Raw genomic sequence first — 55979 nt, 5'->3', positions numbered from 1 at the left:
CCGCGCGTTGATCGCGGACCCGCGCGCCGGACTGCTGGTCTCGGATGACAGTGTGGCCAAGGGCGATGTCATGGCCCATGCCCGCCTGTCGGTTCTGGCGCAGGCCGAACAGATCGAGGCCACCCCCGAAATGCGCGATGCGTGGGTAGGGCAGGACCCCAAATCCAAGGTCTATATCGGCCTGCCGGATTTCCGGTTCTGGCGTCTCGTGCCGCAATCTGGCCTGCTGAACGGCGGTTTCGGCCGCGCCTTCAAGCTTTCACCCGATGACATGCTGAAATCGAAGGACGCGCGACAGCAACAGCTGTCGCCATCCGGACTTGCCCCACAGCAAATGTGACAAAGCGTTGTTGTAAATTTCCCAATGATTCATTTTGTTGCCGTTTATTGCCGTGTTAATCTTGACAAAATAAGTGCGGTAACTGATTGAGACTGCGATTTATCGCCGCGCCCGCCTTTGCCAGCTAGCGGCAGCTCGCAAAGGCTCACAAAATGAAACGATCCAGACTTCCGGATGCTCTCCGGACAACGACCGCGCTTGCCCTGATGACGATCTGCGCGCCCGCTATGGCGCAGCAGATCGAGACCCAGACGCCTGAGCCGGAAACCATGTCGTTGGCGCCCGTCACGCTGCTGGCCGACCGTCAGGGCACCAGCACACGCGAAGTGCCGGCCTCGGTGACGGTCATCGATGGCGAGGAAATCCGCGCCCGTGGGTTGGACGACATGCAGGAACTGGTCCGCTATACCCCCGGTGTGACGGTGCAGCGCCAGACGACCGCGACGGACCCCTTCAACACCTTTGGTGGTTTCACCATTCGCGGCGTCGGCGGCAACCGCGTGCAGATGCTGATCGACGGCTCGCGCGTGCCCGAACGCATCACCGACGGAACGCGCGACTATCTGGACTTTGCCTTTACCAAGCAGGTCGAGATCGCCAAGGGGCCGTCCTCGGTCCTGTGGGGCGCGGATGCCTTGGGCGGCGTGGTCGCCGTCGAGACCATCGACCCCGAGGATCTGCTGCAAGGCCGTGACAGCGGCGGCATGGCGCGGATGGCTTACGATTCACTTAATGACGGTAGCTCGATTTCGGGCGCTTTCGCGCAGAGATTCGGGAATGACTGGTCGATCATGGCCGGTCTGTCGCGATCCGCCGCGCATGAGGCCGAACTGTCGAACGCCCGCAACGATGGCGGCATCTATGGCTGCCCGCGCAATGTCGAATATGGCGCGACCCCCTGCGGAGAGTTGAACCCGACCGATACCGACGCGACCCATGCCATTGCCAAGGCGGTCTGGAAGCCCAGCGACGAACACCGTCTGGAACTGTCCTTCGACTGGCTCGATCGCAAAACCGAAGTCCAATACGACAATACCCTCGGTCCGGTCTATTCGACGATGACCGGATTGCCGACGGGCGAGGTCAACCACAATTACGACCGCGATCTGGACATGACCCGCAAGCGCTTCGGGCTGGAATATGTCTGGACCCCCGAGAACCGGCTGGTCGACGAGGTCCGCACCACGCTGGCCTATACCCCCAGCGGCTATGACCGCTCGGGCAAGAAATGGAGCACATCCTCGGCTGGCGACCAGATGATCACCCGCGATTATCTGGGCTATGACGAGGATTTCGTCGAACTCGACATTCAGGCCACCTCGCGCTTCGAAACCGGATCGGCCAAGCATACCGTGACCTGGGGCTTTGACGGCGATCACACCAAGACGGATTATTCGCGTCTTGATGTCGCCAGCAACCTGACCACCGGCGACGTGACGGAAACGCCTGCGGGCGGCTTCAACTTCGCCAATGCCGATACGCGCCGCGCCGATATCTATGTGCAGGACCAGATCTCGCTGCTGGGCGGGGCGCTGGAAATCACGCCGGGTCTTCGTTATGCGACCTACAAGATCGACCCGCGCCCGAATGGCGACTATCAGGTCATCGATGGTGCCGAACCCCGCATCCGCGAGGACGAGAAGCTGCTGAAAAGCCTTGGCGCGCTATATCGTTTTGGCGACGGCTGGCAGGTCTGGGGCCATTACGGCGAAGGCTTCAAGATGCCGACGGCGCAGCAGCTTTACACCTCGGTTCCGGGGGCCTTCTTCGACATGACGCCCGCGCCCGACCTGAAACCCGAGGAAGTCAAAAGCATCGAATTCGGCCTGCGTCGCGAAACGGCGCGCGGCTATTTCGGCCTGACCGCCTTCAATGCCGATTACGACAACTTCATCCAGAGCTTCTACAACCCGCCGGGAACCAGCGACTATACCTATCGCAACCTGTCCGAGATGCGGGTCTGGGGGCTGGAGTTCGAAGCCGCCTACGAGATCAGCGACACGCTGCGCCTGACTGGCGCGGCCTCGTGGCAGAAGGGCGACCAACGCGTCGATCCCGATGCCGAGGAGACGCCCACCACGCTGCCGCCGCTTAGCGGGAATGTCGCGCTGAGCTGGGATACCCCGCAAGACGGCCTGACCGTCGATGTCGTCGGCGTCTTTGCCTCGTCGGTGAAATATGTCGAATCCGAGGATAACTTCAAACCGGCGGGCTACGGGCTGATCGACACCTATGCCCGCTGGCAGGTGGCCGAAAACGCGGTGCTGAACATGGGCGTCAGGAACCTGTTCGACAAACGCTATTTCGAGGCCTCGGCGGCGACCTATTCCAGCGCCGCCTCGACCTCGGTTGCGGCGTCGAACCCGATCGAGTTGCAGACCGGAGCGGGCCGCGCCTTCACCGCCTCGCTTGACTTCACCTTCTGACGCAAGTGGCGGGGAAACTGCAGGAAACGCTGGGACGGGCTGGCAGGTTGGCAAGGATTGCCACCTCTGGCCCGGACCGGTGGTCGGGACTGGCGCTGTTCGCGCTGGTCCTGATGCTTGGTTTTGGCGGCGTCTGGCTTTCGGTGCGGATGATTGCATGGAACAAGGCCTTCTACGACGCGCTGGAAAACTTGGATGCCGCCGCCGCGCTGCGCCAGATCGGGGTGTTCTTTGCCATCGTCGCGGCCATGGCGGCATCGTGGCTGGCGGCGGACTGGCTGCGTAAACTGCTTCTGATCCGCTGGCGTGCCCGGCTGACCCATGTCGCGCTGGAGCAATGGGTCGGCAACCGCGCCTTTTGGTCGCTGCGTCCGGGCTATAGCGATCAGCCGATCGAGAATCCCGACCAGCGCATCGCCGAGGACTGCCGCAAATATGTCGAGCAGTTTCTGGAATTCACCATCGACCTGATCACCAGCGTCGTGGCGCTGTTTTCCTATGTCGCCGTGCTGTGGACGGCAGCATCGTTCGCGCTGAACCTGACGGTCTGGGGCAACGAGATCTCGGTCCCGCGCTATATGGTGTGGCTGGCTCCGCTTTACGTCGCGGCTTCTACCCTGATCACGCATCTTCTGGGCCGCCCGCTGAAGCGGCGCTATTTCCAGCAGGAAAAGGTCGAGGCCGATTTCCGCCACGCCCTGATGCGCCTGCGCGACAATGCCGACCAGATCGCCCAATCCGAAGGCGAGGCCGCCGAGCGTCGCCGCCTTGCCGAGCGTTTCGGCGCCGTCGCCCGCAACTGGCGCGGCGTGATGCGGGCGGAACTGGTCCTTGGCCTGTTCACGCGACCCTATCAGCAGACCGTGCTGCGGATTCCGACCTTCTTCGCGCTGCCCGCCTATTTCGCGGGGGCGGTGACGCTGGGCGGGCTGATGCAACTGGCCAGCGCGTTCTCGAATGTGACCACGACGCTCAGCTGGTTCGTCTTCGAATATTCCAAGCTCGCCCAATTCGTCGCGGTCTGTGAGCGGCTGGACCGGATGATGCAGCAGACCGCGATCGCAAGGCCCGAGCCGCAGGGCATCACGCGCGATGTCTCGCCCGATGGCGTGCTGCGGGTCCGCGGCCTGCATCTGGCGACTCCCGACGGGAAAACGCTGCAACCGATGCCCGACGTGAACCTGCCGCGCGGAGCGACGCTGCTGATCGACGGAGCCTCGGGCCGTGGCAAGACGACGATGCTATGCGCCATCACCGGCCTGTGGCGCTGGGGTCGCGGCCATATCCAGCGCCCCGCCGGTCGCTTCCTGCTGCTACCCGCGGGGGCTCCGGTCATGGATGACGACCTGCTGGCTGCGATCAGCTATCCCCATCCCGCCGAAACGCTGGGCCTGCCGCGCGTCCATGCCGTTCTGCACCGCGTCTGCCTGTCGCATCGGCTGGTCGGGGAAAACGGTGTCAGCGGCCTGTCGATGGGCGAGCGTCAGCGCGTGGGACTGGCCCGCGCGGTGCTGAACCGCCCCGACTGGCTGATCCTTGACGAGGCGACAGCGGCGCTTGACCCCGCCTCCGAGGCCGATCTGCTGCAATGGCTGCGTCAGGAACTGCCGGAAACCAGCATCATCATCACTGCCCACCGCAAGCCGTCGGGTCTGGTCGCCGACCAGATCCTGCGGCTGGACGACGACATAAACCAGAAGGATTCCGCATGAACGAGAATATCGAACCCCTGCGCGTCAGGCTGCTTATCACCCCGACAGAAATCCTGAAGCTTTTGCCCGGAATGGGAAAAGTCATGGTCATCGGCCAGCAGGGCGGCGTCACGCATGAACGCATCGGTCCGGTCGGAACGGTCGGCCAATCGGGACGGGACATGCATCTGGGTGGGGCCTGCCACGATGCCGTGATCGCGGTCGATGCCGTGGCCGAGGTCATTCTGGATACAAGCTCGGTCATGCGCGACAAGGTTTATCCGCGATTGGAGTTCCGGCTTGCGGATGGCGAGACGGGCTTTGCCATCGTCGGCATGGACGGGCTAGAGCCGTTCGCGGCCCCCTTGGTCGATCTCGACCGCGAAACGCTGCCCCCGCGCGAGAAACCGGAAGTGGGCGAGCGTACGGAACTCGACCCCGCCGATCCGCTGCATCCGCCCCTGCAACAGGCGGTGGACCGGCAGGACATGGTCCGCATCCGGTTCGACAATGGCGTGCTGCGGCAGGACTGGACCGGCCGGATCGAGGCGCTGAAACCCGCGATGGGCTACCTGAACGTGATGACCGCCGATTTCCACCTGCATCTGCAGGGCGGGGCGTTTTCGGGTTGGGATGCCCGCGCGGGCCATCAGGCCGCGCTTGACGCTGACGGCGCGGCGACCACGCTGACCTTGGAAACCATGGTGACGGCATGACCGGCGGGTTCTGGGTCGATCATCGGGGCGAGCGGCAGGATCATCCTGCCGTCATCGCCCGCGCGGCCCGCAGCCAGGTCGTGCTGCTGGGCGAGCGTCACGACCGCGCCGATCACCACCGCTGGCAATTGCATGTCGCAGTCGCCCTTGCCGGTCATCGCCCCGTCACGCTGGGCTTCGAGATGTTTCCCGCACGGGTCGATCCGGTGCTTGCCGACTGGGTCGCGGGTAAGCTGTCCGAAGACGCCTTCCTTGAAACGGTCGGCTGGAGCGAGGTCTGGGGCTTTCCCGCCGAGCTTTACCTGCCGCTTTTCCGCTTCTGCCGCGAGATGGGCATCCCGATGGTCGGGCTGAACGTGCGCCGCGAACTGGTCCGCAACACCCGCCTGTCGGGCTGGGACAATGTAGCGGATGACCTGAAAGAGGGGCTGACCCGACCGCGCCCCTCGCCTGACGCCTATCGAAACTTCATCTTTGACCTGACCCGCGGTGCAAGATCCGACGCGGCCCCACAATCCGCGCATGATCCCGCCTTCGACGGCTTCCTTGCCGCGCAAGAGGTCTGGGACCGCGCCTTCGCCACAAGGCTGGCCAGAATCGTGCAGGCCGATCCGGCGCGGCTGGGGATCGGAATCATCGGCATGGGCCATCTGCAATTCGGCGGCGGGGTTTCGTGGCAGTTGAAAGACCTCGGCATCGCGGACAGTTTCGTCATGGTGCCACGGGATGTCGGGGACGCCGTCGATCCGGCAGCCGCCACCGCGACTTGGCTGACGGCTTCACGATTGGACTAGCGCCGCCAATTCCCGTTGCAATCCGCGCTGCTTTCTTGTTTATGCACGTTTATGCGCGATTCATCACGATTTCCGACCCAGCGGAAGCAAACGATCCGGAACCGGCTGCTGGCGGGCGTTCCGGTGCTGTCGAATGATCTGGCAGCCGAATTCGGCGTCTCCGAAGACGCCATCCGCCGCGATCTGCGCAGTCTTTCCGCCGAAGGGGTCTGCGAGCGGGTCTATGGCGGTGCCTTGCCGCTTTCGACGGCCTCGGGGCCGCTCACGTCACGCCTGAATGACAGTCCGGCCGAGAAATCCCGCCTTGCCGCCCGCGCGCTTGACCTGATCTGCGCCGGAGAGACAGTGTTTCTGGACTCCTCCTCAACCAATCTTTCGCTGGCGCGGCAAATGCCGCAGGTCCTCGGGGTCAATATCGTGACGAACTCGGTCCTGATCGCGGCGGCGCTGATCGAACGGCCCGGGATCGAGGTGAATATCCTTGGCGGGCGCGTGAACCACCATGTCGGTGGCCGCGTGGATGCCAAGGCGCTGGACGCTTTGGCCGAATACAGCATCGACCGGTGCTTTCTGGGTGCCTGTGCCTTTGACCCGTCCGAGGGGCTGGCGGGTTTCGACCGCGACGATGTGATCTTCAAGCGTGGCCTGCTGGAGATGGCGCGGTCCACCGCCGTCATGCTGACAACCGAAAAGCTGGGCACATTCGCCCCCTATCGCATTTGCAAGCCGACCGGAATCGGCACCTACATCCTGTCACCCGATGCAGGACAAACGCTGCGCGACGGCCTGTCGGGCGCGGGATGCAGGGTGCTGCTTGCCGAACCGGACCCCCTGAAAGAGCCAATATGATGAACAACAATCGCCCCGAGACGCGACTGGCCACGCGCCTGTCCTTTGTGGCTGCGGGTTTTGCCATGGCCTGCTGGGCACCGCTGGTGCCCTATGCCAAGCAGGCCGTCGGCGTAGACGAGGCGGGGCTGGGCCTGTTGCTGCTATGCCTTGGCGGCGGGTCGATCATGGCCATGCCGCTGACCGGCTGGCTGGCCGCGAAGGTCGGAAGCAAGCCCCTGATCCTTGGCGGCGGACTGGGATTGGTCCTGCTGCTGCCGTTCCTTGTTCTGGCGCATAGCGCCCCGCTGCTGGCTTTGGCCTTGCTGGCATTCGGCGCGTCGCTGGGCACGCTCGACGTCGCGATGAACATCCACGCGGTCGAGGTCGAGCGCGATTCGAGCAAGCCGATGATGTCGGGCTTTCACGCCATGTTCAGCATCGGCGGCTTTGCGGGCGCGGGCAGCGTCACCCTGCTTCTGGCCGCAGGCGTGACTCCGGTCGCCGCCGCGCTGTTCGGCAGCGCCCTGACACTGGCCGCTTTGCTGGTCGCCTGGCCGCGCCTTTTGCTGGCCCGTGCCGGAGAGGCGATGCCCTTTGCCCTGCCGCGTGGTATCGTGCTGCTGCTGGCGGTCCTTGCCGGGCTTACCTTTCTGGTCGAGGGCGCGGTGCTTGACTGGGGCGCGCTTCTGGTCACGGCGCGCGGTCTGCTGGACCCCGCCCAAGGGGGCGTCGGCTACATGCTATTTGCCGGAGCAATGACGCTGGGCAGGCTGACCGGCGACCGGATCGTCGCCAGATTCGGCGGCCGCCCCGTCCTGACCGCCAGCGGCATCGTCGCGATCCTTGGCATCGCATTGCTGTTGGTCTCGCCCGTGACGGCGATCGCGCTGTCGGGTTTCGTGCTGATCGGGCTGGGAGCCGCGAATATCGTGCCGGTCCTGTTCAGCCTTGCCGGTCGGCAAACGGCCATGCCTCCGGCCCTGGCCATCGCTGCCGTGACGACCATCGGCTATGCTGGCATATTGCTTGGCCCCGCCGTGCTGGGCTTTGTCGCGCACCGGTTCGATCTGGTTGTCGCCTTCACGCTTCTGGCGCTGCTGCTAGCGGCAATCCCGCTTTCGGCAGGTATCGTGACAAGGGCGAAATCCTGACAGCGCGACCATCCGCCCTTCGGTCCTTAGACAGGTGTGCGGAACCTGCGTCCATGGTGCAACACCCGCGCGATGCCGTGGCGTGGAACCGGCATAGCGGTTTGTACCGCCGGTTTCGCGCAACTAACGAGGCGCCACCCCTTAGGAGAGCGCCATGTCCCGTCACACCGTCACTGCCCGCACCTATGTCACGCTGAACGGTCCTGCCCAAGGCAATGCCGGTTGGGGTCTGGAATTGAAGACCAGCGGGGCAGGGGCCGGCAACATGCGGGTCATGGATGTCTATTCGCAAGGCACGGGCAGCAACTGGACATTCCTTGGCGGGATCAGCTTCTTTCCCGACTACTCGGGCGTTACGACGCTGGGCGGAAGCGAGCTGATCGGGCGCGGCTATGCGCTGGCAACCGTCCCGCGCGGTACACCTCTGGCGCAGCTGGCGGTCAGCGACCGCGTCACGCTGGGGCAGGGCAATTTCCTGATCGAGGGCAGCGCCCGCGGCGATACATGGAACGGCGCGCGTGGCGGCCATGACGAGATCTACGGGCTGGGTGGCAATGACACCCTGTCTGGCGGTGCCGGTAACGATTCGATCAGCGGCGGCACGGGCAGCGACCGGCTGGAAGGCGGTGCGGGCAACGATCTGTTGATCGGCAATGGCGGACGCGACACCCTGATCGGCGGCGCAGGCAATGACCGCTACCACGTCGATCCGCAGGATGTGGTGATCGAGGCAGCCGGACAGGGCCGCGACCACGTCTTCGCCGATTTCGATTATGCACTGACCGCCAATATCGAGGACCTGACCCTGACCGGCACTTTTGGCGGCGGCGGGACGGGCAATGACCTTGCAAACCGCATTCAGGGCAATTCCTACTGGAACCTGCTGCGCGGCCATGACGGCAATGACAGCCTGTTCGGAGGCGGGCACGATGACACGCTGATCGGCGGCAACGGAAACGATTTACTGCAAGGTGACGCAGGTTCGGACGTATTGCGCGGCAGCGAGGGGATCGACACGGCTTCCTATGCCGGAAATATCTCGGTTCGGGTCGATCTGTCGAACAAAAGCTGGCAGGACACCGGACATGGAATCGACATGCTGGCCGGTATCGAGAACCTCGTCTCGGGCGCGGGCCGCGACACCCTGACCGGAGACGCGGGGGCCAATGTCCTGAATGGCGGCGCGGGCTACGACCTTTTGACCGGAGGGGCGGGCAACGACACGCTGATCGGTGGTCTTGGGGCCGATACCATGGTCGGGGACGCGGGCAATGACGTCTATTGGGTCGATCATGCCAGTGATCGGGTGATCGAAGCGATTGTGGGCGGCATTGACCGTATCAATTCGAGCATCGGTATCGATCTGGCGCGGCCCGGCAATGTCTATGCCAATGTCGAGAACGTCGTTCTGACCGGAAGCGCCTCGGTCTCGGTCCTTGGCACCGCCGCCAATAATGCCCTGACCGGAAACGCAGCGGCGAATGGCATCTCCGGACGCGCGGGCAATGACATCCTGACCGGAGGTGCCGGAGCGGATACCTTCGTTTTCGGTGCGAATTTCGATCAGGACCGGATCGTCGATTTTCAGGACGGGATCGACCGCATCCGCCTGCAGGGGTTCGGCGATGTGACGAACATGGCGCAGGCCCGCGCCCATGCGTCCCAGGTCGGCGCAAACGTGGTGTTCGATTTCGGAGATGGCGACGTGCTGACCGTCCAGAATGCCCGCATCAATGCCGTGCTGGATGACCTGATTTTCGCCTGAGACCCCGATACCGGCCCCTGCTGCACGGCGATCTGCCGGATTGTCGTGCAGCGGGACCACCGGACCGGCGAATGCCAGCGCACTGGTCCTTCTGGTCCGGCCTGTCCGCGATAGATTTTGCGGCAAATCACGCGACATGCTAGATTGATCCGCGAATGACGGACCGCCCCTGATGGGCGGCACGATTCCCTTCTCCCACCACGCTACACGAGCGCAACCGATCCCCGCAGAGCGTTCTGCAGGATCGTTTTGAGGAGGAAATTCCATGGCTGTGATCAAACTTTCCGGCAGTAACCGCTATCTGTTGCCGGACATCTATACCGTGGACGACACGGTCATCTTCCGCGGCACCCAAGGCGACGACACGCTGTTCGGCGGCGGCGGCGAGGGTATCACTATTTTCCGCGCCACGGCCGGCGACGATCTGTATGGCACCACTGGGAACAGCGTTTCCTGGGTCATCGCCGATTACAGCAAAGCGCCGGACGCGATTTTCGTCAATCTTGACGCGAAAGGCGAACGAACCTTTGTCGACGAACACGGGACCACGCGGACCGTGTCGCTGTTCGGCATGGTCAAGGACGGTTTTGGCGGCACCGACTGGTTCGCGGCCGATCCCGCATATGACAGCAGTTCCGTTACGACGATCTACGGCTCGCGCTTTGACGACACGATGATCAGTTCCGGCTTCGCGGATTTCAACGGCGGCGCAGGCGACGACCGGCTGGTCGGATCATGGCTGCGGGGCGATGCCGGAGACGACGTCCTGATCGCGTCGCAGGATTGGGATCCCGAAAAATACTGGCCGGCGAGTTCCCTTGGGGGCGGGGAAGGCGACGATTTCATATGGGCCACGGATTTCGAGGACCTCATTAGCGGCGGCAACGGAAATGACAGGATTTTTGCCCGTGGCGGCGATGATGGCTATGTGATCGGGCAAAGAGGCAACGACTATGTCGACGGAGGCTCGGGCGACGATTTCATCGACGGCGGGAAAGGTCGCGACACCATGGTCAGCGGCTCGGGCAGCGACATCATCAATCCCGATATCGCCTACTTCCAGTTGGACCCCAACCAGAAGCGCGACCAGAATGCCGATGTGATCTTCGTGAGCCGCCAAGATCTGGGCGACGATACCGATTACGTCCTGTCGCGCTCGTTCGAGGCCGAACGCGATCAGGTTAGGTTCGGCGCGGCGGTGTCGCACGGCAACGACTTCCGGATCTTCTACGAGAAACTTTCGATCAACCCCGACACCGGAGAGCCCTATGCCCCTCCGTCCGATACCGATCTGAAAAACAAGCTGAACACCGTCCTGCAGATCGATGTGGACGGGGACGGCTTCGGCAAGGGCGCGGCGGATGAGGACGATTATTTCCTGATCGTCGCCGACGTCAAACTATCCCTTTACGACGATTACATCCTGACCTGAATGCACGGCCGGATGGCATTCGCCTGATGGCGGTCGGGCTGCGGCTCAAGCTCCCCGCAGCTTGAAGCGCATGATTGCGCGCAACCAGCCGGAAGGCGGCACTGCAGCCGATTGCGTCGCTGGCGAGGCGGGTGTTCCGGTGCCCCTTCGCCAGCACCATCGGCCGAAACCGTATTGCGATCAGGCAGGAGTTCTTCAAGCCCTCGACACGCTGCGGGCGCAACTGGCCACGCGCCGGAACTGCAAGCAATCCAAGGGCGACAGCCCGCTCGATCTGGGGCAATATTCGGGAAATGCGCGGCTGGTCCTGCTGGTCCGCGGCGCGAGAGCAGCAGTCTTGCCCGAAAGCGCGGCCCCAACCCACGAAGGAACAATATGGCCCGACCCCATGCCTTATCCGGCGAGATCGTCAGCCTTGCCCCGCCCGAAGCCGGTCTGTCCGAGGTCAAGACCCACGCACTGGTCAAGACACCGGAATTCGAGGCGATCCGCCTGTTTCTGGCCGCGGGCAAGGAGCTGAAAGACCACAAGGTCGATGGCAGCATCACCCTGCAATGTCTGGACGGGGTGGTCGATTTCCGCTTCGGCCAACAGGTCCGCCGGATGCAGGCGGGAGACTGGCTTTATCTCGACGGCGGAGTGATCCATTCCCTTTGGGCACATGAGGACGCGGCGCTGCTTCTGACGATCATGCTGCGACCGCCGACCTGACCTAAGCGGTACCTTTGCCCGAGGGGATGATCACCACCTCGCCGTTCTGGATATTGCGCTGCGCGACCAAGTGATCAGCAAAATGGCGGACCTCGCCAACGCTGCCTTTCAGGATCGAAACCTCCAGACACTGGTCATGGTCCAGATGGATATGCAGCGAGGACACCGTCAACTGGTGATGGTCGTGATGCGCCGCCGTCAGCTTGCGCGACACCTCGCGGGAATGGTGGTCGTAGGTATAGACCATCGCGGCCACGCAAGGCGCATCCGGAGCCGCCTCGACCCGCGCCCGCGCCAGTCCGGCCCGCGCCAGATCGCGGATCGCCTCCGAGCGGTTGGCATAGCCGCGTTCGGCCATGATCTGGTCCAGATCCGCCATTAGCTCGTCATCAAGAGTGACAGTGACACGCTGCATGTGCCGATCCTCATGTCTAAAAATCGGGCAGATTCAATCAGAAATCGTCCCTTTCCGCAAGAAATGCCCGTCCGGCGCCCCAAGTGCAAGCCGGTGCGGTTGCGCATGGTCGCCGTCTGAAAGTATGCGGATTTTAAGGATTCGTCATACTTGCAAGGTCCAGACCCCCATGCCCGTCATCCGCAACGCTGTGACCGCCCTGTTCATCTCTGCCATCGCGGCACAGGCCGATGCGCCGAATCTGGTTCTGGCCATCGGCGGCGAGCCGGAAACCGGTTTCGACCCCCTGCTGGGTTGGGGCGGCTATGGCAACCCGCTGTTTCAATCGACATTGCTGAAGCGCGATGTCGATCTGGCGACCGAAGCCGATCTGGCGACCGATTGGACGCTGTCCGAAGACCGGCGGGTCTGGACCGTGACGATCCGGAGCGACGCCAAGTTCTCGGACGGAACGCCACTGACCGCGCGGGATGTCGCGTTTACCTTTACCAAGGCCAAAACCTCGGCCGGTGCGCTTGACCTGCATGTGATGGTATCGGCCGAGGCGCTGGACGATCACACGGTCAGGATCACACTGGACCGGCCTTGGATCACCTTTGTCGAGGCATTCTACACTTTGGGCATCGTTCCGGCGGCATCATACGGGCCGGATTACGGGCGGAATCCTGTCGGCTCGGGCCCTTACAAGCTGGTGTCATGGGCCGAGGGCGAGCAACTGATCGTCGCCCGCAACGAGAATTATTACGGCACCTCCGCGCCTTTCCCGCAGATCACATTCCTCTTCACCGGAGAGGATGCCGGACTGGCTGCGGCCAATGCGGGGGTGGTGCATCTGGCATCGGCTCCGGCGCAATTGGCCGATGCCGTGCCCGCGAATTTCCACGCTGTTGCGGTCAGGACGGTGGACAATCGCGGCCTGAGCCTGCCCTTTGCCCCCCCGCGCGAGCAGGACGGGCGCAGGATCGGCAATGCGGTGACGTCCGACCCCGCCATCCGCCGCGCGATCAATCTGGGGATCGACCGCGATCTGGTCGTGGATGTGGCGCTGCACGGTCACGGCACGCCCGCCTTCGGTCCCGCGGACGGGCTGCCTTGGTCGGGCAAGAACGAAACCACGACCCATGACCTGCAAGCTGTCAAGGCCCTGCTGGATCAGGCGGGCTGGAACCCTGCCGCCGACGGCATCCGCGAAAAGAACGGCGTCCGCGCCGCATTTCCGATCAACTATCCGGCCTCGGACGCCACGCGGCAGGCCTTGGCCGAAACTGCCGCCGAGTTGCTGCGCCCGCTGGGAATCCACGCGACGCCCGTCGGTGGCAGTTGGGATTCGATCGGCCGTGTCATGCATTCCGAGCCGGTGGTCTTCGGCTTCGGCAGCCATTCGCCCTATCAGCTTTACAGCCTTTTCGCCCAGCGGTTGGGCGGGGTCGAATATGCGAACCCCTCGTATTACGCGAACGCGAAAGTGGACGCGCTGTTCGAACAGGCGCAGGCCGCCGAAAGCCTTCAGGCGTCCTATCCCTATTGGTCCGAAGCCGCCGGAAGCTACGGCCTGAACGGCGACAATGGCTGGGCATGGCTGGTCAATCTGGATCATGTCTATTTCGTCAGCGATTGTCTGGACCTTGGCCGCACCCAGATCGAGCCGCATGGCCATGGCTGGCCGGTCACCGCCACCATCGCCACCTGGCGCTGGACCTGCGAATAGATGCCGGTCCTGGCTCGCCTGCTGCTGCGGCAGATATTGCTGCTGGTCGTGGTGGCACTGGCGGTTTTCCTGCTGATGAAGGCGTCTCCGGTCGATCCGGTCGATGCCTATCTTGGACCCGCAATCGCCCATGCCAGCCCCGAGCAGAAAGCCCAGATCGCCGCCGCTTGGGGTCTGGATCGTCCGGCGAAGGAACAGTTTCTGGCTTGGGCCGGACATGTCCTGACCGGAGATCTGGGCTTCAGCACGACCTATAACGCGCCCGTCGCGCAGGTCATGGCCGACCGGATAGGGGCCTCGCTGGCGCTGACGGGGCTGGCATGGCTGCTGTCGGGGATCATGGGTTTCGGCCTTGGGCTGGTGGCAGCGGCGGTGCAGGGGTCGTGGCTGGATCGCGGCATCCGGATCTATTGCTATGTGCTGGCCTCGACGCCGACCTTCTGGCTGGCGATGCTGATGCTCATGCTGTTTTCGGTGCGGCTGGGCTGGACGCCCGTCTGCTGCGCCGGTCCCGTCGGCGTTCCGCAGGACGAGGTCGACTTTCTCGCGCGGCTGCACCATCTGGTCCTGCCGCTGGCCGCGCTGACCCTGTTCGGCGTCGCGCAAATCGCCTTGCACACGCGGGTAAAGCTGATCGAGGTGCTGCAATCGGATTATGTCCTTCTGGCCCGCGCCCAAGGTGCGGGTCGGGTGGATATCGTGCTGCGCCACGGCATCCGGAACGCGGCGCTTCCGGCGCTGACCGCGCTGATGGCCGCCAGCGGCGAGATTTTCGGCGGCTCGATCCTGGCCGAGCAGGTCTTCGCATGGCCCGGTCTGGGTCGCGCCACCGTCGAGGCGGGCATGAAGGGCGACGTGCCCCTGCTGCTGGCCATCGCGATGCTCAGCGCGGTGATCGTCTCAAGCGCGAACATGATCGCCGACCGGCTGTCGCGGCGCATCGATCCGCGCATGGGCGTAGCATGAACGGGCGGGTCGGGGCCTTGCTGGCCGCCTTGCTGGCAGCCATGCTGATCGTCGCGATTGCCTTGGCCCCTGCGGGATTGGGCGAAACCGGCATCCGCGCCGACTTTGCCGCCCGCAACCTCGCCCCGCAATCGGGGCATCTTTTCGGCACCGACCAGATGGGGCGGGACATGCTGGCGCGCAGCCTGCACGGTCTGGCGCTCAGCCTTGAAATTGGCTTGATCGCGGCGGGGCTGTCGGTCGCGATTGCCATTCTGATGGCGACGCTCTCGGGGCTGGGGCGGGGTACCGACCGGATTGCGGGATTTGTCACCGATGCCATGCTGGCCATGCCGCATCTGATGCTGCTGATCCTGATCTCTTTCGCCTTGGGCGGAGGAACGGCGGCGGTCGTCATCGCTGTGGCGATCAGCCATTGGCCAAGGCTTGCCCGCATCCTGCGCGCCGAATTGCTGCAAGTCGCCGCCGCGCCCTATATCGAAACCTCGCGAGCGCTTGGCCGCTCGCGGGTGTTCATCATCCGGCATCACATCCTGCCGCATCTTCTGCCGCAAGCCTTGGTCGGGTTTCTGCTGATGTTCCCGCACGCCATCCTGCACGAGGCCGGACTGACCTTTCTGGGCTTCGGGCTAGAACCCTCGCGTCCCGCCATCGGTGTCATGCTGACCGAGGCGATGCGCCATATCAGCGCCGGACGCTGGTGGCTGGCGTTGTTCCCCGGTGCCATGCTGCTGGCCTTGGTGCTGGCCTTCGAAACCCTCGGCAGCGCCCTGCGCCGCCTGATCACCCCGCGCGAGGCGCAATGCTGACGATCCGCGATCTCTCGGTCGGGTTCCGGCGCTATCGCGGGCTGTTCCGTCACGAGGAAACCAGCCGTCTCTCTGGTCTGAACCTGACGCTTGACGCCGGAGAGGTTCTGGCCGTGATCGGCGGGTCCGGCGCGGGGAAAAGCCTGCTTGCCCATGCCATTCTTGGCCTTTTGCCGCCGAACGCGGTGTTGCGCGGAAAGCTGGCATTTCGCGGGCAAGCCTTGAACCCCGTCTATCCGCCAGCCCTGCGCGGCCGGAAAATCGCGCTGATCCCGCAGCAGGTTTCCCACCTTGACCCGCTGGCCCGCACCGGCGCGCAAATGTCATGGGCCGCGCGTCGCAGCGGTAGTGCCGCCGATACCACGGCGCGGCTTGCCGCACTTGGTCTGCCCCCGCAAGTGGCGCAGCTATTCCCTGACCAGCTTTCGGGCGGGATGGCGCGGCGCGTGCTGCTGGCCATGGCAGAAGCCGGAGCGCCTGACCTGCTGATCGCCGACGAGCCGACCGCCGGTCTGGACCCCGAAAACCGTGACGCCGTATTGCGGATGCTTGGGGAACATGCGCGGCGCGGCGCCGGTATCCTGCTGATCACCCATGACCTGAAATCCGTGCTGCCAATCGCCGATCGCGTCGCCATTCTGGACGAAGGTCGGATGCGTGGCATCGAATTTCCGCGCAATTTCACGGGGAGGGGGGCGGAACTGACCTCGTCCTATGCCCGCGACCTGTGGCGGGCCTTACCCGAGAACGGATTCCTGACCGATGCTTGAGGCGCATGACCTTGCGGCGGGGTTCGATGGCCGGACGCTGTTCGACGGCGTGACATTCGCGCTGGAATCCGGCCGAATCATGGGCCTTTGCGGGGCCTCGGGCGCGGGGAAAACCACGCTGGGACGTGTGATCGCGGGGCTGCACCGACCAAGCGCGGGGGTGGTGCGGATCGACGGCCAGCAGCCCGCGTCCGGCAAGGCGCAACCGGTCCAGTACCTGCATCAAAGCCCGCTGGCAGCCATGAACCCGCGCTGGAAAATACGCTGTATTCTGGCCGAGGCGGGCCAGCCCGAGGCAGGGCTTCTGACCGCCTTCGGCGTCGATGCCGAATGGATGGGGCGCTTTCCGCACGAGCTTTCGGGTGGCCAGTTGCAGCGGATCTCGATCCTGCGCGCACTGACCGCCAATCCGCGCTACCTGATCGCCGACGAGATCACCGCCCCGCTTGATCCGGTCTCGCAGGCCCGCATCTGGCATCTGCTGGGCCAGATCGCGCGCAGCAAACAAATCGGCATTCTGGCCATCAGCCATGACCGGGCGCTGCTCGACCGCATCTGCTGTCAGGGCCGGTTCGAACTGGGGCAAAGGGGGCTGATACGGCACGAGGCCGCCGGCCCTGTCGGGGTTATCGATCCTGATCCGGCTGGAAGATCTGCTCGATCGGCAGGCCGAACAGCCGTGCGATGCTGAAGGCAAGCGGCAGGCTGGGATCGTAGCGCCCGCGTTCCAGCGCGTTGACCGTCTGCCGCGAGACTTGCAGATGCGCGGCCAGATCGGCCTGCGACCAGTTCCGCAGCTGGCGCAATTCCTGAATGCGGTTGTTCAATTGAAACGCAGCCGCCCGACCATGACCCCGATAAACCAGATCGTCGCCATCAACGGCCAGACCGCGAACATGGACAGTTTCGGGTAGCCCACGCCCTCAAGGAAGCCATAGGCGAAGGTGATCAGGGCGGTTCCGGCAAAGGCGGCGGCAAGGGCCTCGAATTGCAGCTTGCGCTGCATCTCGTCAAGGCAGCGGATGCTGCGGACGACGACGACACAGACAAAGATCGCGGGCAGCATCGGAGCAAGGGCGATCAGAGTGCGGGGTAGGCTGGCCTCGATCCCGAACCCCAGCAGCTTTTGCGACAGGATCAACGCCGCCACATAAGCAGCCAATCCGGCCAGAAGGGAAAGCAATCCGCGCATCGTCACTCCTCGTTTTGTAAAGCGACCTTTACATATGGCCATCAAGGGTGCGTGTCAAGTTTGCTTTACACCACCAGTCCTGAAGGACTGCTTTCCTGAAAAATTCTTTTCAGTTACAAAACGGCATGAGCAGAGAGCCAAGATTCCTGTCCCGCGTCCGCGCCGCATTGCCGACCCTGGGACCAGCCGAGCGAAAACTGGGAGAACTGGTCGCCGATTTCCCCGGCGAACTGGCCAGCTACAATGCCTCGGAACTGGCCCTGCTGGCCTCGGTTTCGAATGCCACCGTGACGCGTTTTGTCCGACGGCTGGGCTATGCCTCATACGAGGAAGCGCGCGTGGATGCCCGTCGCGAGCGGGTCTCGGGCTCTCGTCTATACGCCGATACGGACACGCCCGATGTGACGGATGTTTCGGGCCACGCCTTGCGCGACGGCGAGAATATCCGCGACACGCTGGCCCGCATCGACCTGCCCGCAATCGACGGGCTGACCGAAAAACTGCTTTCGGCGCGCAAGGTCTGGGTCATCGGCTTTCGCGCGTCGGCGGCCTTCGCATCCTATATGCAGTGGCAACTGACGCAGGTTATCGAAAATATTGTGGCCATTCCGGGTCCAGGGCAAACCATGGGCGAACATATCGCCAGCGTGCAGCAGGGTGATCTTGTCATCCTGTTCGCCTTGCGGCGACGGGTTGCCCAGACCGATCTGCTGATCGAGCGGATTGCCGCCAGCAAGGCGGCATTCGCGCTGATCTCGGACGAATCCATGCAGATCGAGCCCCGCGCCGACTGGCATCTGCACTGCGAGACGCGCTCCTCGGGGCCGCTGTTCAGTCATGCCGCCGTCATGTCGCTATGCGGCCTGATCGCGAATCGCGCCATCGTGCAGGCCGGAACCACGGGCCGCAGGCGGCTGGCCAGCATCGAACTGCTCAACGATTCTCTGGACGAGCTTTAAACTCTGCCGTCATTGCGGGCAAACTTAGCCGGATTCCGCTCTTATATCCGGCGATCCTGACCAGATAAGTGAAAATTCATTACCAGAAATGCAGGAATCCGTGACCGATCGTGAAAAATTGTTTTCATAAATGTATTCCGAAGCCATGCTGAGAAAAACAAATCCACAGGAGGTTCCATGTTCCGCTCGCTGTTGCTGTCTGCCTGTCTGCTTGTCCCCTTCACCGCATCTGCGGAAACCGTCACCCTGCGCGTTCTGGGCCAACCCTCGGGTTCGGGCCTGATCGCCCAGCAAAAGGAAGAGCCCTTCTTCAAGGCGCTGGCCGAGACGACCGGCCTTGACATCAAGGTCGAATACCTGCCGATCGACGTGGCGGGCATTCCCGACACCGACGGGTTGCGGGTGCTGAAATCGGGGCTTTTCGACATTGTCTCGATCCGCGGCCCGCAGGTCAGCCGCGACGAGCCCTCGGTTCTGGGCCTTGACCTTGTCGGGTTGAACACCGGCTTTGCCGTCGGGCGCGAGCATGTCGACGCGTTCATGCCCTATGTCGACAGCCGCATGCAAAGCGCGTTCAACGCCAAGCTGGCCGGCATGTGGCCCGCCGGTCCGCAGGTCCTGTTCTGCAAGCCTGAGGTTGCCGGCCTTGCCGATCTGAAGGGGCTGAAGGTGCGGGTAGGCGACCAGTCGGCCGCGAATTTCGTCGGGCAGCTCGGCGCTACCGGAGTTTCGATGCCCTTCGGCGAGGTGCAGCAATCCCTCGCGCGCGGGGTGGTCGATTGCGCGATCACCGGACCGGCATCGGCCAATACCGGCGGCTGGCCCGAGGCAACGACCACTGTCCTGCCCATCGCGCTGCAACTCGCGATGAACGGCTATGCGATCAACCTGAAATCTCTGGAGAAATTCAGCGCAGATGACCAGAAGAAACTTGAGACTGCCCTGACGCAGCTATCCTCGGACATCTGGTCCTTCTCGGAAGAACTCTATGTCGATGCGATGAACTGCAACACCGGCAAGGAACCCTGCGAACGCGGGAAACCCTATAAGCTGACCGAAGCGCCGGTGTCGGACGCAGATCTGAAAGCCGTGTCGGCCGCCGTGACCGAGATCTCGTTGCCGATCTGGGCCAAGCAATGCGATGCCGTCGCGACCGATTGCGCCGAAACATGGCGGCAGACGGTCGGCGCTAAAATGGGCCTGTAAGGCGATGCAGCAATATACCCGCGTTCTGGGCATCGTCTTCGGCATGATGATGCTGGCGCTTTCGGCCGCGATCACCGCCGAGACCCTGATGCGCAAATTGCTGTCGATCTCGCTTGGCGGGATCGACGAACTGGGCGGCTATGCCATCGCCATCGCCGCGCCTTTAGCGTTCACCGTGGCATTGGCGGATCGGGCGCATATCCGCATCAGCCAGCTGACCAATCTGCTTCCGATGCGGGTTCAGGCGGTGCTTGATGTGGTGTCCGTCGTCAGCCTTGCCGCCTTGTCGGTCTTTTTCCTGCATTTCGCCATCCAGACCGTGCTGGACACATGGACCTACAAATCCATCGCCCAGACCCCTTGGGCGACGCCCCTGATCGTGCCGCAGGGCATCTGGCTGGTGGCGATGGCGACCTTTCCGCTGGCCGCCATCTGGCTTGGCCTGCGGGCGCTGCACCTGCTGGCGCGGCGCGACTGGCGGCAGATCCGCAAGGAATTCGGCACGCCCTCTGCCAATGAGGAACTTCAGGCCGAGTTGGAGGACCTGAAGCGCCGCGAAGCCGAGACCGGTCTGCAGGAGGTACGGACATGAGCATAGCCATTGTCGGCATCGGCTTCGGCGCGATGCTGGTCCTGATGTTCCTGTCGATCCCGATCGCGGTGACGATCATCGCGGTCGGCGGTTTCGGCGGCTGGATGATGTACGGGATGCCGCTGGTCGACATGATGGGCGGCGTGATCTGGTCCAGCCTGAACAGCCCGACCATGCTGGCGATCCCCTTGTTCATGCTGCTCGGCGAACTGCTGCTGCGCGGCGGGATCGCGGACCGGATGTATGACGCCATGGCGGTCTGGCTGGGCCGCTTACCCGGAGGGCTGCTGCATTCGAACATCGCCACCTGCACGCTGTTTTCGGCTACGTCGGGTTCGTCTGTGGCCACGGCGGCGACGGTCGGAACCATGGCCTTGCCCGCCTTGCAGCAGTACAAATACCCGATGGCGCCTTCGCTTGGTTCGCTGGCGGCGGGAGGGACGCTGGGCATCCTGATCCCGCCATCGGTCAACCTGCTGGTCTTCGGTTCGATCGCGAATACCTCGGTCGGGCAATTGTTCGCGGCGGGCGTCGTGCCGGGGCTGCTGCTGGCTTTCAGTTTCTCGGCCTATATCTTCCTGTTCCACGGCAAGGCCGGAGCCGAAGGATCGGCGATGCGGCAGATCCCCCTGCGCGAGAAACTGGTGCTGGCGCGGCATCTGATCCCGCCGGTGGTCATCTTCGGCGTGGTCATGGGCTCGATCTATGGCGGTCTAGCCACACCCACCGAATCCGCCGCACTCGGGGTGATGCTGGCCGTCGGCTTCGTGGCGGGGGCGGGCCGGTTGAACTGGGATCTGCTGGCGAACTGCTCGATTCAGGCGGCGCGGACCTCGGGCATGGTGATGATCGTTCTGGTGGTGTCGCTGCTGTTGAACGTCACCATCTCGATGACCGGAGCGGCGCAGGCCATGACCAGTTGGATCGCCGGATTCGAGCTGGGCAGGATGCAGTTGCTGATCGTGCTGTTGCTGTTCTACGTCGTCCTTGGCACGTTCATGGATGCGATGTCGATGCTGGTGCTGACGGTGCCGATCCTGCTGCCGGTGATCCTGCATGCGGGCATTGATCCGATCTGGTTCGGCATTTTCGTCGTCATCATGTGCGAGATCGCGCTGATCACGCCTCCGGTCGGGATGAACCTGTTCGTCGTGCATGGCGTCCGCAAGGATGGCGGCGATTATGGCGACGTCATCCGCGGGGCCGTGCCTTACGTCGCCGTGATGATGGCTTTTGCCGTGGTCCTGATGGTCTGGCCCGGGCTGGTCACGTGGCTGCCCGACATGCTGGCGGGACGCGGATGAGCCTGATGACTCCGTCTATTGCCGGTCGGGAGTTTTCCGGCCGGTCCGACCTGCGCGGCCGTATCCTTGTCGTTAACCCCAACAGCAATCCGGCAGTCAATATCCTGTTGCAGGGTTTGGCCGAACGGGTGCTGCCGTCGGGCGTGACGGCGCGTGTGATCCAGCCCGATAGCGGGCCGCCCGCGATCCAGACACCCGCAGACCGGCTCATCGCCGAGCCGCTGGCGCTGGATCTACTGGCCAGACACAGGGGCTATGATGCCTATGTGATGGCCTGTTTCGACGATATCGCGCTGGTGCAGGCCCGCCGCTTCCTGCGCGCGCCGGTCGTGGGCGCGGTCGAGGCCTCGGTCGCGATGGCGCGGTTGGTGGCCAGCCGTTTCGCGGTCGTGACCACAGTCGAAACGGCGGTTCCGGGCATCCGAACGGTCCTTGAGGGTCTGGGTGCGACGCAGCAATGCAGCGTCCGTGCCGCAGGGGTGGGCGTTTCCGAGGCTGCGGGCGCGGGCGGCGACGCACGCATCGACGCGACGATCGAAAGCGCCCGCGATCTTGACGGCGCGGGCGCGATCATTCTGGGCTCTGCCGGACTTAGCGGTCGTGCCCGCGCGTTGGGCGAACGCCATGGCATCGTGGTCATCGACGCGATCGAGGCCGCGCTGCTGCTGGCCTTGACCGGACTGGCGCTGACGCCTTAGGCCACCTACGCGGACTGCCGGGCGCGGGCATTGGCCAACACCCGGCTTAAAGTCGAATGCGCCTCTGCTCAGGCCAGGGCCGGTTTCGCGCGGTTGCGCACGAAGCTCGCGATCAGATCGGCAGCGAGTTCGGGAACCTCGTGCTGCGGGCCGTGGCCCATCTGCGGCAGGACCACCAGGTGCAGGCTTTTCCAGCGACGCGACTGCGCGAACCAGTTCGGCGCGGGAAAGACGATCTCGTGATCACCGCTGATGACAAGGATCGGGATGCCGCAACCGGCAAGGAAATCGGCATAGCCGCCGGTATCGGCGAAGATTTCCTCTCCCGCGCGCTCCTGTAGCAGGCGCAGGTAGGTTTCGGGCGGGATCGGAGGACTGCGGTCCCCGCTACGCGAAGCGATGCGCTCATGCGAGCGGGCGGCGGCTTCGCGGCTGGCGGGGGACTCCGGCTCGAAGAACAGGATGGTTTCATCGGAAAGGTCGTTTTCGGGTTTCAGCGCGGTCTGCAGGAAGATCGGCTCCGACGGCGGGTCCAGCGGGCCGGGGGGCGAGGTTCCGATCAGCACGAGATGGCTGACGCGACGGGGAATGCGCGTGGTGGCGACCTGCGCCGCAAGCCCGCCCAGCGACCAGCCGCCAAGCGCGAACGTGTCGATCCCCAGCGCATCGGCCAGATCGATCACGTCATCGGCCAGCCGCTCGGGGCGGTAGCTTGCGGTGCCTGTCGATTGGCCTAGGCCGGTATAGTCAAAGGTGATGACGCGGAAATCCTGCGTCAGCGCGTCCAGAAAGGCGGGGTCCCAGCTGTCAAGGATGCCGCGGAACCGGACGCAAAGGATCAGCGGCGGACCGGCGCCGATCTCGCGATAGGCCAGTGTCCGGCCTTTGGACTGGACAAAGCGGGTGGCGGTGGTTCGGGCGGATTCAAGAGCTGCGGGGGCGTCCATGGCATCCTCGTTGTTTGGGTCGGGGCTTTGGCAAATCAGTCATGGCGGTTCAGGTGGCAAGATCGTCCAACCATTGCGCGAACATCCGTCGCGCCGCATCGGTCAAGGCGCCACCATGGCGCGTCGCATCAGCGCGCAACGCCGCAGGGTCGATCCCCGCCGAGGCGATCTCGTGGGCATGACCGACCAGCCAGCGTTCGAAACTCTGGCCGGTTTCGGCCTCGGGGTGGAATTGCAGGCCCAGTATGCGCGGGCCAAGCGCGAAGGCTTGCTGGCGGACCTGCACCGTCGAGGCCAGATTCACCGCCCCATCCGGCAGATCATAGGTATCGCCGTGCCAATGAAGCACGGGCACGTCTTCGAGATGGCAGAGCGGGCCGGCGCGCCCCGCCTCGGTCAGGCGGACGGGCGCAAAGCCGATCTCGCGCAGACCGGCTGGAAAGACGCGGCTGCCCAAGGCGGCCGCGATCAGTTGCGCGCCAAGGCAGATCCCCAGCGTGGGCAGGTCTTGCGCAAGTCGGGCCGCGATCCGGTCGCGCTCGTCTATCAGAAAGGGATAGGCCGAGGTTTCATAGACCCCGACCGGTCCGCCAAGGACGATCAGCAGGTCAGGACCGAGCGGGTCGAAATCGGGGAAACCGGCATCGCCAACGGTGGTGTATCGCAAGTTGTAGCCATGCTCGGCCAGCGGGGCGGCGAAGCTGCCCAGATCCTCGAAATGGACGTGCCGGATGGCCAATGCGGTTTTCATCTGCGTCCCTTTCGTGACGGTTGCGGCAAGTCACGCGGCGGTCGGGCACCAGCCCCCCGCCGCGTGTGTTCGCATCGCGTTATTTCGCGGCCACGACCTGCTGCGCCTTGGCATAGCTTTCGGCCACAGCGGCGTAATTCGGGGCGGCAAGTCCGTAAAGCACCGCCAGATCGGCGGCTTCGGGGCGCGCCCATGTCCGATGGGTTTCCGACAACACGGCATTCGTCGTGGTCGGAATGACCCCGCCCTGAACAAATCTGGCCAGACTGGTGCGCGAGGCCATTTCGCTGGGGTCGCCCGAGGCGTCGATGACCGCATAGACGTTGTAGCCGGCCAGTTTCGCGTCAAGGGCGGGGAACATCACGCAGACGCTGGTCCAGACACCGGCCATGACCAGCGTCTTGCGGCCGGTCGCGCGGACGGCCTCGACAAAATCGGCGTTGTCCCAAGCGTTCACCTCGCCCTTTCGCGGCACATAGACAGCATGGGGCGCGAATTCGTGGATCTCGGGCATCAGCGGACCATTCGGCCCGTTGGGCTCCGAGGCCGTGGTGATGACCGGAATATCAAGCAGCGTGGCCAGTTTCGCCATGGTCGCGGCATTCGCACGCAGATCCGAGATGCCGATATCCTTGACGGTCTGGAACAGGCCGGTCTGGTGGTCCAGCATCAGGAATACCGTATCCGCCGGATCAAGCAGAGCGGCACCGCCTCCGGTCGGAAGGACGCTGGGTCTGGTTTCCTGAGCCTGCGCTTGGAAGCCGTAGGGGACCGGCGCAAGGGCAAGCATCAGAAGCGACAGTGACAGGGTGAATTTACGCAGGCTGACCATTTCCAATCCTTTCCGACTGGGGGAGGGCTGAAGAGAGGCTGTGGCTGGTGTGGCGGGATCAGCTTCGGAAGAAGGCAAGCAGATCCGCGTTGATCACGTCGGCATGCGTGGTGCACATGCCGTGATCGAAACCGGCATAGGTCTTGAGCGTGCCGTTTTTCAGCAATTTCGCGGAGAGCGGGCCGGAATCCGCATAGGGCACGATCTGGTCGTCATCGCCATGCATCACCAGAACGGGGACAGTGATCGTTTTCAGATCCTCGGTGAAATCGGTCTCGGAAAAGGCCTTGATGCAGTCGTAATGCGCCTTGGCGCCGCCCATCATGCCCTGCCGCCACCAGTTCTCGATCACACCGGGGCTGGGCGTAGCACCGGGGCGGTTGTAGCCATAGAACGGCCCCGAGGGCACGTCCCTGAAGAATTGCGCCCGATTGGCGAGGAAAGCGGCGCGAAACCCGTCGAAAACCTCGATCGGCAGGCCGCCCGGATTGGCCTCGGTCCTGACCATGATCGGAGGGACCGCGCCGATCAGCACCGCCTTGCCGACGCGACCGGGCTTCGCCCTTGCGACATAGCGCGCGACCTCGCCGCCACCGGTCGAATGGCCGACATGGATCGCGCCCTTCAGGTCAAGCGCATCGGTCAGCGTCTCGACGTCGGCGGCATAGGTGTCCATCTCGTTGCCGGTAAAGGTCTGGGTCGAGCGGCCATGCCCGCGCCGGTCATGCGCGATGACGCGGAAGCCCTTGTCCAGAAAGAACACCATCTGGCTGTCCCAGTCATCCGAGGACAGCGGCCAGCCGTGGTGAAAGACGATGGCCTGCGCGTCACGCGGGCCCCAGTCCTTGTAGAAAATCTCGGTTCCGTCGGCGGTCTTGACGTAGGACATGATGAAATCTCCCTGTTTGGCGGTTTGCTCGGTGGCGAAGGTTTCAAAGGGCAGCATGGCAGCCGCGACAGCGGTTCCGGCTGCGATCAGGGTGTCGCGGCGCGTGATGCCGCCACGTGTCGGGATGGGATTGTCGGGCATGGTCATCTCCGTGTTGGAGGACTGCGGGGAAGCGACACCGGAATGCTGGCAGTAAGCGGAAGCAACAGCGAGTAAATCGTCGCAAATATCTGCAAAACCCGAGCCAGAGGCCGCCTTACGCGGGAACGAACCTGTAGCCCGGACCCCGACGCTCGGCATAGCCCACGCCGGGATAGGTCCAGTGATAGCCAAGCAGCTTCAGCTTTTCGGACGCAGCCCGATCCAGCAGCCGCTGGCGGCTGGCAAGCGCTGCCTCGGCGTCGGTGTCGAAGCCGAAATGCCAGTCCGGCCGTTCGAAAAAGATCGTGTCGCTGGTGCAGGCATCGCCGGTAATCAGCAGGTTGTCGCGGCCCGCAAGCTCGACCGAGACATGGCCGGGCGTGTGGCCGGGCGTGTCGATCAGGGCCATGCCGGAAAGGATCTCGTCACCCGGCTGCAATCGGGTAATGCGGTCCTTGACGGCGAACAGGTCGCGCTGCGCCCCTTTGGCAAAGCCGTGCAATGCCGCTGGCCACCGCGTTTCGAACTGTTTGTCGGTCCAGAAGTCCCATTCCCTCCGGCTGACGTAATATCGCGCATTGGGATATAGCAGCGTGCCATCGCCATTGGTGGTCGCGCCCGAATGGTCGGGGTGGACATGGGTAAAGACGACTGCCGTGATCTGTTCGGGAAGCACGCCGATGGAGCGTAGGTTTTCGGCCAGTTTCCCCGCCGTGGCCTGAAATCTGGTCCCCGAGCCGTTGTCGATCAGGACCAATTCGCTGCCATAGCGGATCAGGGGGATATTGGCCTGAACCGCCGCGCCCTCGACCCCGCCGCCAAGGCGCTTGAGGTATCGAAGCCTTTCCTCGGGACCGGCATCGGGCAACAGGATCTCGGGCGACAGGGTGATCGCGCCATCGCTGAGCACGGTGATATCGAAGGCGCCATGCGTGAAGGTATGGAACGGGGCGGCACGAAGGCCGCGCGGCAGTGCCAGCGCGGCAGCCGCCGTGGCCGAGCCAAGCAGCAATTGCCGTCTGGTCGTGCCGCGCGAAGTGACTGGATCAGGCATGTCCTTTCTCCTCTGGATTGGCCCGCCGGTTGGCGGGGCTGGGCTTTCCAAGCCTATGCCCCCGTTTCGCGGCAGGGCAGTTAAGCGTCGTAAATTGGTGAAAACGCACGGCCAAGGCGGCGCAGATCCGCGACGATATCGATCAAGGCGCGGGCCGCGCAAAGCGGCGAACATGCACTGTCGCCAAGGATCAGCAAACCCTGACCGGCACCTTCGGGGGCAATCTGCAAATGCCTGCCGGGAACAAGGGCCACCGGTTTCGCCGCCCGCAGGAACGTCTGGACGACGGACGCGATGCCATGGTCGTCCTGTGCCCAGAGTTGCCCCGACAGACCGACGCAATAGGCGGCGACGAAATCCTCGACGGCGACGGCATCCATGGCCACGGTATCGGCCAGATCGTCCCGCGCATCGCGGTCCGCCCTGAACCGCCGGACGGCGGCGTCGCCCTGCGCGGGGGTCCGCATGCCCTCGACGCCCTGCGGCGGCCCGCCCGACAGCGTCGCCATGACGACTTCGGCACCGGAATCCTTGAACGCGTAATAGGGGGCCGCAATTCTGGCCAGATCGGTCTCGGAGGGACTGTTGCTTGTCCGGCTTTCGGCGATCAGGACCAGAAAGCGGATGGCTGCGTCTTCATTCATTCTCGTCTCCTGCTCTGGGCCGATTTTCGCGCGCGCGGGCAGGAAGGACGAGTTCAGAGTTGTAAATCCGCGTTAATCCGGCAGCGGTTCAGGGCAGGGGCGTGCCAGCCCTTGTCGCATGGTCAGGGCCGGAGCCGGACAATGACAGCGCCGACAAATCCCGTTCGATCCGCCGCTGCCACGCCATTGCGCGGGTCTCGCAGGCGATGTTCAGCGCCGTGTCGAGTTCACGCGCCGCACGTCCTGCCGCCTGATCGTCCTGACCCGACAGGATAATTCCGGCCCTGACCCGATGAAGCTCGGGCAGGCACCATTTTTCGCCCGTCCGTGCGCAATGGCCGATCGCGGTGTCGATTTCGCCCAGGGCTTCCGGCCGGCGCGAAAGCCGCAGCATCGCCCGCGCCGCGACCGAGCGGAAATAGGTCTCGAACAGGGTAAAGCCGGCCGAGGAAAGTGTCCGCATCGCCGGACCAAGCTTGCTCAGGCATTTTTGGGGATCGCCGTCGAGCAGATCCAGCTCGGCCTCGAACCCGTCCGCATAGGTATGCCAGACGTCGAGCGACAGCGCCTTGGTGTGTTCGCGAAGTTGCGAGATGTATTGGGCCGCAAGGTCGTTCCGGCCCGCAAGAAGGGCGATGGGGCAAGCCGCCTCGGCCAGTGCATTCGATAGTGACAGGCCGTGGCCGATTTCCGTGGCGTAATCGACCGTCTCTCGCATCTCGCGCAGCGCGTCATCCTGATCGCCAAGCACCCACAGCGCCCGCGCCAGAATGATGCGGGCGGTCACGCGCTGGTCGAACTGGAACCGGATCGAATGCTGGCCCCCGCGCAGGGCGGAATATTCGTCCAGCATCTGGCGCAGCTCGTCGCAGGCCTCATGGTGACGTCCCTGCCAATGCAATGTCGCGCCGCGCATCCGCCTGCCGATGATCGCGTCGGTCGGATCTCCCGATCCGGGGGCGCGCGCGCGAAACCTTTCAGCGAAACCCATTCCCGCATCCGGCTCGGCGCGGTTGATGGCATCGACCCACAAGGCCCAGATCGCGCGCAACTGGTGGTCAACATCCCCGATCTGCTCGGCGATCTTCAGGGTCGTGCTCCATGCGCGGATACCATGTTCCGGCGCGTCGGTCGCCCGCATCTGCGGCCATCCCAGCGCGGCGTAAAGCTTCATGCGGCTGCGTTCGTCCAGACCCGGTCGGGCGTCCAGAAATCCGATGGCGCGACTGACCGCCACCAGACATTCGTCCAGCAGCGACAGACGGAAGAACAGGGGCAGGGCAGCGACGGTCAGCCTGACGCCCAGCAGGTGGTCGCCCTGTTCGCGGAACGACCAGTCCAGCGCCGCCCGCAAATTCGTCACCAGCGCCGCGTAATCGTCAGAGCCGTCACGTTCCGGGCGGGCGTAAAGTTCCTGCTCGGCCTGGGCCAGACGGGCTTCGACATATTGCGCCAGACGTGCCATCGTCAGGTCCATGTCGCTGCTTTGCGCCAGTTTTTCGGCCGCGTAGATCCGCGTCGTATCCAACAGCCTGTATCTGGTTCCCGAGGGTTGCTTATCCGCGCCGACCAGCGATTTCGCCACCAGCGAGGCCAGATCGTTCTCGGGGAAATCGGCCGACAATATACGGGCCGCAGCATCGGCCGCGAACCAACCGCGCAGCACCGAGAGTTCCTGCAACGCCTTGCGGTCGTCATCGGTCAGCGCGTCATAGCTCCAGTCCAGCGTGGCACGCAGCGTCTGGTGCCGTGGCAGGGCCGTCCGCCGCCCCCGCGTCAGCAGCCGGAAGCAATCCGAAAGCGAGGCAGCCAGTTCCTGGACGCTGATCGCCTCGAGCCTGCCCGCCGCAAGTTCGATGGCCAGCGCGATGCCGTCCAGTTGCGCGCAGATCGCGACGACGAACGGAACGTCCCGATCGGTCAGTTCGTAGGTTCCCAGACAGGCATCGGCCCGCTCGACGAACAGCTGCACCGCCGGAGAGGTCAAGGCCTCGGCCGCGCCAGCGGGCGCGACGGGCAGTTCCAGTGGCGGAAGGCGATGGACACGTTCGCCCTCGGCCCGCAATGGCTCGCGGCTGGTCGCCAGAATGTGCGCGCTTGGCGACAGGTCCATGATCGCCTCGACCGCCGAGGCGACGCCATCGACCGATTGCTCGCAACTGTCCAGCACCAGCATCACACCTTGGGCGCCAAGATGGTCGGCAATGTCGCGGATGATGTCGTCGCTTCGGCTCAGGATGCCAAGCGCGGACGCAATCGCGGTCGGCACAAGCGTTGGTTGCATGACATCGGACAGATCGACCCAGACGGCTTCAGGCATGGCATCACCCCCGACGACCGCGCGGGCGACCGTGGATTTGCCGATCCCGCCGGGCCCGACGATGGTCAGCAACCGCGAGCGAAGAAGCTGGGCGGAGATCTGGCCGATCGAGTCATCGCGCCCGAAGATACTGGCCCCGCGCGGACGGGCGGCGGACGCCTTGGATGCGGCGCTTCGGCCCGTCTGCGGGGTCAGTTGCGCAATGAAAGCGTAGCCGCGCCCCGGAACATTCGCGATGATCGCGGATTCGCGTTGGGTATCGTCCAGCGCCTTGCGCAAGGCGGAAATATGCACGCGCAGATTTGCTTCCTCGACGAAGGTGTCCGGCCAGACATGCTTGACGATCTCGGCGTTGGTTTTCAGTTCGCCCGGATGCGAGGCAAGGAAAGACAGGATGTCGATGGCTCTGCTGCCCAGGGGCAGGGTTTCACCGTCGCGCAACAGGGCGCGGCGATTCAGGCTGATCGTGAACGGCCCAAATTCGATGTCGCTCACCGCATTTCGCTCGCATAGAACCGAGGGTTTTTTCAGGCCGGTATCCGCATCGTCAGATCGCGGCTATCATCGCAAGGTGAGAAGCGAAATAGCAACGGAAAATCGGGGCGGAGACAGGCATCAAGGGATTTTGCCCGCTTTTGTCCAATTATTGGTCAGGGCATTCAGGATACGGATGCCTGGATGCGCTAGCCCAGATGCGACTTTGGTTGGCGGGAAAGTTTTGCGCGCCGGTGGCCGCGTCCGAGAAGGTTGGCCTTAAACACCTCGGCGGGGGTGCGGAAGCCGAGACATTTGCGCGGAGTTGAGTTTAGTCCGGCACACAGCTGTCTGAGCTCGTCCTGCGACAGGCTGTTCGGATCGGTGTCGCGACAGAGCCAACGCCGCAACCGTTTGTTGGCATTTTCCACCGCTCCCTTCTGCCAGGGTGATTGGGCCTCGCAGAACCATGTCTGCGCACCGACCTCGGCCTGTAAATGCGGCCAGTCGACGAATTCGGAGCCGCGATCGAAGGTCACTGAGCGGCAGGCGTGTCGGGGCAGGGGCATCAGCGCTTGAGCGATCTGGGTCATAATCGGCTTGGTGCGCTTTTCCTCGTTCTTCAGCACCAGGAGGAACCGGCTGGTGCGTTCGATCATCGTGGTGATATTGGCCGGTCCGTATTTCTGCCGGAACAGAACCAAGTCGTTCGACGGGCTTACGCCGCGCCATCGGGCGCGACGGTCCCGTCTCACTCCCAGTGGCCGAACTCCTTGCGATGTGAGATCACGTCGGGGCGGAGTAAGATGCTGAGTTCATAGACAAATTTCTGTGACGGGCGCTTGCGCAGCAGGTCAGCCGCGCCGTCGTCTGCGGCCCGAGGGCAGGTGAGGCCAGAGTTGGGCCCGGCGGCCTTCCTCGGAATAGACATGGCGGTAGATGGTCTCATGGCAGACCGAGGCGGGCGCGCGCTCATAGCGCATGCGCCCGGCGATTTGCTCGGGCGTCCAGCCGGCACGCAAGCAGCGCTCGATCTGGTCGCGCAAGCCGGGATCGCGGACGAGCTTGCGTCGACGTGTCCGGCGCGCATCGCAGCGACTCTGCGCCACGATGCACCAGTAGCCGCTGAGCTTCGGGCTCTCGCTGTCGTGGAAATGGTTGCACTTGAGTTCGCGCAAGATCGTCGAGCGATGCCGGCCGAGCCGACGGGCCATCTCGTCGAGGCTCAGCTTCGCATGCCGTCAGCGCAGGGTCTTGCGCCGGTCAGAGAGCGACAGGTGAGAAAACCGAACCTTCATTCCGCGATCCTTTCATGGCTCAACCCTTTGTCGATCATAAAAAGTCGCGTTCAGAAATAGCACGTCCCGCATCCTTCTGGAAACCGGCGATAATGGTCTTGAGGGTCGCATCGATTTTCGGCGCGGGCCGCGGGGCTTGCGGCCATCCGCTGCGCGACGGCGCAGACTTACTGCTGCATTGCTGCGGCATGGGGCGAGACATCGAAGGCACTTCCCAGGAGCCCTCGGCATGATCGAAAACTTCGACCCCGGTCAGCGTCTTGTTGTCGAATTCTGGTATCGGTGCCGGGTCCGAGATGACTGGCTGTTCTGACGCCGCCAACGTGATTTGCTTCTACAGGGCGACAGCGCTGTCCGGATCTCCCGTGAGTTCGATCACGCCAAGAAGTTTGGCCTTGGCCAAGTGGAATTCGATCCGCCCTATGTCAGCGGGCGGATCGAATTCCACTCCCGGCAAGACAAGGGCAAATTTACCGAAAGGTTTTCTGGGCATAATCCTTTCGCTGATATTGGCAAAGCCCTCCGTCTTGAGATCGAGCATCTATTGTCGGACGACCAGAGCGCGTGCAATCAGGTAGAGCCACGCTTCCCGGATCGCATCAGCCTCGGGCGCAGTGGCCATGGCATATCAGGGCATGCCCGACAGGAGACACAGCGTTGTTCGCAATTGCAGAAACGTCCTGCGGAGAGCGTCCCGCGTCATTCGACATTCAAGCCTTCGGGCGAATGCCGCAGCAATTGGGCCAGCATTCGGGCAGCATGGTTCAACGCCCTGTCCTTTGTCCGACGTCGATGCCAGGCGAGGTGCAACGGAAAGCCGGTGACAGGGACCGGCGGGGGAAGGCTGATCAGATCGGGTGCGGTGGACATCACGCGCGAGGGCAACATGGCGATCATGTCCGAACCGCGCAGCAGGTCCGGTACCATTCCGAAACTCGGAACGACGACTCCGACACGCCGCTGGCGGCCCAGCAGTGCGAGTTCGGCATCGAGCGGGCTTTTCTTCATGCCCCGACCGGAGACCATAATATGCCCGTAGGCCAGCCACCGGTCGATGCCGAAGTCAGGAATGGCCGGATGGCCGGAGCGGAGGGCGATGACATAATGTTCGAGCAGAAGTTCCTCGCGGTGGATGTCGTCATCCTCGCCCGGAAACACCGAGACGGCGATATCGGTGGTGCCGTCGATCAGCGCCGCCCGTGCCGCCTCTGCTCCGAGCCAGGGCTGGATCACCAGATCTATGCCCGGCGCGGTTTCGGCAAGGGCGCGCTGCAATGAGCCGATGACGAAAATTGCGGGATAATCAGCCATGGCGATGCGGATGGTCTGGCGTATCTCGGTCAGCTCTGTTTCGACCGGATCGACGAGATCTCCCACGCCGGCCAGCAAGGATTTCAGCGGTCCGCGAAGCGCCTCGGCCTTTGCTGTCAGCCGCATCGTACCTCGGCCCCGCTCAAGTAATTCGTCGCGGAAAAGATGGCGGCAGCGTTGCAGGGCCGCCGAGGCGGCCGGTTGCGACAGGCCAAGCCGGTCAGCGGCGCGGCTGACATGGGCCTCGTCCAGCAGCGCGTCGAGGATGACGAGAAGGTTAAGGTCGAATGATCTTAAATTCATGTGACGGATAATAGACTATATCGCATATCGATTGGATTAATTTTCAAGGCCCCGGCAACGTCAACTTATCCGAACCAAGGAGATGACGATGTCCAAGACCCTGATCCTGATGTTCCACCCCGATCCGAGCCGGTCGAATGCCAATGTGGCGATGGCCCGTGCAGCTGCGGCCCTGCCGGACGTGGAGGTGGTGGACATGATGGCCGCTTGCCCAGAGGGGCTTCATCTTTTCCGCGATGGCGAACGCGAGGCGGCGCGGCTGCTCGCTGTCGACAGGATCGTACTGCAATTTCCCGTCCAGTGGTACTCGACGCCGCCACTATTGAAGTCGTGGCAGGATGCCGTGCTGACGCGAATGTTCTACATCACCTACGAGACCGAGGGCCGCCATCTGGAAGGGACGCCCCTGATGATCGCCGCCACCGCTGGCAACACGCGCGAGGCCTATTCGGCGGGCGGGCAAAATCTGTTTCCCATGACCGAACTTATCGCGCCGCTTCGCGCCACCGCACATCGCTGCAGGCTTGACTGGGCCGAGCCGTTTTTCCTCTATCGGGCCGACAAGCTTTCGCCGGACGAGATCGAGGCGGCTGCGCAAGATTATGCCGCACACCTCGCCCGATGGATTGATGCACGGGCGGAACAGGTGGCCTGACGCATGGGGCAGGCGGAAAAGGGCGGGGTTTGGAGGATCGAACACTGTTCTGTCGACTCGTGCCAGCCGTTCTATCTTTGGCCTGATTAACCAATCTGCCGCGCAACGAATTCGTCGTGGTAGTCCCCGAATTCGGCTTGGAAACAGTCGATCAGATCGGATTGCGGCTGATTTGCCGAATGGATCGTCAGAAAACCCGCCTCGATGAAAGGTCCGAAGGGCCGGATGGCCACGCCACGACCGGAAAACTCGGCCGCAGAACTCGGGTCGATGATCGCGATGCCCGTGCCCTCGCTGACCAGTGACAGCGCCGTATGCGACAGGCGCGTCTCGATCGAGGTCAGGCGCGGGATACCTGCCAGGGCGACCTCGACGCGCATTGCGAAGATCGTACCCGGTTCGAGCGTGATCATCCTCTCTCCGGCCAGATCATGGGGGTGGATGACTTGCCGCGCGGTCAGGGGATGGCCCTCGGGCATCGCCACGATGGCGGCAAGTGAACGTGGCGTGACGATGAATCCGGGTAGGCCCAGCGTGCCATCCGCATAGCCGATTTCGGCCTGACCGCTGGCGACGGCCTCGATCACCGTGGTCGAGGGCATGCCATTCAACGAAACCCGAAGGTTCGGCTTGTCGCGTAGGAACCGTCCGAGAAAGCGCGGCAAGATCCCGCTGGCAAGTGCAGGCATGGCTGCGATCCGAAGGGTGCCAGCGGCGTGGCGCGAGATTTCGTCTGCGACGCCGGCAATCCGGTTCAGACCCACGAAGGAACGCTCGACCTCGCGCCACAAGGACAATGCTTCGGGGGTGGGGGTGATCTGGTTACCGCGCCGTTCGAACAGGCGCAGGCGGGTCGCGTGTTCAAAATCGCGGATGAGCCTGCTGACGGCTGGTTGGGTGATCGAAAGCAGTTCCGCGGCAGCGGTGATCTGGCCCGCCATCATGACGGCGCGGAACGCCTCGACCTGCCGCAGGTTTAACCGATTGGATAACATTTGGTTATGCTCTCCGTCTTGGATTGAATTTGACCGCACGGTTTCGAATGTGGTTCCTGAAGTCAATCAACAAACATCCGAGGCTGCCGTAGGGCGAATGGGTGCGGGGTCAATTATGACGGGCACGTCCCGTCGAAGCTTGGCCGCTGACGACAGGGAACTGAAAACTTGGATTACCTGACACTGATGGGCTTCGGGCCGGATGGCTGGGGCTGGAGCATGCTGCGCGCCGCAGCGATGACATTATCGGTCGCGATCGGCGGCTACGTGATTGGCGTGGTGCTGGGTTGCATCGCCGCCGCCGCGAGCTTTTCCGGCCTTGTTCCTGTCCGGTCCGTGGCGGGCGCCTATAGCACCGTTATGCGGGGAGTGCCGGATATTCTGGTGATCTACCTGTTCTATTTCGGATCGGGCCAGTTTCTGGCCGCATTGGCCGATCTGGCAGGGCATGATGGTTTCATCACCATTCCCGCATTTGTGGTCGGCATCCTCGCCATTGGCGTGGTGTCGGGGGCCTATCAGATGCAGGTGTTTCGCGGTGCGGTCCTTGCCCTGAACAAGGGCGAGATCGAGGCGGGTCGGGCCTGCGGTATGGGTCCCGCGTTGTTGTTTCGCAGGGTTGTCATGCCTCAGGCCCTGCGTTTCGCGGTCCCCGGCGCGGGGAATGTCTGGCAGTTGGTGCTGAAGGAATCGGCGCTGATCTCGGTGATCGGGCTGGTCGAACTGATGCGGCAGGCACAGATCGGCGCGGGTTCGACACGGCAGCCCTTCAGCTTTTTCCTGACGGCGGCGGCGCTTTATCTGCTGATCACTGCTGCGTCTGGTCGGATTTTCGCCTGGCTTGAACTGCGCGCCATGCGCGGTGTCCGGAGGGCGGCGTGATGGGCGATTTCCTGACCTTCATGGCCGTAAGCCTGACGACTTTGCTGCGCGGCGTACCGCTGACACTGCAACTGGCGCTGTTGTCGGTCGTGACAGGGGGCATCCTTGCATTCGCGCTGGCCTTTATGCGTCTGTCGAACCGTGTCTGGTTGGATTACCCGGCGCGCGCCTATATCTTTGTCTTTCGCGGCACACCTTTGCTGGTCCAGATCTACCTGATCTATTACGGGCTCGGGCAATTCACCGGATTGCGCGCGAGCTTCCTTTGGCCGTTTCTTCGCGAGGCCTATTGGTGCGCGATGCTGGCCTTGGCGTTGAACACCGCGGCCTATAGCGCCGAGGTGGTGCGCGGTGGGCTCCTCTCGGTCCCGTCCGGCCAAATCGAGGCAGCGCGTTCCTGCGGCATGTCGCACTGGCTCACCTTCCGCCGGATCACGCTGCCGCTGGCCCTGCGCCAAATGCTACCCGGCTATAGCAATGAAATCATCCTGATGGTGAAATCGACGGCCTTGGCCTCGACCATCACGGTGATGGAGGTCACGGGGCTCGCCGCCAAACTGATCTCACAAAGCTACCGCCCGGTCGAGGTCTTTGTCTGCGCCGGTGCGATCTACCTTGTCATCAATTTTGCGGTCGCGCGTGGCTTCACGCTGCTTGAGCGCCGCTTTTCCCCCGAACGCCAGCGGCCCCATGTCCAGCCCAATCAGATCGAGGAATCCCGTGTCTGAACGCAATGCCATCCCCGCCGTCGAGATGAACGGCATTCGCAAATGCTATGGCAATCACGAAGTCCTGCATGGCGTCTCGCTGACTGCCTGCGAGGGCGAGGTGATCTCTATCCTTGGCTCGTCGGGTTCTGGAAAATCGACCTTTCTGCGCTGCATGAACCTGCTCGAGGTGCCGAATGCGGGCAGCGTGTCGATCTGCGGCGAAAGTATCGCGTTCGATCAGCGGCCCGGAAAGCCCCCGCGACCGCAGAACCCCAAACAGGTCGAGCGACTGCGCTAGAAAGCCGCGATGGTGTTCCAGTCCTTCAATCTGTGGTCCCACAAGACCGTGCTGGAAAACCTGATCGAGGCTCCGATCCACGTCCAGCGCCGCGACATGCAAGACTGCATTGCCGAGGCGGAAGCCCTGCTCGAGCGCGTCGGTCTGGCATCGAAGCGCGATGCCTATCCCGCGCATCTGTCTGGCGGGCAGCAGCAACGCGTGGCCATCGCCCGCGCCTTGGCCATGCGGCCGGACGTGTTGCTGTTCGATGAGCCAACCTCGGCGCTGGACCCGGAATTGGTCGGCGAGGTTCTGAAGGTCATGCGCGATCTGGCCGCCGAGGGGCGCACGATGCTGGTTGTCACCCACGAGATGGGCTTTGCGCGCGAGGTTTCCAGCCGGGTGGTGTTTCTGGATCAGGGTCTGATCGCCGAAGAGGGCACGCCCGATCAGATGTTCACTGCGCCGCGAACCGAGCGGTTCCGCCAGTTCATCTCGCGCCAAGGTTGATGCGTCCTGCAAACGAACAAGCCGACACGAACAGAGAGGATATCGAATGAAACCAGTCATGATGATTGCTGCCGCAATGGCGGTGGCCACTGCACTACCGCTGCATGCCGAGGAAAAGGTCCTGCGTATAGCGACCGAAGGCGCCTATGCACCATGGAATTTCACCGGACCAGATGGGAAGCTCAAGGGCTTCGAGATCGATCTGGCCGAAGATCTGTGCAAACGCATGGAGGTCAAACGCGAAATCGTCGCCCAAGCATGGGACGGGATCATCCCCTCGCTGACGGCTGGCAAATATGATGCGATCATGGCGGGGATGAGTGTTACACCTGAACGTGAAAAGGTGATTGCTTTCTCGAAACCATACGCTGCGGGGATCAACGTTCTGGCTGTTGCACCGGACAGCCCGCTTGCCGATTTGCCCGGCACGGGGGAAACGTGGTCACTGACCAGCCAGTCGGATCAGGCCCAGAAGCGTCTGGACGAAATCCGCCCACTACTTGATGGCAAGGTGATCGGGGTGCAGGGGTCCACGACGGCCTCGGCCTTTATGGAAAACACCTTTGGCGACAGCGTTGAGTTGCGCGAATACAAGACCGCCGAAGAGCATAATTTCGACCTGATGAACAGTCGCCTTGATGCCGTTCTTGCCAATGCGACCGTTCTGGCCGAGGCCCTGACCAAGCCGGACATGGCGGGGGCCAAGGTCACGGGCCCGATGCTTTCGGGCGGGATCTTTGGTGTGATCGGTGTTGGTCTGCGCAAGGACGATTCCGAGCTGAAGCAGAAATTCGACGAAGCGGTCGGTGCTGCGGTCAAGGACGGCACGGTCAGTGCGCTGTCCGAGAAATGGTTCAAGGTCGATATCAGCCCCCGCGACTGAGTTGATCTTGGTTTTCGGCGTGGCAACCTGCCGCGCCGGATCGTTCACACTTCTCTGGAATAAATGATGCACAACCCTGAAATCCGCGACATGGTGGTCGTCGGAGGCGGACTTGTCGGCGCGTCCTTAGCGTGGGGGCTGGCGCGCGAAGGCGTCTCGACCCTTGTGCTAGATGGCGATGATCTGGATCTGCGTGCCTCCCGGGCGAATTTCGCGCTGGTTTGGGTACAGGGCAAGGGCCTTGGCGCGCCTGACTATGCACTTTGGTCGCAGACCGCCGCCGGCTGCTGGCCGGAATTTGCGACAGAACTGGCAGCGGATAGCGGCATCGATGTCGGCCTAAGCCAGCGCGGCGGTTTCAGCTTTGCGCTGTCGGATCGGGAACTGGAGCAGCTTGCTTCCGAGATGGTGCGTATCCGCTCGGAAACCGGCGTTCGCGCGGCGTCATATGAGGTTCTCGATGCGGTAGCGACGCGGGTGCGTCTGCCACATGTCGGGCCGGATGTGGTGGGGTCGATTTATTCGCGCGCCGATGGTCATGTGAACGCATTGCGGTTGTTTCGCGCGTTGCATGTCGCGATGACCGCACGCGGCGTCGAGTATCGCGCGCACCACGCCGTCAGCGATATCGCCGCGGTTTCGAATGGCTTCCGGCTTTCGGGAAACTGGGGGTCGGTTCTGGCGCGACGTGTCGTGCTGGCGGCGGGCCTTGATAACCAGCGGCTTGCCCCGATGCTTGGGCTGCATGCGCCGATGAAGCGCAGCAAGGGCCAGATTCTGGTCACTGAAAAATGCCGTCCCTTCTTTGATCATGTCTCGGCCACCATCCGTCAGACCGACGAGGGCGGTGTGATGATTGGCGACAGCGAGGAAACCGGGACGGAATCCATCATGACCGATCAGGACATCAGTGCCGTTCTGGCGCATCGCGCGATCAGGGTCTTTCCCTGCCTGTCCGAGGCCAACGTCCTGCGAAGTTGGACAGGTTTTCGTATCAAGACCATGGACGGGATGCCGATCTACGAACAATCTGAGCGCCATCCCGGCGCTTTCCTTGCCAGCTGCCATTCAGGTGTCACTTTGGCCTCGAACCATATGCTCAGGGTTGCGCCGATGATCGCGGCAGGCGCCCTGGCACCCGAACTGGCCCCGTTCCATTCGCGGAGGTTCCATGTTCAGGCGCATTGAAGCCGTTGCCGACGAGATCGGCTTTTTCTTCGACGGTAGACCGTTGCGCGCGATGCAGGGCGAGACGGTGGCGACGGCCCTGCTTGCCTCGGGTGTGGGTGTGTTCCGCAGCAGCGTGGTCAGCGGGGCTCCGCGCGCGCCTCTGTGTCTGATGGGGGTCTGTTTCGATTGCCTCGTCGAAATTGACGGGGTCGAAAACCGACAGAGCTGTCTGGTCGAGATCCGCGAGGGAATGGATGTCCGCAGCCAGAACCGCGCCCGCCAGCTGAAGCAGGGGACGATCTCGTGCCGGTGAAACAAATGACGGCTGCCGCCGATCTGGCCGATCGCTATGACATCGTAGTGATTGGCGCAGGCCCCGCAGGTATGGCGGCCGCCACCGAGGCAGCCAGCCATGATGTTCGGGTTCTTCTTTGCGACGAGAACCCCGCGCCGGGGGGACAGATTTACCGCGCCATTACCCGCAATAGGCCTGTCGCGTTTAAGTTGCTTGGTGCGTCCTACGCCGAGGGCCTGCCACTGGTGCAGCGCTTTCTGGACTGTCGGGCCGATTACGCGGCGGGGGCAACCGTCTGGAGCTTGCAAGGCGCACACCCCGAGTCCGAGCCCGAGATCGGCCTGACATTGGGCGGATCGGCGCGGCGCATCCGTGCGGGCAGGGTGATCCTTGCCACCGGAGCGACCGAACGGCCCATGCCGGTTCCGGGTTGGACCTTGCCGGGTGTCATGATGGCAGGTGCCGCGCAGATCGCCCTGAAATCCGCATCCGCAGTTCCGCAGGGCCGGATCGTGCTGGCAGGGTGCGGGCCTCTGCTGTACCTGCTTGCCAACCAGCTTTCCGATGCTGGCGCGCATATTGTCGCGTTGCTGGACACGTCAGATCGACGTCAGCGATGGGCGGCGATCCAACATCTGCCAAGCTTTGCCGCATCGCCATATCTGCGCAAGGGTCTCTCGCTGCTCGTCTCGGCCTATCGCAGGATCAAGGTGATCGGCGGCGTGCAGGATATCGCTGTCTCGGGTCAGGACCGCGCCGAGAAGGTCCGCTTCTCGACCCGCAAGAAACAGCACGTGATCGAGGCGGATACGGTGCTGCTGCATCAAGGCGTGATCCCTGCGATCAACTTGACCTCGGCGGCGGGCTGCGAACTGGTCTGGGATGACGCGCAGCATTGCTTCCGTCCCGTCGTCGATGGAGTCGGGCGGACCTCGGTGCCGGGGATCATCTGTGCGGGCGATGGCGCGGGCATTGGCGGTGCCCGTCACGCCGCAGTTGCGGGACGCATTGCGGCAATGACCGCCACGACTGATCTACGTATCGGAACGGATCCGGATTGCGCCAGGCAACTGAGCGCTCTGCAACGTCGGGCGAGATATCTGCTGAGGGGGCGGCGTTTCCTAGACCTGCTTTATCATCCGGCTCCGCAATTCAGGGCACCACGCGATCCCGACACGATCGTTTGCCGCTGCGAGGAGATCCGTGCCGGAACCCTGCGACAAGCGGTCGGGCTAGGTGTGCCAGGGCCGAACCAGCTGAAAACCTTCCTGCGATGCGGCATGGGACCGTGTCAGGGGCGAATGTGCGCCCCGACCGTGACCGAGATCATGGCGGAAATGCAGGGCAAAAGCCCTGCGGAAGTCGGCACATACCGGCTGCGCGCTCCGGTCAAGCCGCTGCGCTTGGCCGAATTGGCTGCCATGCCGCACACCCCCGCCGCCATTCAGGCTGTGGCGGGCCATGCACCCAGCGATTTTCAACCAAACCGAAAGGAAAGCCCATGACCAACCGTTTCTTGCAAACCCCGATCATGCACCGGATCGTCGAACGCAACGGGATGATCTTTATAGGCGGAACTGTCAGCGATGACGAAACGCTAGATATGGCGGGCCAGACGCGGGAAATCCTTGCAAAGCTCGACACCTATCTGGAAGTCGCTGGCAGCGATAAATCGCGTCTTTTGTCGGTGACGATCTTCATCACCGACATGGCCCTGAAACCCCAGATGGACGCGGTCTGGAAGGAATGGCTGGCGCCGGACGCCTTGCCTACCCGCGCAACCGTCGGCGTTGCCGATCTTGGGGGCGATACGCTGATCGAGATCGTAGCTACCGCCTTTATATAGGAGCGTGGCCGCATGGCTATGAAACCTCCGGCCAGTCCGATCACGGCTGGCCAGAGGGAAGGGGACTGTCGCGGCCGATTTCAGCGCCATTAGCTGCTTGCGAATCCCGTCTCGCAATAGGTCCGGTATTCCTCGGCCGAGTTCCAGTACTGGCCCCGTTTCGCTTCCGATCTGGCCTTGCCTGCAAAGCCTGCATGATACTTGAAATGCGCGAAAATAAGGTCGTCGGCCGCAAGCGTGACCTCGGTGGCGTAATGCATGCTGGTCGAGAAGCGCATCCACGGTTGATAACGGACAAGCGCCGTTTTCTGGGCGACGAAAGCCTCAATGCGCGCATCCGGCATCAGCCTGTGCCGCAGGGCACTGGTGAGGGTCTCGCAATTCGAGAAAGGCCCGCGCCAGATGGAATTGCGCAGGAATGGTTCGGCGTCAGATAGTGGAGCCGCGTCGAACGGTGCCTGTCGGTTGAAATCCGCTACGGCAAAATTACCCTCGGGATACATATCGCGCATCAGAACCCGCTGGGCATCGACCGCTTCCGGCAGCTTAGCGATGTGTTCCGCCAGACCGATATTGTGGGGAAGCACCAGGAATTCGTCGGCATCCGCGACGAGCGTCCAGCGGCCGCAGCGTAGCTGGCTCATGAGGGCCAGTTTCCAGTCCGTGCCCTGATCCGTATGCCGGAACTGGCCCGAGGCGCTGAACAGCGCCACGTCTGGCTGTCCGGCGAGATATTCCAGCGTGCCGTCATCGGACAGATTGTCCGCGATAAGGAAGGCTTCGACCCCGAGGTTGCGGTAATGTGCAAGGAAATGCGGCAGGATCGCGCGTTCATTGCGGACAACCGACGCGACAGCAATCTTGGCCTCGATTGCTCTGTTAACGGTGCTTTCGGGACTGATCAGGCAAAGCGCAGCATTGTCAAAGGCTGTTCCGGGCAGGCGGGCCGAGGGCCAGATCCGCGCGGGCAGTAGATGGGCAGCCTGGCTGGAAGACTCGATCCAGGCATTCGGGACAACGCCATCGAAGTGGACGACCTTGGTGTGACGAATTCGGTCATTCGGCATGAAACCTTCCGACCATTGCGGGACAGCCAATCCATCGGAGCAGGATTTGCGCAGGATCAGGCTGTAGTAGTTCCCGCTTTCGGGCATGAAACCCGCCCGCGTCAGCATCGCACCAATCATGCGATCTTCGGAGAAGGCACCCGCGACCAGTCTTCTGCCCTCGATCCGGTTGGCCTCGGCCGAAATCGACGACATTGCGGCACGGCTCAAAGCGTAGCCGGTCGATCCGTCGGTATAGATGCCTTCCAGTGGCAATGTTTCGAAACTTAGGCGGGCAGCGTCGTTCTTGGCGCGGGCTTGATGCCAGTCACGCTCGGCAAGGCCGCCCGATTTGTCGAGTGTCCGGCCATACCAGTCAGTCTGCCGCCAAAGGGCATCGCCGAACCACGCGACCGGATCGACGTGGCAATCGTCGTCGATCTTCAGCATATGAGCAAAGCCGGTTTCGCTCAGAACCCAGTCGATCATCGCGATTATTTTTTGTGGTAGACCTTCATAACTGTCAGAAGCGGCGACTTGCAGGATGTCGCCGTTCAAACGTGTCTCGTCCCCACCCACAAGCACGATATAGGGTATGTTCATCCGCTCAAGATCTGACAACCAGCCCTGCCGCAAAGCTGCGACGCGTGTGTCGAGATTGGCGTGGCACGAAACGACGACGACCAATGTGTCGATCAGTGCTGGTCCGGTCGGAATTCCATTGGGTCGGCGCAGGGCCGTCCGAAACCCCTGAGACGCTCGAAGCGGCAATGCATCGGCCAAAGCTGATAGATCCGGTGCCGCGTCCAGACAGGCGTGCAGGCGGGCCGAGGCACTTCGGGGAAATGGAGCCCGCGCCATTTGCGCGCGTTCGGAACTGTTCAGTCCCCGCACCAGACCCGAAATCACGGGCAGCATTGTGGACAGGATGGCCTTGGCGCGATGCGTACCCTCGGCTACCAGATCGGCAAGCAGAGCGTAACCGATACCGATACCGCAATAGCGTGCCTCGGGGCCGGAGAGCTGAACGAGCAATGATGACAGTTGTTCAATCATCTCCGCAGGATCGGCAGGTCGCTCGGTCAAGGCTAGGGCGTCGGGCGCACCGGGGGCAGCCAAGGCTCGGGCCAGTCCCATCGTCCGGCGTTGCAAGTCGGCCAAGGCATCGGTCGGGGTGTCGGTGGTCGCGCGGCGCAATGCCTTGCGCAGGATCGCCGGCGAGGGCGGAACGGCCAAAGTCCGGGGCGCAAGGTCGGCGCGCAGCAGCGTCGCCGGACCATTGGGTGCCTCGGTCAGGGCGTGATTGGTTTCAAGCGGTCCCGAGCGTGAGGCGCTCATCAACTCGACCTGCAACCGATCGATATCGGCCACGCCCAGATTGCGCAGACGTCGAAGGCCGGTCTCGACCAAGGCTGCATGTCTTGTGGGAACAGTCGCATAGGCGCCTTGCTGCAAAAGGCGAAAGGCTTGCAGACCCGCGAGCAGTTCGGCTGGCATGGTCTTGCCCGCGGATACCGCTGCTGCGACGCCATCCCAGAAGGTCGGCGATGTGCCGAATGCCCGAAGCGAGCGCCAGATGACGGCCTCGGCTAGGTCATTGTCCAGCATATGCAGCGAATTAGCCAGCAATGCTACGGTGCTTCGGATCATCTCGGAGCATGAAAGCGGCGCGCGCGCCTCGGAAAAGCGGGTGATCGCGCTGATCAAGGTCGTGCGAACATTTCCCGACAGATGCCGACCGGCAGCTGTGAACGGATAGCGCAGCGCCCATGCCAGAACCGGCGTTGCCACCCAATCCATAGGGTTCGCGGCGATTTCGTCGGCAAGCTCACATGCGCCGGACTGGTCGCTGGCGCAAAGTCGGAAGGCCATCGCCTGTGCTCGGGTCCACGGCTCAAACGCCCATGACGCAGGCTCGGGCAATCCGTGACTTTGCAGGATCGCGATGAGTTGAGGCAATGCGTCGGCCCGACAGAACTCTACCGTCGCGGCAAGTATCAATGCCTGTTGTGCCGCTAGATCAGGGGCCAAGGCAAGTGCTTTGCCAAGGGCTTCCTCAAGCGTTCCAATCGGGTCCGCATCACCGTTCTGACGGCGCAAAGCCGTGCCGAAGGCGCTGATCGCGGCCTGTCCCGGAAGCACCTTTGTCGGGCTGAACGGTTCGGGGATCAATTGTCCCAGTCCGGTCAATTGTGCCGCCTGCCTTAACCAGTCGTTTTCCTTGGCCGTCAGTGGGGTCGCCGAAAAGCCGCCATAATGGAAATGCTCCAGCACACCGACCAAAGCGGGGGCGTCCCACGCATCGACCGGTTTTGCCGTCAGCTGCGACAGCCGCTCATATATTGCCTGCCGTGAAATCTCTGCTTCGCCTGTGGTCCAGCGGATATGCGCTGCATCCGGTGAGGCGACATCGCGCCAGATCCAGCCGGGAAGCGGGATTTCGACATGACCGGGTCGGGCGGGATCACTGAGAATCTTGAGTCCAATGGAGCTACACCAAGCGTCGGACACATCACCATCGGCAATTTCCAGACTCAGGAAGCCGACCGGCGTGAGGGTGGTGTTTGTGCTCATCCGAACCGACTCTTGCCGCATCATGTATGGCCTATTGCTCATTCCAACCCATATGTTCAACGCTTCTCAGACCGTTTATCTGACAAGCCTCCCGAGAGTTTGTCGATTGATGAAGTGAACCATGAGCAAAGAACCGTCGCTCTCCGATCTGTTGCAGCACGCGAACCCCATGTTCGATGCGCATTGGTATGCCAATCGTTACGCCGACGCCACATCGGGCGATTTCGACGCCGAAAGCCATTTTCTGACCGTCGGGCATCGGCTGGGTCGGGGGACCGGCGCGTTTCGGCAAGACAGGTCTTTGGATGCCGGTCTTGGGCGTGCGTTGGCGCGGCGCCAGCCTGATGCGCCCGCGTCGCACAGGATCGCGCTTTCGTACTGCATTCCGGTGATGGACCGGCTGGGAGATCTGCAACTGACGCTGGCAGAGAACCTGTCGGCCAACATGGCTTATCGCGATCGCGTCGAGTTCGTGGTGATCGTTTTCGAAGATCAGCCTGAAATTGTTCCATGGCTGCTGCAGAACCATGCGGATGCCGCGGCTGACGGCTATCTGCGCGTCATCGCTTTGCCAAGGATGCCGCAATGGCATTTCGGCAAAGCCAAGAACAGCTTCCGGCCCTTTATTGCGGGGCAGCTTTATTCCTCGCTTGATGCGGATAATTTTGTCACGGGCGACGAAACGAGGCTTTTGCTCGATATCTTCGACGCGGAAGGTGCTAGCTTCATCTTCCATCATTTCTCGGGAACTTGGGGTGACGGCAGTTCGGGGCGCGTGACCATGCCCGCCTGGTCCTATCGTCGCGTGGGTTATGATGAAAGGTTTCTGCCCCGACAGTTTGACGAGGTCGATGCGATTCTGTCTGGTCTCGCCAAATATCCCGGACTGACGTTGTATCACTATGAAACCGCGGAAATGGTGCTTGATACCGATAATATCGGCGCCTTCCTGCGTGGTGCAAAACTGGTGCCGCGCACGCAGATGCTGCCGATGCCAGTCCGGCGCGCGGCAGCCAATCCCAAACCGGAAAACTATGTGATCGACAGTCCGGCAGTATCTACAATGCAATCGATCAATGAGGCGATGTGCTTCCTGAAGAACCTTGATCAGCCAGCCGAACGGGAACGTTGGCAGCAAAGGCTGAAGCAGGACACGGAGCGGATCGTTGCGATGACGGATCACCGCAGCTTGTTCGAGTTGACATTCGGGTCGGGGGCATGGGACCGACTCGACGGGCTTGAAAAGGGCGCGGATATCATTGTCACCGCCTCGGACCACGCATGTCGCTTTGCGATGGCCGAAGCGCAGGCCAGCGGGGCACGATTTGCGGTCCTGCATCTTGCACAACTGCCTGCAGTTGCGTCAGACCTGCCTAATGTCATGACTTTTTCTTCCGCGATCGGGAATGAAATTTTCTCTGAAATTGTTCTGTATCAATGCGTTAAATCAGAATCCCTGATCAGGAATTTTGGTTCGGTGACTTGGAATTGTTAAATTGGGATGTTATTGGCGGTTGTATTAACTGCCACAACTTCCGCGTGTCGCTTACAGGCGACGCTCCGCAAACAGCACGATTCGAGCATGCCATGACCCATATGAACGTAGTGATGACCTCGTCGCGTTTCGGAGGCCGCTATTTCCTGGACACGCTGAGCAGGTGCTGTCCCGATATCGTGGTCATGCATGAAGTCATGCGTAAGCATACGGATTCGCATAGCGTCCTGACCAAGCTGACCGGCCTGCCACTCGACAGGCTCAAGAAAATGGCCGAATTCGAGCCGGAGGCCCTTTGGTCCACGATATCTGAATCGGCCAAGGCCAGCGGCAAGAACGTCGCAATTCTGGCCTATTATTACCACCAACCTCGCGATTCCGCGCTTTGGGACCGGATCCGCAACGAAGCGCGTGTCGTCCATCTGGTCCGCCGCAACCTGTTCGAGGCTTTCGTGTCGCGTCAGGCCGCATTCCAGAATAGCTCGGCTCGGCAGAATACCGCCAATGGCGCGTCGCAAAAGGGCGACGGGCTGATGGCGCTGAACGAAAAAGAATTGCGCAGCTACGTGGTCGAGCGCACCAACGATATCGAGTGGTGCCGCCAGACTTTCGGATCGGGGAATTACCGCGAACTGTTTTTCGAGGACATCTCCCGTACATTCGGGACCTGCGTCCATGAGATCAATCGGTTATTCCCCGCCGCCGATGACACCCTTTCGAAAGATGTGCGGCTGAGTGCCCCAATTCGCCGGGCGCTGTCGAATGCCGATCGGATCGCGGACTATGCCTTCGTTGCCAGATTCGACCGCGCTTATGTGTGAAAATGCTGCGGGCACCGGGCGAACAGCGGACCCCTAATCGGCAAGGATAGGCTTAGTCGCCGCCGTAACAGGTACAACCAGCTGCCCTTGTGTGGTAGGCCAGTCAGCCTGATCCTTTGTTGTAGTGCACAACCACAAGTATCAGAACCCCGGGGCTTGATGCTCCCATGTATTCAGAAGGCCTTTTAGATACTCATGAGTCGAGAGAGAGCCAAGCGCAGCACACGTCCGGATGATGACAGGCTTGCCATACGCTTCCAGGAGCTGGCGGTCCTTCAGAAAGCCCTTCTTGCCCAGCAGGCCGAGATAGACGATCTGCGTGTGCAGAACCGCAAGGCCAGCTTTGCGCCTGCTCCGTCTGCCTCCGAAACGGGCGGCAACGATGAATTGACAGCCGCGCAGGGGCGGATCGCGGAACTTGAACGCGTACAGGCGGGTCTGGTCGAAGCCGTCTATGAAAAAGAGCGCCAACGCTTTGCGCTGGCTGTCGAGCTTCAGGATGCGCTGGTCCGTCTGGAAGAGGCCCATCTTGGCGCGGTTGCCGATGGCCCGATCCTTGATGCCGTCAAACCGGACGACCTGTTTCTGGCGCAAGAGGCCTTGCTGCGCGAACGCGAGAAAAAGATCGCCGAGCTGGAAAGCGCATTGGACCGGGCGCAGGAAGATCAGGGCGCGCCTGACTCGATCGACGAACTTGCGAAGCTTGGCGAGATCGTTCGCACGCAGGAAAACCTTCTGCGCGAACGCGAAGATGTCATCGCGGAACTGACCGCTGCGTCGCGGGTCCCTAACGATCCCGAAACGCCCAAGGTTTCCGATGACCTCTTGCGAGCCGTGATGCTGGAATATCACGCGATGACCACATCTGCTCTGGCAGAGCGGGATCACGCGGTCATGACCATAGCCCTTGATGCCAGCGCCGGAATCCAGCGCGTTGAAGCTGCGCGGTAAAGCATGATGAACGAACTGAACAAGATTCCGCAACCAAGCGAAGTTGCGCCGCTATTTCCCGCGCTGGGGGCACCCGAAGGGTTCGTCTTCGTTTTCGGCGTGGGCCTTGCCGGAGACCTGCTGGTCCAGCGCCTGTTGAATTCCCAGTCTGGGGTGTGCATTCGCGGCGAGAACGGCGACGTTCTGAGCAAGATCATGGGCGCATGGTTCGATGCCGAGGCCCGCACCCATAAGGCAATGACCGCACCAAATGCGGATGTCGCCGGACTGATGCGCGAGGTAGGAACGCTGGGCCGTCGTCTGGCCGAAGCCTTTGCCAAGGCGGTTCTGGCTCCGCCGGTCGGGGCGCGTTTGTCCGGTTTCCGCGAGGTGCGCTATCTGGAGCCGGACGTGTCGATCGCCGATCAACTCCGGTTTCTATACGCGTTCTTTCCCGGCGCGCGCTTTGTCTTTTGCCTGCGCGATCCCGAAGCGATTGCTCGAACGGGCTGGTGGCGGAAAGTGCCGCGCGAGGAACTGGTGCAGCAGTTGAGTGATGTTCAGGACGGTTTCCGGAAAAGCGCTGCCGATTGGCCTTCGCGCAGTTGCGTCCTGCAGCTAGAGGATATCGTGCAGGAGCCGGAGAAGATCCGGCCGCTTTTCACCCTGCTGGACCTGCCTTTCGATTCAGATGCCGTTGATCGTCTGGTCCGGCATGTCGATCTCAATGATCCGGAGGCTGAACTGTGATCGAGGCAGTTACAGAAAATCGCATGTCGTCCTGGACGTCGTTTGGCCGCTCCGATGTAACGACCGCATTGCTGTTCGTGCACGCGGGCAGCGATCTTGAGGCCATTTCCCGCGATCTCGCGGCCCGAAATGTCGAGTTGATCGAAAACGGAGAGCAGGCGCTGTTCGCGCTTTGCGCGGCCAGTTCGACCTTGCGGGATTTCGAACCGCTGCGAACCGAGCGCCTGACCGCGATCACCGGAACGGACCCGACCTTGCCATGGTTCGGTGCGGCGATCACCGATCCGAACCGGCTGTCGGACGATCTCGCGCAGATCGTCGGGGCGCATTTCATCAGCCCTGTTACGGCAAAGGCGCGCCGCCGCGCCATCTTCATTACCCAGCCGTTCTGGGAGCGCAATAAGATCATGGACTTCGCCGGATTGATGACGGCCGGCTCACCGGGAACCCTGCTCGTTCCGGTTCTTGAGCCGCGACCGGCTGCCGTGGCCCGTTTCTCCAAAAAGATGGGATGGGACCACGAGGCCAGCCAGAGATCCGTGGAGGTTCTGGAAAATCAGGCTCTCCGACTGACGGATGCCTTCCCGACGCAGACGGTGGTCTGGGATCGGGGCATGGGTCCGGAAGGGATCGACCCCGTCTTTGCGGCAGAGCAAGAGGAAATTTGATGGAACCGCTTCGCGCAATCGATATCGTCGAGAATACTATCGGATTTGATGCGGATTGGTACGCAACCACCTATCCTGATGTCGAATTGGTCGGATTGGGGCCGAAGGAACATTATGCCCGTTTCGGCCACCTTCTGAAGCGTGGCGTCAGTGCAGATCAGGGCGATGTCCTTGAACTGCCCGACCTTGCCGTCGCGCTGCGCCGAAAGCCGAAAATCTCGTATTGCACGCCGATCATGAACCGACCCGACGACGTTCGCGGGACGCTCGCCGCCAATCTCGAGGCCAACCGGACCATTTCCGACCAGATTGAGTTCATCATCATCTTCCTTGACGAAGATCGCGAAACGCAGGACTGGGTACGCACGACTTTTCCGGAAGAATTGGCCAGCGGTTATTTACGAATGATCGTGGACCAGCCTCTGGACGGCTGGCATTTCGGGCGGGCGAAGAACAGCCATCGCTTCGCGGCTCGGGGTCTGATCTATTCGTCTCTGGATGGCGACAATTTCGTGACGATGGAAGAAAGCCAACTGCTGCTCAGCGTCGCCGATGCGAATCCGGATGGTTTTGTTTTCCATCATTTCACCGGAAAATGGGGCGATGGTTCAAGCGGCCGGATCTCGATGCCGATGCATTTCTATCGGGAGGTGGGATATGACGAGTCCTTCCTGCCGCGTCAGTATGACGAAATGGATGTCCTGCTGACGGTGATGAATGCCTATCCGCGGGTTCCGCTTGTGCGGATCAAGGCCGACAATCACGGCTTTGCCTCTAAGCGGTCGCGCGAGTTTTTCGCAGATGCGGGCATCAGCAATCCGATTGTCGAGGTCGAAGCAGTCCAGAACCGTCTGCCGCTGAACCCGAAGACCGACGGGTATGTCGACGAAGACATCTCGATGCAGGCGATGACGACCTTCAATCAGGGTGTGTGTTTTATGAAAAACACGCGCAACCCCCAGATGCGAGATAAATACCTGCAACTGGCGGTTCAGGGGCGGCATCAGGTCGTCGATGCGGTTCCGAGTGAAAAGATCCTTGGGACGCTGTTTCGTTCGAACGGCTATCCGGACCCCGACAGTCTGGAAATCGGAATTGACGATGTCTGCATCTTCGCATGCATGAAGAATGACGAAAACTTCCTTCTGCCATTCTACAACCACCATAAGGCATTGGGCGTGAAGCATTTCTTCATCGTCGATGACGGCTCCGAAAAGCCCATCGCTGAATTGCTGCCCTATGATGACGTGCATGTATTCCATCCCAAAGTGGGGCGCTTCCTGACCGCCAAGGGGATGTGGATCGAAGGTATGATGAAGGGCTATCTGAACGAAGGCCAATGGGCATTGACGTTGGATGCCGATGAATTCGTCGATCTGCCGCAAGGGTTTTCCACGATTCAGGAATTGGCACGGACCCTGCGCGAACGTGGGCAAGAGACCATGGCCACACTTCTGGTCGATCTCGTCCCCGATCCCGAGGCGACAACCGAAAGCCTGACCCGGGCCGAAACGGACTTTCTGGAGCTTTTCAACCACCATGTCTGGGTCGATCAGCCTCTGTCCAAAGAATATGCCCAGCATGGTCCGATCAAATGGGCATTCGGGCCTTATGCAGAATTGTCGTGGAAACTGGATACAAGGTTCCATGCTTTCGGCACGTTCGATAGTCTTCGAAAGATTTCGCTGGCGCAGTTCCGGAAAGGTCGTCACGTCAATCAGGGCTTCCACACCCTGCATTACAATGACGGCACGCCGCAGCCGGGACACGAGATCTGGGACACCGAACTCGTCCTGCCGATCCGGCATTTCAAGCTGCTGAAGCTATTCTCGGGCGAAGCCCGCAAGCGCATGGCCGCGATGGTCGCCGAGGCCAGTTCATCGGCTTATCACGCCAGAACGACCGAAAACATTTCCAAGATTTTCGGCGACGGGGGCGAACAGCAGATGGAAAAGGTACGGAATCTGCCGTGCCAACCGGTATCGCGGATGCTGCTGCATTCGGTCATTCCGAAAAACTACGCTGCGCTCTGAGACGCGCTTTAAATTAGCTGATGCTCCATCATCGGGCGTGCAACGAGCGCCGGACAGACATCGAACAACAAACCAATGATCGTGCAATCAACGCACATCCAACGAGAAAACTGGGCAACGGGTAGAATGACAACGATTTTGCATTTCGGATTTCCGAAAACTGGCACCACATATTTGCAGCAGGTATTTCGGCGGAGTGCGGAAACTTTGCAAGGCGCCGGTGTCATTTATCCGGCGGTCGGAAAGGATTTCAAAGCCCGTCCTCTCAAGCACCTGACGGCCAAACGGCCTCAACCCCAAGCGGGCGAAGAACTGGATGCGTTGCGTTCCGTCATAGATGCCGATGTTGCCCAAAACCCCGGTGCGCATATCCTGCTTTCGGTCGAGGAAATCGCGGCCACAGTCATGTCGCATATCAATGCGACGACCATCGGAAGTTTGCGCGATTACCTCTATCGCTGGGGCGAGGAAGTACGCCTGATTGTCTATGTGCGGCGACCGGAGGACTTCTATCTTTCCATGATGCAGGAGAAGTTGAAGCGCAGCGGCGGTCTGGTGGCTCCGGAAAATTTCCGTACCGATTTCGCCCGGATCATCAGGACCTACGAAGAAGCGTTCAATACCCGCGCAATCGTTCGTCCGTTCGAGCCGCAACAGTGGCGCGAAGGCGATCTGCTGGTCGATTTTCTGGATCAGATACGGGATCTGGCCGATGTCGACCATACGGCCCTGTCGTCCGAGGTGAAACGCAGCAACGAGTCGCTCAGTGCGGAATCCATGTTCGTGCTCGATCTGTTGCGCCGCTTCCCTGAAAACATGAACGATGTTCCGGACTACAGCTTCGCCGCCTCCGAACGGTTCTGGCGTGCATTGCGTACCATTTCCGAAGAGGCTGGGTACACGTCCAAGCCGAAACTGTTCCGCCACGTCGCCGAGGCCGTTGCGGCGGCGAACCTGTATGACACCGAAGAACTCTACAATCGTTATGGTGTTTCGTTCGGCAATCAGTCTAAAAGCAGCGACGACGTTCCGCCGTCAGAGGGAGTGAGGCTTTCGGAAGTGGAAGGCTTGGTCCCGCTGAACCGTGATCATGCGTTGCGTATGATCAGTGTGTTCTGCGCACGAGAGAATGCGTACAGAGTTAAGAATACTTAAGGTGCCATTCGGCGCAGAGAGAAACTATGGTTGCCTCCACTATCTTCGAAGATGATCAAATTCTGGTTCAGTCGGCGCCTGCCGCTGAAGGGGTGCGCAGCCCTGTAGCCGTACTGTCGTACAGCCCGATGAACCATGATTTTGCAGCCAAAGGCATTCCGGCACGCGCGGCGCTGCAAAGTTTGAACTTCGATGTCTTCGGCATTATTGCCAAGAAGAATAACTGGTATCCGCAAAGTTCGGTGGAGGCCGCCGCTGTCGCTCTGCGCCCGCTGCTTGGTGAATATTCGCAGAAGATTGCCTATGGCAGCAGCATGGGAGCCTATGGCGCGATCAAGTACAGTGCGCTGATGGGGTGCGATCATGTGCTGGCCTTGGCACCGCAATATTCGATCGACCCTGCGGATGTTCCTTGGGACACCCGTTTCCGGCAGCATTTCAGATCCGAACTGAATACGGGAATGGGTATTGCGACCGGCGACGTGTCCGGACGGGTTATTGTCGTCACGGATCCAATGTTACGCGTTGATCTTCGTCATTTCGAGGTGATCGCACAATGCAGTCAGGCCGATCTTATCCCCGCATATTTTTGCGATCATTATGTTGTCAATCCGATCGCTTCCCGCTTGATCCTTGCCGCTTTGTTCAAGGCGGTGCTCGACGGCAATATCGATCAGGCCCGCGAGGTTTATCGGAAGGCGCGAAAAAGTTCGGCCTATTATCGCGGTTCTCTGATGCATGCGCTTGCGGTCCGACGCATGAAGCAGGGACGGCTGGATAGCGCGGTTGCGGCCTGCACGGCTTCTATCGAGAGCATGCCGAAGCAGGCAGAGTTCCTGCTCACGAAAAGCCGTGTCCATGTGCTGCGAAAAGAGCGCGACGCCGCAATTGCCGCCGCAACCAGTGCCGTGCAGCTGGATCCGACGCGGGAATGGTATCAACGGGTTCTTCGCGAGGCCGAGGCCAGTTAAGGCTTCGATTGCTTTGTTCCTGTTATTCGCAGAATGCAGGTCGCGAAGGTTCCCGTTTAACCTTCGCGGCATGCTCGCTTTCCGGAATGTGAATAGCCCCGAGTGTCTTAGACGGCTGTACGTCTGATCAAATGCTGCTGTTCGAACTCGGCTGACGACAGCATCCCGTTCTTCGCGTGCTTGTCCTTCAGGTTGTCGAGGCACTATCGCGCGAGTCAACTTAGGACCGCCGATCCCTTCCTCCAGACGCACTTATGCTGACGGCACCGTGAGCGGGATACCGAGTGCCGTTTCGCGGTCCATGACCGCCGCGCGGATCTTGGCCTCGGTGACCTAGCGGTCGAAATCGCGGGACATCGGCCACTGGCCGAGCAACTTCACGCAGTTTGCTTTCGTTTCCACCTTGTTGCGGCGATGGTACCCGCTCCAGTTCCGCCACAGCGTCCGGCCAAGATGCTTCGACGCCCGCAGGATTTCGATGTGCGCCCGTGGTCCAGCGTTGTCCGGCTGCCATGGCCGTGCGTTCTTGCGGGGAGGAATGACCGCCGCCGCCGCGCTTCGGGCTGCGATGGCGTCGTGGCAGATGTGCGTGCCAGAGGCGCCGTCGGCGGTAACTGTAGCAATCTCCTCGTCCGCGGGGAGCAGGGCGAGAAGGTCCGGCAGTGAGGCCGTAAAATACGACAAGCGGCTATATAAACGACACAACCACATTGAGATCATGTTCGGTCGCCTCAAGGACTGGCGATGGCTTGTGACCTGCCCCCCTTTCGTCCCTCGTTCATAACGAGAGTCTGCCGGTTCGAGATTGTTATTCGAGGGGCTTCAGATTGCCGAGCGATGAGTGCGGCCTGACTGCGTTATAGTCGTAGCGCCATAGAGCGATCTTGCGGCGAGCATCATCCAGGGCGTCGAAGATGTCCTCATTCAGCAGCTCATCGCGCAGGCTGCCGTTGAAGCTTTCGATGAAGGCATTCTGCTGCGGCTTGCCGGGGTCGATGTAATGCCGGGCGACGTCATTCTGGTCGGTCCATTTCAAGATGACCCGACTGGTGAACTCAGTTCCCCTCCTCGGGAAAACGATCCCCCGGATCGTTTTCTGATCCTCGCCGATCGCTGACGATGCCATCGGGCTTGCCGTAGATCCGCACCAACGCATCCAGTTCACGCGCTACCCTGGCGCCCGAGATGCTGGTGTCGGCAATCAGGCACAGGTTCTCGCGACAGCAATCGTCGATGACTGCCAGAATGTGGAACTTGCGTGACGCCCCGAACGTGTCTGCGACAAAGTCCAGCGACCGGCGCTGGTTCGGTATCAGGGCCAGAGGCATCGGCGTGCGTGTTCCACGGGCCCGCTTGCGGCCGCGCCTGCGCCGGACCGAAAGCCCTTCTTCACGGTAGAGCCGATACAGCTTCTTCGGGTTCATCAGCATGCCCCTGCGCTCCAGCATCAGACCGATCCGCCGGTAGCACTGCCCCCGCCGCAGCTTCGGTGTCGTCAGGGCTTTCCCAGCAGATCCTTCAGCACGATGTTGTCCAGCATCGCATTCGCCGGCAGGCGCTTCAGCTTGCCGTTCTCGTCCTCGAGCGCTTTCAACCGCTGGGCGTCGGACACGTCCATACCGCCATACTTGGCCTTGAGCTTGTAAAATGTCGCCGGGCTGAGCGAATGACGGCGGCACACCTCCGCCGTCGCCATCCCGGCTTCCTGCTCCTTGATCATTCCGATGATCTGTTCGTCGGGACTTACGCGGTGCCATCAGGCGCCACGGTTCCCTCCTCATCGGTGAAGCGGCTTTTCCTCATGTCGTCTGCTCCTTCGCGGCGAAGCAAACTCTACATTAAACCCAGGGACCTTCCGGGGGGCAGGTCA

At 62.2% G+C, this 55979-nt stretch carries 52 protein-coding genes and 4 pseudogenes (1 of these 56 running past the window's edge); 37 read left to right on the top strand and 19 right to left on the bottom strand.

Going from position 1 to position 55979, the window contains the following annotated elements:
* The 10 genes from GL286_RS11730 to GL286_RS11685 form a co-directional block, all read left to right on the top strand.
* Positions 1-340, top strand: partial view of a HugZ family pyridoxamine 5'-phosphate oxidase gene (locus GL286_RS11730; protein ID WP_155095758.1) — the 3' portion only. Its footprint begins 200 nt before the window's first position; only the last 340 of its 540 coding nucleotides appear in the window; the start codon falls outside the window, past its left edge; the stop codon is at positions 338-340.
* A gap of 152 nt (positions 341-492) precedes the next feature.
* Positions 493-2766 (top strand): TonB-dependent hemoglobin/transferrin/lactoferrin family receptor, encoded by a 2274-nt coding sequence (locus tag GL286_RS11725; protein ID WP_155095757.1) that lies wholly within the window; start codon positions 493-495, stop codon positions 2764-2766.
* 47 nt (positions 2767-2813) lie between these two features.
* On the top strand, positions 2814-4478 hold the full coding sequence (locus GL286_RS11720; protein WP_246184927.1) for an ABC transporter ATP-binding protein/permease: 1665 nt from the start codon (positions 2814-2816) through the stop codon (positions 4476-4478).
* Complete coding sequence (locus GL286_RS11715; protein WP_155095756.1) at positions 4475-5173, top strand: hypothetical protein; 699 nt, start codon at positions 4475-4477, stop codon at positions 5171-5173. Before GL286_RS11720 ends, GL286_RS11715 begins: the two co-directional genes overlap by 4 nt.
* Positions 5170-5967: a ChaN family lipoprotein gene (locus GL286_RS11710; protein ID WP_155095755.1), complete on the top strand. Its 798-nt coding sequence runs from the start codon at positions 5170-5172 to the stop codon at positions 5965-5967. The genes GL286_RS11715 and GL286_RS11710 overlap by 4 nt, the downstream gene beginning before the upstream one ends.
* A gap of 51 nt (positions 5968-6018) precedes the next feature.
* The gene (locus GL286_RS11705) at positions 6019-6816 is read left to right on the top strand and encodes a DeoR/GlpR family DNA-binding transcription regulator (protein WP_155095754.1); all 798 of its coding nucleotides are present in this window, start codon (positions 6019-6021) and stop codon (positions 6814-6816) included.
* Entirely contained in the window at positions 6816-7949 is a 1134-nt protein-coding gene (locus GL286_RS11700; RefSeq protein WP_246184926.1) for an MFS transporter, read from the top strand. Before GL286_RS11705 ends, GL286_RS11700 begins: the two co-directional genes overlap by 1 nt.
* A 154-nt stretch (positions 7950-8103) precedes the next feature.
* Positions 8104-9714, top strand: a complete 1611-nt coding sequence (locus GL286_RS11695) for a calcium-binding protein (RefSeq protein ID WP_155095752.1) — start codon at positions 8104-8106, stop codon at positions 9712-9714.
* Positions 9715-9979: 265 nt separating this feature from the next.
* Positions 9980-11146, top strand: a complete 1167-nt coding sequence (locus GL286_RS11690; RefSeq protein WP_155095751.1) for a calcium-binding protein — start codon at positions 9980-9982, stop codon at positions 11144-11146.
* A gap of 375 nt (positions 11147-11521) precedes the next feature.
* The gene (locus tag GL286_RS11685) at positions 11522-11857 is read left to right on the top strand and encodes a cupin domain-containing protein (RefSeq protein ID WP_155095750.1); all 336 of its coding nucleotides are present in this window, start codon (positions 11522-11524) and stop codon (positions 11855-11857) included.
* Position 11858: 1 nt separating this feature from the next.
* Here the strand turns inward: GL286_RS11685 and nikR are convergent, their stop codons facing one another.
* Entirely contained in the window at positions 11859-12272 is a 414-nt protein-coding gene (gene nikR, locus GL286_RS11680; RefSeq protein ID WP_155095749.1) for a nickel-responsive transcriptional regulator NikR, read from the bottom strand.
* A gap of 169 nt (positions 12273-12441) precedes the next feature.
* Here nikR and GL286_RS11675 point away from each other — a divergent pair, with 169 nt between their 5' ends.
* Genes GL286_RS11675 through GL286_RS11655 form a run of 5 tightly spaced genes read left to right on the top strand, consistent with a single transcriptional unit; the run spans position 12442 to position 17216 of the window.
* Positions 12442-13980: an ABC transporter substrate-binding protein gene (locus GL286_RS11675; protein WP_155095748.1), complete on the top strand. Its 1539-nt coding sequence runs from the start codon at positions 12442-12444 to the stop codon at positions 13978-13980.
* Complete coding sequence (locus tag GL286_RS22515) at positions 13981-14946, top strand: ABC transporter permease (protein ID WP_155095747.1); 966 nt, start codon at positions 13981-13983, stop codon at positions 14944-14946.
* Positions 14943-15755, top strand: a complete 813-nt coding sequence (locus tag GL286_RS11665) for an ABC transporter permease (RefSeq protein WP_155095746.1) — start codon at positions 14943-14945, stop codon at positions 15753-15755. The genes GL286_RS22515 and GL286_RS11665 overlap by 4 nt, the downstream gene beginning before the upstream one ends.
* Positions 15749-16525 (top strand): ATP-binding cassette domain-containing protein, encoded by a 777-nt coding sequence (locus GL286_RS11660; RefSeq protein ID WP_155095745.1) that lies wholly within the window; start codon positions 15749-15751, stop codon positions 16523-16525. Before GL286_RS11665 ends, GL286_RS11660 begins: the two co-directional genes overlap by 7 nt.
* Entirely contained in the window at positions 16518-17216 is a 699-nt protein-coding gene (locus GL286_RS11655; protein WP_155095744.1) for an ABC transporter ATP-binding protein, read from the top strand. Before GL286_RS11660 ends, GL286_RS11655 begins: the two co-directional genes overlap by 8 nt.
* On the opposite strand, the gene GL286_RS11650 is transcribed toward GL286_RS11655, so the two are convergent.
* Both GL286_RS11650 and GL286_RS11645 read right to left on the bottom strand, forming a co-directional pair.
* Positions 17152-17352 (bottom strand): helix-turn-helix transcriptional regulator, encoded by a 201-nt coding sequence (locus GL286_RS11650; RefSeq protein ID WP_155095743.1) that lies wholly within the window; start codon positions 17350-17352, stop codon positions 17152-17154. The two genes, GL286_RS11655 and GL286_RS11650, sit on opposite strands and share 65 nt — an antisense overlap.
* Entirely contained in the window at positions 17349-17717 is a 369-nt protein-coding gene (locus tag GL286_RS11645) for a hypothetical protein (protein ID WP_155095742.1), read from the bottom strand. The genes GL286_RS11650 and GL286_RS11645 overlap by 4 nt, the downstream gene beginning before the upstream one ends.
* Positions 17718-17842: 125 nt before the next feature.
* Between GL286_RS11645 and GL286_RS11640 the strand changes: the two genes are divergently transcribed.
* The 5 genes from GL286_RS11640 (at position 17843) to GL286_RS11620 (ending at position 22476) form a co-directional block, all read left to right on the top strand.
* Positions 17843-18676 carry a MurR/RpiR family transcriptional regulator gene (locus GL286_RS11640; RefSeq protein ID WP_155095741.1) on the top strand — a complete coding sequence of 278 codons (834 nt, stop codon included), beginning with the start codon at positions 17843-17845 and terminating at the stop codon, positions 18674-18676.
* A 177-nt stretch (positions 18677-18853) separates the two neighbouring features.
* Positions 18854-19882, top strand: coding sequence for a TRAP transporter substrate-binding protein (locus GL286_RS11635; protein ID WP_155095740.1), 1029 nt, complete (start codon positions 18854-18856; stop codon positions 19880-19882).
* 4 nt (positions 19883-19886) lie between these two features.
* A complete protein-coding gene (locus GL286_RS11630) occupies positions 19887-20474 on the top strand; it encodes a TRAP transporter small permease subunit (protein WP_155095739.1) in 588 nt (195 codons plus the stop codon).
* Positions 20471-21778 (top strand): TRAP transporter large permease, encoded by a 1308-nt coding sequence (locus tag GL286_RS11625; RefSeq protein ID WP_155095738.1) that lies wholly within the window; start codon positions 20471-20473, stop codon positions 21776-21778. The genes GL286_RS11630 and GL286_RS11625 overlap by 4 nt, the downstream gene beginning before the upstream one ends.
* A gap of 5 nt (positions 21779-21783) precedes the next feature.
* Positions 21784-22476, top strand: coding sequence for an aspartate/glutamate racemase family protein (locus tag GL286_RS11620; protein WP_155095737.1), 693 nt, complete (start codon positions 21784-21786; stop codon positions 22474-22476).
* Between the two features lie 68 nt (positions 22477-22544).
* Here GL286_RS11620 and GL286_RS11615 read toward each other — a convergent pair whose 3' ends face one another.
* The 11 genes and pseudogenes from GL286_RS11615 to GL286_RS11565 all read right to left on the bottom strand — a co-directional run bounded on the left by GL286_RS11615 (position 22545) and on the right by GL286_RS11565 (position 33440).
* The gene (locus tag GL286_RS11615; RefSeq protein ID WP_155095736.1) at positions 22545-23423 is read right to left on the bottom strand and encodes an alpha/beta fold hydrolase; all 879 of its coding nucleotides are present in this window, start codon (positions 23421-23423) and stop codon (positions 22545-22547) included.
* Between the two features lie 49 nt (positions 23424-23472).
* Positions 23473-24174 carry a glutamine amidotransferase gene (locus GL286_RS11610; RefSeq protein WP_155095735.1) on the bottom strand — a complete coding sequence of 234 codons (702 nt, stop codon included), beginning with the start codon at positions 24172-24174 and terminating at the stop codon, positions 23473-23475.
* 79 nt (positions 24175-24253) lie between these two features.
* A complete protein-coding gene (locus GL286_RS11605; RefSeq protein ID WP_211596299.1) occupies positions 24254-25006 on the bottom strand; it encodes an isochorismatase family protein in 753 nt (250 codons plus the stop codon).
* Positions 25007-25064: 58 nt separating this feature from the next.
* Positions 25065-26036, bottom strand: coding sequence for an alpha/beta fold hydrolase (locus GL286_RS11600; RefSeq protein ID WP_155095734.1), 972 nt, complete (start codon positions 26034-26036; stop codon positions 25065-25067).
* A gap of 115 nt (positions 26037-26151) precedes the next feature.
* The gene (locus tag GL286_RS11595) at positions 26152-27090 is read right to left on the bottom strand and encodes an MBL fold metallo-hydrolase (protein ID WP_155095733.1); all 939 of its coding nucleotides are present in this window, start codon (positions 27088-27090) and stop codon (positions 26152-26154) included.
* Positions 27091-27170: 80 nt separating this feature from the next.
* A complete protein-coding gene (locus GL286_RS11590; RefSeq protein WP_155095732.1) occupies positions 27171-27734 on the bottom strand; it encodes a type 1 glutamine amidotransferase family protein in 564 nt (187 codons plus the stop codon).
* 88 nt (positions 27735-27822) lie between these two features.
* Positions 27823-30549 carry an ATP-binding protein gene (locus GL286_RS11585; protein WP_211596297.1) on the bottom strand — a complete coding sequence of 909 codons (2727 nt, stop codon included), beginning with the start codon at positions 30547-30549 and terminating at the stop codon, positions 27823-27825.
* A gap of 188 nt (positions 30550-30737) precedes the next feature.
* Positions 30738-31826: pseudogene (locus GL286_RS22920) on the bottom strand (IS30 family transposase).
* Between the two features lie 34 nt (positions 31827-31860).
* A complete protein-coding gene (locus tag GL286_RS11575) occupies positions 31861-32148 on the bottom strand; it encodes a hypothetical protein (protein ID WP_155095731.1) in 288 nt (95 codons plus the stop codon).
* Positions 32149-32160: 12 nt separating this feature from the next.
* A complete protein-coding gene (locus GL286_RS11570) occupies positions 32161-32367 on the bottom strand; it encodes a hypothetical protein (protein WP_155095730.1) in 207 nt (68 codons plus the stop codon).
* 158 nt (positions 32368-32525) lie between these two features.
* Positions 32526-33440, bottom strand: coding sequence for a LysR family transcriptional regulator (locus tag GL286_RS11565; RefSeq protein WP_155095729.1), 915 nt, complete (start codon positions 33438-33440; stop codon positions 32526-32528).
* A gap of 88 nt (positions 33441-33528) precedes the next feature.
* Here GL286_RS11565 and GL286_RS11560 point away from each other — a divergent pair, with 88 nt between their 5' ends.
* Entirely contained in the window at positions 33529-34095 is a 567-nt protein-coding gene (locus GL286_RS11560) for an NAD(P)H-dependent oxidoreductase (RefSeq protein WP_155095728.1), read from the top strand.
* Between the two features lie 86 nt (positions 34096-34181).
* Here the strand turns inward: GL286_RS11560 and GL286_RS11555 are convergent, their stop codons facing one another.
* A complete protein-coding gene (locus GL286_RS11555) occupies positions 34182-35090 on the bottom strand; it encodes a LysR substrate-binding domain-containing protein (protein ID WP_155095727.1) in 909 nt (302 codons plus the stop codon).
* A 168-nt stretch (positions 35091-35258) separates the two neighbouring features.
* Here GL286_RS11555 and GL286_RS11550 point away from each other — a divergent pair, with 168 nt between their 5' ends.
* The 8 genes and pseudogenes from GL286_RS11550 (at position 35259) to GL286_RS11515 (ending at position 41666) form a co-directional block, all read left to right on the top strand.
* Positions 35259-35972 carry an ABC transporter permease gene (locus GL286_RS11550; RefSeq protein ID WP_211596295.1) on the top strand — a complete coding sequence of 238 codons (714 nt, stop codon included), beginning with the start codon at positions 35259-35261 and terminating at the stop codon, positions 35970-35972.
* The gene (locus GL286_RS11545) at positions 35972-36700 is read left to right on the top strand and encodes an ABC transporter permease (RefSeq protein ID WP_155095726.1); all 729 of its coding nucleotides are present in this window, start codon (positions 35972-35974) and stop codon (positions 36698-36700) included. Before GL286_RS11550 ends, GL286_RS11545 begins: the two co-directional genes overlap by 1 nt.
* Before the next feature lie 25 nt (positions 36701-36725).
* Positions 36726-37472: pseudogene (locus tag GL286_RS11540) on the top strand (ABC transporter ATP-binding protein).
* 46 nt (positions 37473-37518) lie between these two features.
* On the top strand, positions 37519-38355 hold the full coding sequence (locus GL286_RS11535; protein WP_155095725.1) for a lysine/arginine/ornithine ABC transporter substrate-binding protein: 837 nt from the start codon (positions 37519-37521) through the stop codon (positions 38353-38355).
* Positions 38356-38421: 66 nt separating this feature from the next.
* On the top strand, positions 38422-39543 hold the full coding sequence (locus tag GL286_RS11530; protein WP_211596291.1) for an NAD(P)/FAD-dependent oxidoreductase: 1122 nt from the start codon (positions 38422-38424) through the stop codon (positions 39541-39543).
* Positions 39527-39838, top strand: a complete 312-nt coding sequence (locus GL286_RS11525) for a (2Fe-2S)-binding protein (protein ID WP_155095723.1) — start codon at positions 39527-39529, stop codon at positions 39836-39838. Before GL286_RS11530 ends, GL286_RS11525 begins: the two co-directional genes overlap by 17 nt.
* A gap of 5 nt (positions 39839-39843) precedes the next feature.
* Positions 39844-41325, top strand: a complete 1482-nt coding sequence (locus GL286_RS11520; protein ID WP_155095722.1) for an FAD/NAD(P)-dependent oxidoreductase — start codon at positions 39844-39846, stop codon at positions 41323-41325.
* A complete protein-coding gene (locus GL286_RS11515; protein ID WP_155095721.1) occupies positions 41322-41666 on the top strand; it encodes a RidA family protein in 345 nt (114 codons plus the stop codon). Before GL286_RS11520 ends, GL286_RS11515 begins: the two co-directional genes overlap by 4 nt.
* A gap of 89 nt (positions 41667-41755) precedes the next feature.
* Here GL286_RS11515 and GL286_RS11510 read toward each other — a convergent pair whose 3' ends face one another.
* Both GL286_RS11510 and GL286_RS11505 read right to left on the bottom strand, forming a co-directional pair.
* Positions 41756-45286: a glycosyltransferase family 2 protein gene (locus GL286_RS11510; RefSeq protein ID WP_170295160.1), complete on the bottom strand. Its 3531-nt coding sequence runs from the start codon at positions 45284-45286 to the stop codon at positions 41756-41758.
* A 31-nt stretch (positions 45287-45317) separates the two neighbouring features.
* The gene (locus tag GL286_RS11505) at positions 45318-46022 is read right to left on the bottom strand and encodes a hypothetical protein (protein WP_170295159.1); all 705 of its coding nucleotides are present in this window, start codon (positions 46020-46022) and stop codon (positions 45318-45320) included.
* Here GL286_RS11505 and GL286_RS11500 point away from each other — a divergent pair.
* The 8 genes from GL286_RS11500 to GL286_RS11470 all read left to right on the top strand — a co-directional run bounded on the left by GL286_RS11500 (position 45978) and on the right by GL286_RS11470 (position 54109).
* Positions 45978-46781, top strand: a complete 804-nt coding sequence (locus tag GL286_RS11500; protein WP_155095718.1) for a hypothetical protein — start codon at positions 45978-45980, stop codon at positions 46779-46781. The two genes, GL286_RS11505 and GL286_RS11500, sit on opposite strands and share 45 nt — an antisense overlap.
* A 92-nt stretch (positions 46782-46873) precedes the next feature.
* Entirely contained in the window at positions 46874-47602 is a 729-nt protein-coding gene (locus GL286_RS11495) for a hypothetical protein (RefSeq protein WP_155095717.1), read from the top strand.
* Positions 47603-47797: 195 nt separating this feature from the next.
* A complete protein-coding gene (locus tag GL286_RS11490) occupies positions 47798-48553 on the top strand; it encodes a hypothetical protein (RefSeq protein ID WP_155095716.1) in 756 nt (251 codons plus the stop codon).
* Positions 48554-48559: 6 nt separating this feature from the next.
* Positions 48560-49282, top strand: coding sequence for a sulfotransferase (locus tag GL286_RS11485; RefSeq protein ID WP_170295158.1), 723 nt, complete (start codon positions 48560-48562; stop codon positions 49280-49282).
* Between the two features lie 23 nt (positions 49283-49305).
* Positions 49306-49950 (top strand): hypothetical protein, encoded by a 645-nt coding sequence (locus GL286_RS22150; protein WP_170295157.1) that lies wholly within the window; start codon positions 49306-49308, stop codon positions 49948-49950.
* Positions 49950-51983, top strand: a complete 2034-nt coding sequence (locus GL286_RS11480; protein ID WP_170295156.1) for a glycosyltransferase family 2 protein — start codon at positions 49950-49952, stop codon at positions 51981-51983. The genes GL286_RS22150 and GL286_RS11480 overlap by 1 nt, the downstream gene beginning before the upstream one ends.
* A 126-nt stretch (positions 51984-52109) precedes the next feature.
* Positions 52110-53138, top strand: coding sequence for a hypothetical protein (locus GL286_RS11475; RefSeq protein ID WP_155095713.1), 1029 nt, complete (start codon positions 52110-52112; stop codon positions 53136-53138).
* A gap of 26 nt (positions 53139-53164) precedes the next feature.
* The gene (locus GL286_RS11470; RefSeq protein WP_155095712.1) at positions 53165-54109 is read left to right on the top strand and encodes a tetratricopeptide repeat protein; all 945 of its coding nucleotides are present in this window, start codon (positions 53165-53167) and stop codon (positions 54107-54109) included.
* 252 nt (positions 54110-54361) lie between these two features.
* Here the strand turns inward: GL286_RS11470 and GL286_RS11465 are convergent.
* Both GL286_RS11465 and GL286_RS11455 read right to left on the bottom strand, forming a co-directional pair.
* Positions 54362-54772, bottom strand: a pseudogene (locus GL286_RS11465) (transposase); the annotation flags it as partial.
* Positions 54773-54917: 145 nt separating this feature from the next.
* Positions 54918-55829: pseudogene (locus GL286_RS11455) on the bottom strand (IS3 family transposase).
* Positions 55830-55979: the final 150 nt, after the last annotated feature.

Source organism: Paracoccus aestuariivivens (assembly GCF_009711225.1).
Lineage (GTDB): Bacteria > Pseudomonadota > Alphaproteobacteria > Rhodobacterales > Rhodobacteraceae > Paracoccus > Paracoccus aestuariivivens.
Note: the sequence above shows the minus strand (reverse complement) of the source record. Positions and strands in the feature narration are given on the sequence as shown.

What these genes read in the sequence shown, in the direction of transcription:
- GL286_RS11570 (WP_155095730.1), bottom strand. Translation starts at nt 32,367, where the DNA reads ATGCTCGATCTCAAGACGGAGGGCTTTGCCAATATCAGCGAAAGGATT.
- GL286_RS11620 (WP_155095737.1), top strand. Translation starts at nt 21,784, where the DNA reads ATGACTCCGTCTATTGCCGGTCGGGAGTTTTCCGGCCGGTCCGACCTG.
- GL286_RS11615 (WP_155095736.1), bottom strand. Translation starts at nt 23,423, where the DNA reads ATGGACGCCCCCGCAGCTCTTGAATCCGCCCGAACCACCGCCACCCGC.
- GL286_RS11490 (WP_155095716.1), top strand. Translation starts at nt 47,798, where the DNA reads ATGAGTCGAGAGAGAGCCAAGCGCAGCACACGTCCGGATGATGACAGG.
- GL286_RS11565 (WP_155095729.1), bottom strand. Translation starts at nt 33,440, where the DNA reads ATGAATTTAAGATCATTCGACCTTAACCTTCTCGTCATCCTCGACGCG.
- GL286_RS11560 (WP_155095728.1), top strand. Translation starts at nt 33,529, where the DNA reads ATGTCCAAGACCCTGATCCTGATGTTCCACCCCGATCCGAGCCGGTCG.
- GL286_RS11480 (WP_170295156.1), top strand. Translation starts at nt 49,950, where the DNA reads ATGGAACCGCTTCGCGCAATCGATATCGTCGAGAATACTATCGGATTT.
- GL286_RS11605 (WP_211596299.1), bottom strand. Translation starts at nt 25,006, where the DNA reads ATGGTCAGCCTGCGTAAATTCACCCTGTCACTGTCGCTTCTGATGCTT.
- GL286_RS11470 (WP_155095712.1), top strand. Translation starts at nt 53,165, where the DNA reads ATGGTTGCCTCCACTATCTTCGAAGATGATCAAATTCTGGTTCAGTCG.
- GL286_RS11725 (WP_155095757.1), top strand. Translation starts at nt 493, where the DNA reads ATGAAACGATCCAGACTTCCGGATGCTCTCCGGACAACGACCGCGCTT.
- GL286_RS11530 (WP_211596291.1), top strand. Translation starts at nt 38,422, where the DNA reads ATGCACAACCCTGAAATCCGCGACATGGTGGTCGTCGGAGGCGGACTT.
- GL286_RS11690 (WP_155095751.1), top strand. Translation starts at nt 9,980, where the DNA reads ATGGCTGTGATCAAACTTTCCGGCAGTAACCGCTATCTGTTGCCGGAC.
- GL286_RS22150 (WP_170295157.1), top strand. Translation starts at nt 49,306, where the DNA reads ATGTCGTCCTGGACGTCGTTTGGCCGCTCCGATGTAACGACCGCATTG.
- GL286_RS11485 (WP_170295158.1), top strand. Translation starts at nt 48,560, where the DNA reads ATGAACGAACTGAACAAGATTCCGCAACCAAGCGAAGTTGCGCCGCTA.
- GL286_RS11655 (WP_155095744.1), top strand. Translation starts at nt 16,518, where the DNA reads ATGCTTGAGGCGCATGACCTTGCGGCGGGGTTCGATGGCCGGACGCTG.
- GL286_RS11515 (WP_155095721.1), top strand. Translation starts at nt 41,322, where the DNA reads ATGACCAACCGTTTCTTGCAAACCCCGATCATGCACCGGATCGTCGAA.
- GL286_RS11660 (WP_155095745.1), top strand. Translation starts at nt 15,749, where the DNA reads ATGCTGACGATCCGCGATCTCTCGGTCGGGTTCCGGCGCTATCGCGGG.
- GL286_RS11555 (WP_155095727.1), bottom strand. Translation starts at nt 35,090, where the DNA reads ATGTTATCCAATCGGTTAAACCTGCGGCAGGTCGAGGCGTTCCGCGCC.
- GL286_RS11590 (WP_155095732.1), bottom strand. Translation starts at nt 27,734, where the DNA reads ATGAATGAAGACGCAGCCATCCGCTTTCTGGTCCTGATCGCCGAAAGC.
- GL286_RS22515 (WP_155095747.1), top strand. Translation starts at nt 13,981, where the DNA reads ATGCCGGTCCTGGCTCGCCTGCTGCTGCGGCAGATATTGCTGCTGGTC.
- GL286_RS11520 (WP_155095722.1), top strand. Translation starts at nt 39,844, where the DNA reads ATGACGGCTGCCGCCGATCTGGCCGATCGCTATGACATCGTAGTGATT.
- GL286_RS11710 (WP_155095755.1), top strand. Translation starts at nt 5,170, where the DNA reads ATGACCGGCGGGTTCTGGGTCGATCATCGGGGCGAGCGGCAGGATCAT.
- GL286_RS11510 (WP_170295160.1), bottom strand. Translation starts at nt 45,286, where the DNA reads ATGAGCACAAACACCACCCTCACGCCGGTCGGCTTCCTGAGTCTGGAA.
- GL286_RS11475 (WP_155095713.1), top strand. Translation starts at nt 52,110, where the DNA reads ATGACAACGATTTTGCATTTCGGATTTCCGAAAACTGGCACCACATAT.
- GL286_RS11715 (WP_155095756.1), top strand. Translation starts at nt 4,475, where the DNA reads ATGAACGAGAATATCGAACCCCTGCGCGTCAGGCTGCTTATCACCCCG.
- GL286_RS11610 (WP_155095735.1), bottom strand. Translation starts at nt 24,174, where the DNA reads ATGAAAACCGCATTGGCCATCCGGCACGTCCATTTCGAGGATCTGGGC.
- GL286_RS11535 (WP_155095725.1), top strand. Translation starts at nt 37,519, where the DNA reads ATGAAACCAGTCATGATGATTGCTGCCGCAATGGCGGTGGCCACTGCA.
- GL286_RS11695 (WP_155095752.1), top strand. Translation starts at nt 8,104, where the DNA reads ATGTCCCGTCACACCGTCACTGCCCGCACCTATGTCACGCTGAACGGT.
- GL286_RS11705 (WP_155095754.1), top strand. Translation starts at nt 6,019, where the DNA reads ATGCGCGATTCATCACGATTTCCGACCCAGCGGAAGCAAACGATCCGG.
- GL286_RS11600 (WP_155095734.1), bottom strand. Translation starts at nt 26,036, where the DNA reads ATGCCCGACAATCCCATCCCGACACGTGGCGGCATCACGCGCCGCGAC.
- GL286_RS11630 (WP_155095739.1), top strand. Translation starts at nt 19,887, where the DNA reads ATGCAGCAATATACCCGCGTTCTGGGCATCGTCTTCGGCATGATGATG.
- GL286_RS11625 (WP_155095738.1), top strand. Translation starts at nt 20,471, where the DNA reads ATGAGCATAGCCATTGTCGGCATCGGCTTCGGCGCGATGCTGGTCCTG.
- GL286_RS11525 (WP_155095723.1), top strand. Translation starts at nt 39,527, where the DNA reads ATGTTCAGGCGCATTGAAGCCGTTGCCGACGAGATCGGCTTTTTCTTC.
- GL286_RS11595 (WP_155095733.1), bottom strand. Translation starts at nt 27,090, where the DNA reads ATGCCTGATCCAGTCACTTCGCGCGGCACGACCAGACGGCAATTGCTG.
- nikR (WP_155095749.1), bottom strand. Translation starts at nt 12,272, where the DNA reads ATGCAGCGTGTCACTGTCACTCTTGATGACGAGCTAATGGCGGATCTG.
- GL286_RS11675 (WP_155095748.1), top strand. Translation starts at nt 12,442, where the DNA reads ATGCCCGTCATCCGCAACGCTGTGACCGCCCTGTTCATCTCTGCCATC.
- GL286_RS11495 (WP_155095717.1), top strand. Translation starts at nt 46,874, where the DNA reads ATGACCCATATGAACGTAGTGATGACCTCGTCGCGTTTCGGAGGCCGC.
- GL286_RS11685 (WP_155095750.1), top strand. Translation starts at nt 11,522, where the DNA reads ATGGCCCGACCCCATGCCTTATCCGGCGAGATCGTCAGCCTTGCCCCG.
- GL286_RS11700 (WP_246184926.1), top strand. Translation starts at nt 6,816, where the DNA reads ATGAACAACAATCGCCCCGAGACGCGACTGGCCACGCGCCTGTCCTTT.
- GL286_RS11665 (WP_155095746.1), top strand. Translation starts at nt 14,943, where the DNA reads ATGAACGGGCGGGTCGGGGCCTTGCTGGCCGCCTTGCTGGCAGCCATG.
- GL286_RS11505 (WP_170295159.1), bottom strand. Translation starts at nt 46,022, where the DNA reads ATGGAAGATGAAGCTAGCACCTTCCGCGTCGAAGATATCGAGCAAAAG.
- GL286_RS11640 (WP_155095741.1), top strand. Translation starts at nt 17,843, where the DNA reads ATGAGCAGAGAGCCAAGATTCCTGTCCCGCGTCCGCGCCGCATTGCCG.
- GL286_RS11545 (WP_155095726.1), top strand. Translation starts at nt 35,972, where the DNA reads ATGGGCGATTTCCTGACCTTCATGGCCGTAAGCCTGACGACTTTGCTG.
- GL286_RS11635 (WP_155095740.1), top strand. Translation starts at nt 18,854, where the DNA reads ATGTTCCGCTCGCTGTTGCTGTCTGCCTGTCTGCTTGTCCCCTTCACC.
- GL286_RS11645 (WP_155095742.1), bottom strand. Translation starts at nt 17,717, where the DNA reads ATGCGCGGATTGCTTTCCCTTCTGGCCGGATTGGCTGCTTATGTGGCG.